The organism is Pseudoruegeria sp. SHC-113 (assembly GCF_025376885.1).
GTDB lineage: Bacteria > Pseudomonadota > Alphaproteobacteria > Rhodobacterales > Rhodobacteraceae > Pseudoruegeria.
This window is the reverse complement of sequence record NZ_JAHUBR010000005.1, coordinates 1-57083: the sequence shown is the minus strand read 5'-3', so window position 1 is coordinate 57083 and position 57083 is coordinate 1. Positions and strand designations below refer to the sequence as shown.

General features: G+C 64.4%; 51 protein-coding genes. 38 read left to right on the top strand and 13 right to left on the bottom strand.

Translation table 11 applies throughout. The features are described from left to right. Positions 1–115 precede the first annotated feature (115 nt). The 13 genes from KVX96_RS18685 (at position 116) to KVX96_RS18625 (ending at position 11814) form a co-directional block, all read left to right on the top strand. Positions 116–1345 carry a GAF domain-containing sensor histidine kinase gene (locus tag KVX96_RS18685; RefSeq protein ID WP_261196353.1) on the top strand — a complete coding sequence of 410 codons (1230 nt, stop codon included), beginning with the start codon at positions 116–118 and terminating at the stop codon, positions 1343–1345. Between the two features lie 29 nt (positions 1346–1374). Then, the gene (locus KVX96_RS18680; RefSeq protein WP_261196352.1) at positions 1375–2106 is read left to right on the top strand and encodes a response regulator transcription factor; all 732 of its coding nucleotides are present in this window, start codon (positions 1375–1377) and stop codon (positions 2104–2106) included. Between the two features lie 164 nt (positions 2107–2270). Further along, positions 2271–2480 (top strand): tautomerase family protein, encoded by a 210-nt coding sequence (locus KVX96_RS18675; protein ID WP_261196351.1) that lies wholly within the window; start codon positions 2271–2273, stop codon positions 2478–2480. Beyond that, on the top strand, positions 2477–3367 hold the full coding sequence (locus KVX96_RS18670; protein ID WP_261196350.1) for an SMP-30/gluconolactonase/LRE family protein: 891 nt from the start codon (positions 2477–2479) through the stop codon (positions 3365–3367). Before KVX96_RS18675 ends, KVX96_RS18670 begins: the two co-directional genes overlap by 4 nt. Positions 3368–3538: 171 nt before the next feature. Further along, positions 3539–3994, top strand: a complete 456-nt coding sequence (locus KVX96_RS18665; protein ID WP_261196349.1) for an OsmC family protein — start codon at positions 3539–3541, stop codon at positions 3992–3994. 233 nt (positions 3995–4227) lie between these two features. Then, positions 4228–5244, top strand: a complete 1017-nt coding sequence (dctP, locus tag KVX96_RS18660; RefSeq protein ID WP_261196348.1) for a TRAP transporter substrate-binding protein DctP — start codon at positions 4228–4230, stop codon at positions 5242–5244. A gap of 202 nt (positions 5245–5446) precedes the next feature. Further along, positions 5447–5983: a TRAP transporter small permease gene (locus tag KVX96_RS18655; protein WP_261196347.1), complete on the top strand. Its 537-nt coding sequence runs from the start codon at positions 5447–5449 to the stop codon at positions 5981–5983. Continuing rightward, positions 5983–7284 carry a TRAP transporter large permease gene (locus KVX96_RS18650; protein WP_261196346.1) on the top strand — a complete coding sequence of 434 codons (1302 nt, stop codon included), beginning with the start codon at positions 5983–5985 and terminating at the stop codon, positions 7282–7284. The genes KVX96_RS18655 and KVX96_RS18650 overlap by 1 nt, the downstream gene beginning before the upstream one ends. Positions 7285–7473: 189 nt before the next feature. Next, entirely contained in the window at positions 7474–8151 is a 678-nt protein-coding gene (locus KVX96_RS18645; protein WP_261196345.1) for a DUF2796 domain-containing protein, read from the top strand. A gap of 22 nt (positions 8152–8173) precedes the next feature. Further along, positions 8174–8872 carry an ABC transporter ATP-binding protein gene (locus KVX96_RS18640; RefSeq protein WP_261196344.1) on the top strand — a complete coding sequence of 233 codons (699 nt, stop codon included), beginning with the start codon at positions 8174–8176 and terminating at the stop codon, positions 8870–8872. Continuing rightward, positions 8872–10119 carry an ABC transporter permease gene (locus KVX96_RS18635; protein WP_261196469.1) on the top strand — a complete coding sequence of 416 codons (1248 nt, stop codon included), beginning with the start codon at positions 8872–8874 and terminating at the stop codon, positions 10117–10119. The genes KVX96_RS18640 and KVX96_RS18635 overlap by 1 nt, the downstream gene beginning before the upstream one ends. A 26-nt stretch (positions 10120–10145) precedes the next feature. After that, complete coding sequence (locus tag KVX96_RS18630) at positions 10146–10661, top strand: DUF3299 domain-containing protein (RefSeq protein ID WP_261196343.1); 516 nt, start codon at positions 10146–10148, stop codon at positions 10659–10661. A gap of 124 nt (positions 10662–10785) precedes the next feature. Continuing rightward, on the top strand, positions 10786–11814 hold the full coding sequence (locus tag KVX96_RS18625; RefSeq protein ID WP_261196342.1) for a hypothetical protein: 1029 nt from the start codon (positions 10786–10788) through the stop codon (positions 11812–11814). Between the two features lie 7 nt (positions 11815–11821). Here KVX96_RS18625 and KVX96_RS18620 read toward each other — a convergent pair whose 3' ends face one another. The 4 genes from KVX96_RS18620 to KVX96_RS18605 all read right to left on the bottom strand — a co-directional run bounded on the left by KVX96_RS18620 (position 11822) and on the right by KVX96_RS18605 (position 16121). Further along, positions 11822–12919, bottom strand: coding sequence for an ABC transporter ATP-binding protein (locus KVX96_RS18620; protein ID WP_261196341.1), 1098 nt, complete (start codon positions 12917–12919; stop codon positions 11822–11824). Between the two features lie 15 nt (positions 12920–12934). Continuing rightward, positions 12935–13837: a carbohydrate ABC transporter permease gene (locus KVX96_RS18615; protein ID WP_261196340.1), complete on the bottom strand. Its 903-nt coding sequence runs from the start codon at positions 13835–13837 to the stop codon at positions 12935–12937. Continuing rightward, the gene (locus KVX96_RS18610) at positions 13830–14744 is read right to left on the bottom strand and encodes a carbohydrate ABC transporter permease (protein WP_261196339.1); all 915 of its coding nucleotides are present in this window, start codon (positions 14742–14744) and stop codon (positions 13830–13832) included. Before KVX96_RS18610 ends, KVX96_RS18615 begins: the two co-directional genes overlap by 8 nt. 99 nt (positions 14745–14843) lie before the next feature. After that, a complete protein-coding gene (locus KVX96_RS18605) occupies positions 14844–16121 on the bottom strand; it encodes an ABC transporter substrate-binding protein (protein ID WP_261196337.1) in 1278 nt (425 codons plus the stop codon). 406 nt (positions 16122–16527) lie between these two features. On the opposite strand from KVX96_RS18605, the gene KVX96_RS18600 reads away from it, so the two are divergent. The 3 genes from KVX96_RS18600 (at position 16528) to KVX96_RS18590 (ending at position 21803) form a co-directional block, all read left to right on the top strand. Continuing rightward, positions 16528–17283 carry a FadR/GntR family transcriptional regulator gene (locus KVX96_RS18600; RefSeq protein ID WP_261196335.1) on the top strand — a complete coding sequence of 252 codons (756 nt, stop codon included), beginning with the start codon at positions 16528–16530 and terminating at the stop codon, positions 17281–17283. Between the two features lie 94 nt (positions 17284–17377). Next, positions 17378–18625 (top strand): efflux RND transporter periplasmic adaptor subunit, encoded by a 1248-nt coding sequence (locus KVX96_RS18595; RefSeq protein WP_261196334.1) that lies wholly within the window; start codon positions 17378–17380, stop codon positions 18623–18625. Between the two features lie 4 nt (positions 18626–18629). Continuing rightward, positions 18630–21803: an efflux RND transporter permease subunit gene (locus KVX96_RS18590; protein WP_261196332.1), complete on the top strand. Its 3174-nt coding sequence runs from the start codon at positions 18630–18632 to the stop codon at positions 21801–21803. A 295-nt stretch (positions 21804–22098) separates the two neighbouring features. On the opposite strand, the gene KVX96_RS18585 is transcribed toward KVX96_RS18590, so the two are convergent. The 3 genes from KVX96_RS18585 to KVX96_RS18575 are packed head-to-tail and all read right to left on the bottom strand — an operon-like array spanning position 22099 to position 24489. Then, positions 22099–23262 (bottom strand): beta family protein, encoded by a 1164-nt coding sequence (locus KVX96_RS18585; RefSeq protein ID WP_261196331.1) that lies wholly within the window; start codon positions 23260–23262, stop codon positions 22099–22101. Next, a complete protein-coding gene (locus tag KVX96_RS18580) occupies positions 23259–23837 on the bottom strand; it encodes an ImmA/IrrE family metallo-endopeptidase (protein ID WP_261196330.1) in 579 nt (192 codons plus the stop codon). Before KVX96_RS18580 ends, KVX96_RS18585 begins: the two co-directional genes overlap by 4 nt. After that, positions 23812–24489, bottom strand: a complete 678-nt coding sequence (locus KVX96_RS18575) for a hypothetical protein (protein WP_261196329.1) — start codon at positions 24487–24489, stop codon at positions 23812–23814. Before KVX96_RS18575 ends, KVX96_RS18580 begins: the two co-directional genes overlap by 26 nt. 388 nt (positions 24490–24877) lie before the next feature. On the opposite strand from KVX96_RS18575, the gene hmgA reads away from it, so the two are divergent. From hmgA to KVX96_RS18540, 7 genes are read left to right on the top strand one after another with little or no spacing between them, the layout of a single operon-like run. Continuing rightward, positions 24878–26164 (top strand): homogentisate 1,2-dioxygenase, encoded by a 1287-nt coding sequence (gene hmgA / locus KVX96_RS18570; RefSeq protein WP_261196468.1) that lies wholly within the window; start codon positions 24878–24880, stop codon positions 26162–26164. Continuing rightward, complete coding sequence (locus KVX96_RS18565; protein WP_261196328.1) at positions 26161–26520, top strand: DUF1428 domain-containing protein; 360 nt, start codon at positions 26161–26163, stop codon at positions 26518–26520. The genes hmgA and KVX96_RS18565 overlap by 4 nt, the downstream gene beginning before the upstream one ends. Further along, on the top strand, positions 26517–27158 hold the full coding sequence (gene maiA / locus KVX96_RS18560) for a maleylacetoacetate isomerase (RefSeq protein WP_261196327.1): 642 nt from the start codon (positions 26517–26519) through the stop codon (positions 27156–27158). Before KVX96_RS18565 ends, maiA begins: the two co-directional genes overlap by 4 nt. After that, positions 27155–28423 carry a fumarylacetoacetase gene (gene fahA, locus KVX96_RS18555; protein WP_261196326.1) on the top strand — a complete coding sequence of 423 codons (1269 nt, stop codon included), beginning with the start codon at positions 27155–27157 and terminating at the stop codon, positions 28421–28423. Before maiA ends, fahA begins: the two co-directional genes overlap by 4 nt. Positions 28424–28435: 12 nt before the next feature. Further along, entirely contained in the window at positions 28436–29386 is a 951-nt protein-coding gene (locus KVX96_RS18550; protein WP_261196325.1) for an MBL fold metallo-hydrolase, read from the top strand. Further along, positions 29386–31077 (top strand): FAD-dependent oxidoreductase, encoded by a 1692-nt coding sequence (locus tag KVX96_RS18545; RefSeq protein WP_261196465.1) that lies wholly within the window; start codon positions 29386–29388, stop codon positions 31075–31077. The genes KVX96_RS18550 and KVX96_RS18545 overlap by 1 nt, the downstream gene beginning before the upstream one ends. Further along, the gene (locus tag KVX96_RS18540) at positions 31025–31219 is read left to right on the top strand and encodes a DUF2783 domain-containing protein (protein WP_261196324.1); all 195 of its coding nucleotides are present in this window, start codon (positions 31025–31027) and stop codon (positions 31217–31219) included. Before KVX96_RS18545 ends, KVX96_RS18540 begins: the two co-directional genes overlap by 53 nt. 114 nt (positions 31220–31333) lie before the next feature. On the opposite strand, the gene KVX96_RS18535 is transcribed toward KVX96_RS18540, so the two are convergent. From KVX96_RS18535 to KVX96_RS18520, 4 genes are all read right to left on the bottom strand, one after another. Then, a complete protein-coding gene (locus KVX96_RS18535; protein ID WP_261196323.1) occupies positions 31334–32959 on the bottom strand; it encodes a sulfatase-like hydrolase/transferase in 1626 nt (541 codons plus the stop codon). 85 nt (positions 32960–33044) lie between these two features. Further along, complete coding sequence (locus tag KVX96_RS18530; RefSeq protein WP_261196322.1) at positions 33045–34103, bottom strand: hypothetical protein; 1059 nt, start codon at positions 34101–34103, stop codon at positions 33045–33047. A gap of 180 nt (positions 34104–34283) precedes the next feature. Next, positions 34284–34574, bottom strand: coding sequence for a lipoprotein (locus tag KVX96_RS18525; RefSeq protein WP_261196321.1), 291 nt, complete (start codon positions 34572–34574; stop codon positions 34284–34286). 69 nt (positions 34575–34643) lie between these two features. Next, positions 34644–35456 (bottom strand): CPBP family intramembrane glutamic endopeptidase, encoded by an 813-nt coding sequence (locus KVX96_RS18520; protein ID WP_261196320.1) that lies wholly within the window; start codon positions 35454–35456, stop codon positions 34644–34646. Positions 35457–35833: 377 nt separating this feature from the next. Between KVX96_RS18520 and dctP (KVX96_RS18515) the strand changes: the two genes are divergently transcribed. The 10 genes from dctP (KVX96_RS18515) (at position 35834) to KVX96_RS18470 (ending at position 46986) form a co-directional block, all read left to right on the top strand. Continuing rightward, the gene (dctP, locus tag KVX96_RS18515) at positions 35834–36832 is read left to right on the top strand and encodes a TRAP transporter substrate-binding protein DctP (protein ID WP_261196319.1); all 999 of its coding nucleotides are present in this window, start codon (positions 35834–35836) and stop codon (positions 36830–36832) included. Positions 36833–36922: 90 nt separating this feature from the next. Continuing rightward, complete coding sequence (locus KVX96_RS18510; RefSeq protein WP_261196318.1) at positions 36923–37477, top strand: TRAP transporter small permease; 555 nt, start codon at positions 36923–36925, stop codon at positions 37475–37477. Next, a complete protein-coding gene (locus KVX96_RS18505; protein ID WP_261196317.1) occupies positions 37474–38763 on the top strand; it encodes a TRAP transporter large permease in 1290 nt (429 codons plus the stop codon). The genes KVX96_RS18510 and KVX96_RS18505 overlap by 4 nt, the downstream gene beginning before the upstream one ends. 284 nt (positions 38764–39047) lie before the next feature. Continuing rightward, positions 39048–40007, top strand: coding sequence for a dihydrodipicolinate synthase family protein (locus tag KVX96_RS18500; protein WP_261196316.1), 960 nt, complete (start codon positions 39048–39050; stop codon positions 40005–40007). Next, on the top strand, positions 39998–40939 hold the full coding sequence (locus KVX96_RS18495; protein WP_261196315.1) for a proline racemase family protein: 942 nt from the start codon (positions 39998–40000) through the stop codon (positions 40937–40939). The genes KVX96_RS18500 and KVX96_RS18495 overlap by 10 nt, the downstream gene beginning before the upstream one ends. Before the next feature lies 1 nt (position 40940). Beyond that, positions 40941–42179: an NAD(P)/FAD-dependent oxidoreductase gene (locus tag KVX96_RS18490; protein ID WP_261196314.1), complete on the top strand. Its 1239-nt coding sequence runs from the start codon at positions 40941–40943 to the stop codon at positions 42177–42179. 13 nt (positions 42180–42192) lie between these two features. Continuing rightward, on the top strand, positions 42193–43218 hold the full coding sequence (locus KVX96_RS18485; RefSeq protein WP_261196312.1) for a trans-3-hydroxy-L-proline dehydratase: 1026 nt from the start codon (positions 42193–42195) through the stop codon (positions 43216–43218). 255 nt (positions 43219–43473) lie between these two features. After that, positions 43474–44418, top strand: a complete 945-nt coding sequence (locus KVX96_RS18480) for a cyclase family protein (protein ID WP_261196311.1) — start codon at positions 43474–43476, stop codon at positions 44416–44418. A gap of 264 nt (positions 44419–44682) precedes the next feature. After that, on the top strand, positions 44683–45360 hold the full coding sequence (locus KVX96_RS18475) for a GntR family transcriptional regulator (protein WP_261196310.1): 678 nt from the start codon (positions 44683–44685) through the stop codon (positions 45358–45360). 105 nt (positions 45361–45465) lie between these two features. Further along, complete coding sequence (locus tag KVX96_RS18470; RefSeq protein WP_261196309.1) at positions 45466–46986, top strand: aldehyde dehydrogenase (NADP(+)); 1521 nt, start codon at positions 45466–45468, stop codon at positions 46984–46986. A 229-nt stretch (positions 46987–47215) separates the two neighbouring features. Here KVX96_RS18470 and metH read toward each other — a convergent pair whose 3' ends face one another. Together metH and KVX96_RS18460 are read right to left on the bottom strand one after the other, a co-directional pair. Beyond that, positions 47216–49945: a methionine synthase gene (gene metH / locus KVX96_RS18465; protein WP_261196308.1), complete on the bottom strand. Its 2730-nt coding sequence runs from the start codon at positions 49943–49945 to the stop codon at positions 47216–47218. Next, positions 49945–50997 (bottom strand): homocysteine S-methyltransferase family protein, encoded by a 1053-nt coding sequence (locus KVX96_RS18460; RefSeq protein ID WP_261196307.1) that lies wholly within the window; start codon positions 50995–50997, stop codon positions 49945–49947. The genes metH and KVX96_RS18460 overlap by 1 nt, the downstream gene beginning before the upstream one ends. 241 nt (positions 50998–51238) lie before the next feature. On the opposite strand from KVX96_RS18460, the gene KVX96_RS18455 reads away from it, so the two are divergent. The 5 genes from KVX96_RS18455 to KVX96_RS18435 form a co-directional block, all read left to right on the top strand. Then, entirely contained in the window at positions 51239–52810 is a 1572-nt protein-coding gene (locus KVX96_RS18455; RefSeq protein WP_261196306.1) for an acyl CoA:acetate/3-ketoacid CoA transferase, read from the top strand. Continuing rightward, complete coding sequence (locus KVX96_RS18450) at positions 52807–53574, top strand: enoyl-CoA hydratase/isomerase family protein (RefSeq protein ID WP_261196305.1); 768 nt, start codon at positions 52807–52809, stop codon at positions 53572–53574. The genes KVX96_RS18455 and KVX96_RS18450 overlap by 4 nt, the downstream gene beginning before the upstream one ends. Positions 53575–53577: 3 nt before the next feature. Next, complete coding sequence (locus KVX96_RS18445) at positions 53578–55104, top strand: aldehyde dehydrogenase family protein (protein ID WP_261196303.1); 1527 nt, start codon at positions 53578–53580, stop codon at positions 55102–55104. A 38-nt stretch (positions 55105–55142) separates the two neighbouring features. After that, complete coding sequence (locus KVX96_RS18440) at positions 55143–56399, top strand: ABC transporter substrate-binding protein (protein ID WP_261196300.1); 1257 nt, start codon at positions 55143–55145, stop codon at positions 56397–56399. 90 nt (positions 56400–56489) lie between these two features. Beyond that, on the top strand, positions 56490–57083 hold a 594-nt coding region (locus KVX96_RS18435), incomplete at its 3' end, for a carbohydrate ABC transporter permease (RefSeq protein WP_261196299.1).

Below are 57083 nucleotides of genomic sequence, written 5' to 3'. Positions count from 1 at the left end.
GTGCTGACCTGCACCGGATGGCCCCGGGGCGGCGGCGCGGGATGTAGAGGTTAATGTGACGCAGAAAACAGGATATGCTCCGCTCAGGACACCGGGTGAGGGGTTTTCTGCATCTATGCCAAACGCTGAAGAGGCTCTGGAGTGCTACCTGTCGATCGCGCAGGCCATTGCTGGCAAAACGGACTACGAACTGGTGCTGGAAGTCTTTGCCAGCCGCCTGCGGGCGCTGATCGCCCATGACCATCTGGACATCGTGCTGCTGCATCCCTCGGGCACGCAGATCTGCTACGAGGCGCGGATGCATACCTCGTGGAGCCACACGCAGAACCCCGCCAAACCAACCGCCGAAAGCCCAATCCGCGACGTGCTGCTGGGCCACACGCCCTACATCCTGACGGGTGACGCCTGGACAGATGACCGGCTGCATTTCGAAGGCTCTGACAGCAAGCCGCTGTTTGACGCCAATCTACACAGCCGCATCGTCGTGCCCCTGCGTGTGCAGGGCGCGCTGATCGGATCGCTTGCGATTTCCAGCCATCGGATCGATTTCTATAACGCGGAACTGGTGGGGCTCGCGCAAGGCGCGGCAGATCTGGTGGCGGCCTATCTGTTCGCGCTGGAACGCGGCAAGGAGGCCAAGGAGGCCGCGATGGCGGAGCTTGAGGCCAATGGGCGGGAGGCGGCCCTGCGGCTGGGCGCGTTGCGACTGACCGAGGGCATGGAGCGCGAACGGCAACGCCTTGGCATGGATCTGCACGATCAAACGCTGGCCGATCTGGCCCGGATCCGGCGAAGGCTGTCGCGCATCGACGGCGGCTCGGCGGCGGCCCAGAAGGAGATAGACCTTCTGCAGGAAGAACTGGATCACTGCCTCGACGAGGTGCGTGGGATCGTCGAGAACATGAAGCCGGGCGTGTTGCAGATGTTTGGCTTCGCGGAGGCAGTCGAGGCGCATCTGCTGCGCTGTCAGAAGCACATGCGCCGCAGCATCGAAATGACGGTGCAGGACGCATCCGACGGCCAGATGGATGTGCTGCAGGATACGGTGCGCACGGCGATGTATCGCATCGTGCAGGAAGCGGTGAACAACGCGCTGAAACACGCCGATTGCGATTGCATCGATGTGCTGATTGCCCAGCATGGCGACAGGATGGTGGTGCAGATCGATGACAGCGGCACCGGGATCGCGGAAGCCGATCTTCTGTCCAATCGCGGCATCAGCAATATCAAGACGCGGGCCGATCTGATATCGGCGACCGTGCGCTTTGAGCGGCTGCCCGCACCGAAGGGCACGCGTGTAGAAATCAGCGTTCCGATGTCGGCGGGCGACGGGCTGCCGGTGTGATTCTGAAGGCTGAAACGGAAAGGCCAGGGATGCGTCTGTTGATTGCAGAGGACGACAAGCTGCACCGCGACTTCCTTGAGAAGGTCGCGCGCAACACGCTTGCGGAGCTGGAGGCGCTGACATTGGCGGAGGATGGCGAGAAGGCGATCGCCGCCTTTGACGCCGGCGCTTATGATTCCGTGGTGCTGGATCTGCAGATGCCGCGCGCCACCGGTGTTGAGGTGGCCAAGACGATCTGGGCCAAGAAGCCCGATACCAAGATCCTCTTCTGGTCGAACTACACCGAGGAGGCCTATATCCGGGGCATCACCAAGATCGTGCCCAGTGCGGCTGTCTATGGCTACGTGCTGAAATCCGCCCCGGCAGAACAGCTGAAGCTGGCGCTGCAGGGGGTGTTCATCGCCGAGCAATGCGTGATCGACCGCGAGGTCCGCGTGGTGCAGCAGCGCGCGGGCGACAGGCTTCAGGGCCTGAGCGAGCTTGAATATGAAGCTCTGGTGGATCTCTGCCTTGGCCTGACGGACAAGGCGATGGCGGCGCGGCGCAATGTGTCCTTACGGGGCGCGCAGAGCCGCTTGCAGCACCTCTACCAGAAGCTGGGGCTGGACAAGGGCGATATCCCCTCTGGCGAGTGGGGGCCGACCTATAATTCCCGCACGCGGGCGATCTCGCTTGCCTTTGCGCGGGGGATCCTGAACGCCGATGCCCTGCGCAAGGAAGAGGAAAACCTGCGCGTCTGGATCGGCCGCCATCAGGGCTGAAAGCCCGCCCGAGCGCCTTTTGCGGGTTCCCGCAGATCCGCCGTGCGTCTCCGCGAAATTCCTGCGCGACTCGCCGCAGACCACCCCCCTCCCGAGGCTTAGACACAGGGCAAGGCGGCCACCCATCCGGGGCCGCGCAGCTTTGAGGCCAAGGGAGGGCGCCGATGCCATTCGTCAATATCCGCATCGTGAAACAAGTGATCGAACATGACCCGGAGGGCATCAAGGACAAGGTGCAGAGCGCGGTGACCGACTCCATCGCCGAGGCGGCGGGCATTCCGAAGGAGAACGTCTGGGTCACCTTTGAGGAGGTCGAAGACACCGATTGGTTCGCGGGCGGCGCGCGCGTGAAGGAACTGAGGGCCGGGGCATGAGCATCGAGATCCGCAAGGCGGGGATGCACGAGATCGTCGACGCCGATGCGGCGCTGGAGATCGTGGCCGGGGGCTTCCTGTTCACCGAAGGCCCGATCTGGCACCCGGTCGCGCAGCATCTCACCTTCTCCGACATTCCCGGCAACGCGCTCTACCGCCTTGGTGCGGACGGCAAGGTCACGCCCTTCCGCAAGCCCAGCCACATGGGCAACGGCAACACCTATGACGCCAAGGGGCGGATGCTGACCTGTCAGCACGCCACAAGCTCGGTCACACGGACGGAAGCGGATGGCAGCCTCACCACGCTGGCCACCCATTACGACGGCAAGGAGCTGAACAGCCCCAACGATATTGTCGTGCGCCGGGACGGGCTGATCTATTTCACCGATCCGACCTACGGGCGGATGGAGTATTTCGGTGTCGAGCGGCCGCTGCAGATGGGGGCGCAGGGGGTTTACTGCGTGACGCCCGATGGCAAGGCGATCACTCGGCTGGCCGATGATTTCGCGCAGCCCAATGGGCTGTGCTTCTCGCTGGATCACAAGCAGCTTTACGTGAACGACACCGAGCGCAAGCACATCCGCCGCTTCGACATTGCCGAGGACGGCACGGCGACGGGCGGGGATGTCTGGGTCGAGGTGACGGAGGGCGACGGCGAGGGCCACCCGGATGGCATGAAGATCGACAGCAAGGGCAATGTCTATTGCACCGGGCCGGGCGGGGTTCATGTGATCACGCCGCAAGGCGAGACGCTGGGCGTGATCCGCATGGCCGAGTTTACCGCGAATTTCGCTTGGGGGGGCGCGGATCTGACGGATCTCTACTTCACCTCCTCCACCGCGCTGTACCGCATCAAGGTCAAGACACCGGGCTTGCCGCTGTTCTGAGCGCGCAAGGGGTTTGGGCGGCCAGCCGCCCGGCCTTTCGGCAACGGGTTTCGTGGCGTGCAGCCTCCCGCTTGTGCAACCCGACCCCCGTTGCCGGAACGGCCGATCCCCTGCCGCAGGGCAGCCCGGCCAGAGGACAGGCCAAACAACGGGCCAGATAAGGAGACATTCATGGCGCATGTGATGCCAGACCTGTTCAAGATCGACGTGAAAGGCCACGCGATCACCCATGCCCGCACCGAGATGGTCGCGCGCGGCAAGGTGGTGACGACAGACGAGCCGCCGGAGCGCGGGGGCACCAACCTCTTCGCGACCCCGCTGGAGACGATGCTTTCGTCCTTCCTTGGCTGCACAAATGTGATCGCCAACTACGTGGCGGGGCTTCTGAAGATCAAGCTGCGCGGCATGGAGTTTGAGATCTGCGGCCATTTCGATACGCGGGGGGTGTTTGGCAAGGCCGAGATCGGCACGCCCTTCCCGGTGATCGAATTGCGCGTGGTTCTGGACACCGACGCCAGCGATGCCGAAATTGCCGAGCTGCAGCGGATCACCGGGGAAAAATGCCCTGTTTCCGTGCTGTTGCGCCGCGCCGGATGCGAGATCCGCGAAAGCTGGGTGCGCAAGTGAGCGCACGTGTCTCACGGCTTGCGGATGTGCCCCGCGGAGGCTGCGGGCTTCCGCAATTTCCGGGCGTGATCCCCCGTATCCGGCCAGAGGCACTGCCTGCAGATTAGGCACCAGAAAGATCAAGCCCACAGGCCTTCCGCACGAAAGGAGCGTGCCGGTTGCCCCAAGGGCCCCCTTTCCAAACGACGAAAGATCGTCACCCATACGAAACGACCCCAGGGAGGAGACCTGACATGAAACTGATTAAGACACTCTGCGCCGGCGCATTGGCGGCAGCCGCATCGCTGGCCGCGCCGACGCTGTCGGTGGCCGAGGAAATCAACCTCAAGTACCACGCCTTCGCCGGCGTCGGCCCCTCGAACCTTGCCACGCGCTGGTTCATGGACGAGGTGGAGAAACGCACCGAGGGCAAGGTGGAATTCACCCGGATCTTCGGCGGCCCACTGGGCAAGCTGTCGGGCCAGCCGGAAAACATCAAGGTCGGCGCCTTTGACATGGGCGAGTTCTCCCCGGTGTACAATCCGGGCCTGTTCCCGCTGGCGAACGTGACCTCGCTGCCCTTCATGACGGACAACCCGATGGCCCACGCGCAGGCGGGCCACGAGCTGTTCAAGACGCCGACGGTGGAAGCTGAATTCACCGCGATGAACCAGAAATACCTGTTTCCGGGCCAGTGGGGCTCGATCCAGCTGCTGTCCCATGACCCGATCCGCACGATCGAGGATCTAAAGGCCGCTAAGGTGCGCGCCCATGGCGGCGCGGCGGAGATCCTGAAAGAGCTGGGCATCACCGTCTACGGGATCCCGTGGGGCGAGCTGCCTGCCGCCGCAGAGCGCAAGGTCGTGACGGCCGCCATCATCGGCGCACCGGCGGATGCCTATGCCTTCGGCTTCGGCGAGATCTTCAGCTACTGGGACAACGTGGACTGGTTCTACTTCCCGATGCCCGTCTCCATCAACCTTGACACCTGGAACGCGCTTCCGGCGGATGTGCAGGCGATCATGGAGCAGGTCGGCAACGAGACCGTCGAGAAAGCCCGCACCCTTCTGGAGGCCGAAGAGGTTGAGGCGCGCGCAGCCCTGATGGAGCAGACCGAGATCGTCAACCTGGAGCCCGCCGAACAGGCCAAGATGGACGCCGTGCGCGATGCCGCCTGGCAGCACTGGGCGGAGGCCCGCGAGGCCGAGGGCCTGCCCGGCCAGGCCGTGCTGGATGACTTCCGCGCGATCCTGAGCAAGCACGGCGGCTGACCCCGCGCGCCGCAAAGCTGAGTGCTTTCGTCAGACCACCATCTGCGCCGCCCGCCATAGCCCAAAAGGGGCGCGGGCGGCGCAACTCCACCATCACATCACAAGAAACACCAAGGAAATCGGCAAGGCTCAAGCCATTCGGCACCGGCCGCGAAATGCGGTATGGGATCGGAGGTGCGGGGCTTTGAGAGGGGATGCGTCGATGGCAACGTTTGCAAGCAATGCCTTAATTCTGCAGAGAAAGCTGGAAGAAATCGCCTGCTATGTCTCGGCCATGGCCGTGGCGACGATGATGTCGATCACCGTGCTCGAAGTGTTCGCAAGGGCGCTTTTCCGGATCAGCGTGCCGGGCTCCTATGAATATGTGAGCCTGATGTTCGTCTACCTGATCTACCTCGGGCTTGGCTTCTCCCAGCGCCGCGACGCTCATATCACCGTGGGCATCCTGTATGACCACATGCCCCGCCGCGCCAAGAAGATCGTCGAGGGGCTGTATCTGCTCATCGCCTGCCTGTTCTTTGGGGCCCTCACCTGGACGAGCGGCGTATCGGCCTTCAGCGCCTATGTGATGGGCGACACCGTTCTGGGCATCATCGAGGTCAAGACATGGTGGGCGCGCGCCGGGATCCCCGTCGGGCTGGCGCTGTTCTCCACCCGCTTCCTCATCCAGCTGATCGACCTGATCAAGAACGACGTGCTGCTCGAAGAGGCCGCCGCCGCCGAAGAAGAGACAAACTGATGATCGAGACCTTCCAAATTCCGCTCGTACTGGGGACGGTGGCCCTCTTGATGGTCATGCGCGTGCCGGTGGGCATCTCTCTGCTTCTTTCCGGCGCGATGGGCTTTGCCTTCATCCGCGGCACGACGATCACGCTCGACACCATAGGTGGGCGGCTGTTTGACATCGGATCGGGCTACGCCCTAAGCGCCGTGCCGCTGTTCCTGCTCATGGGCCATGTGGCCGCCAAGGCCGGGATCACGCAGGACATCTACCGCGCCGCCCGCGCCTGGCTCGGGCATATGAAGGGCAGCGTTGTGTTCGCAACCACCGTCGCCGCTGTCGCCTTCGCCGCCTGCTCGGGCTCGACCACATCTTCCACGGCCGTCTTTGGCCGGGTTGCGATCCCCGAAATGCTGAGCCTGAAGGTCAACCGCAAGCTGGCCGCCGGCTGCGTGGCCACCGTGGGCACGCTGGCGGGGATGATCCCGCCCAGCATCAACCTGATCGTCTACGGGATCATCGCGCGGGAATCGATTCCGAAGCTGCTGATCGCGGGCATCATTCCGGGCCTGCTTACCGCCGTCGCCTATCTGGTCATGATCTACATCCGCGTCAGCCGGAACCCGGAGCTGGCCCCCGCGCTCCCCAAAGCCTCCATCGAGGAGCGGATGCACTCGCTCAAGGGCGTCTGGAGCTTTCTGGCCCTCGGCGGCATCGTGATCGGCGGGATCTACGCCGGGATCATCACGCCGACGGAAGCCGGGGCCATCGGGGCCGTGGGCGCTTTCCTGATCGCGCTGCTGCGGGGGCGGCTGTCCTTCGGGGTGCTGCGGGAGGTGTTTCTGGACACCGCGCAGACGACCTCGGTAATCTTCATCATCCTCGTTGGCGCGCTGATCTTCTCGTCCTATCTGGCGGTCAGCGGGGCCTCTGGCGCGGTGTCGCAGTTCATCCTATCGCTTGATATGCCGATGATGGGGATCGTCTGCATCTACGTGCTGCTGCTCTTGGTGCTGGGCTGCATGGTGGATCCGGTGTCCGTCATGTTCCTGACGGTGCCGATCTTCGTGCCGCCGCTGGTGGCGCTGGGGGCGCATCCGATCTGGCTGGCGATCGTGATCGTCAAGACGCTGGAGATCGGCCTGATCACGCCGCCGGTTGGCCTGAACGCCTTCGTGCTGAAAGGCGTGGTGCCGTCCTTCTCCCTGCGGGAGATCTTCGGCGGGATCTGGTGGTTCCTGCAGGTGGAGGTGATCACCCTGATCCTGATCATCCTGATCCCGGCCATCGCCACCTTCCTGCCCGAACTGGCCTTTTGAGAAAACGGGCGCGGTGGCCTGGCCCCCGCGCCCGAACCGGCCCGCGCCCTGGCGCAGCACCATAACCCGCCCGCCCGGCGGGTTTTCGCGTTTGGGGCGGGTAGCCTAGTGTTCGGTGCTTGTGATGTGTTATGGAATAACATAACAAAATGGGGAAAATTCTTTAAGTATTCCAACCGGAGTTTCCCCATGCCCCGCTCTCTGCCCCGCAAAGCCTCCCTTCTGTGTTCCACTCTTCTTGTCGCCGGCCTGCCCGCCGCCGCGCTCGCCTCGGGCGAGGAAACCCGCGAGATGGGGGCGCATGAGCATGGCCATGGCGCGCTGAACATCGCGATCGAGGGCAACACTCTGGCCATCGAGCTGGAGGTGCCGGGTTTTGACATCGTGGGCTTCGAGCATGCGCCGGAGTCCGACGCCGACAAAGCCGCCGTTGAGGAAGCACTCGCGAAGCTTTCCGAGCCGCTGAGCCTGTTCGTGCTGCCCGAGGCCGCCGGGTGCCAGGTGAGCGAAATGCTGGTGGAGCTGCACGGCGAAGAGCTCCACGAAGATCATGAGGAAGAGCATGATCATGACGAGAAGCATGAAGAGCATGCGGAAGGCCATGACCACGACGACGAAAAGCACGAAGAGCACGCCGAAGGCCATGACCACGACGAGCATGAGGAACATGCCGAGGGCGAGAGCCACTCCGAGTTCCATGCTGCCTTCCTGATGACCTGCGAGGATGCGTCCAAACTGACGCAGGTCGAATTGGCCTATTTCAATGCCTTCCCGAATGCGGAAGAATTGGAGGTGCAACTTGTCACGGACGCCGGGGCCCGCAGTGTGGAGGCCAGCGGCGACGCTGCCGTGATCGATCTGAACTGATACGGGACATCTGACGCCAGCCATGACAGACGCCATCGACATCCGTGACATGGCGTTCTCATGGCGCGGGCGCACGCACTTCAGCCTCGCCGTGCCGGAGCTGACCGTCGCGGCGGGGGAGAAGCTTTTCCTGCTGGGCGAAAGCGGCTCGGGCAAATCCACGCTGCTGAGCCTGATCTGCGGCATCGCCACGCCGCAAACCGGCCGCGTGGCGGTGCAGGGCACCGATCTGGCCAGCTTACGCGCCTCCGCGCGGGATCGCTTCAGGGCCGAGCATATCGGCGTGATCTTCCAGATGTTCAACCTGCTGCCCTATGCCTCGCCGCTGGACAACATCCTGCTGCCGCTCGCTTTCGCGCCGGGCCGCCGCGCCCGCGTGGCCGATCCTCGCGCTGAAGCGCTGCGGCTGACGAGGGCTTTGGGGTTAGACGCCGATCTCGTGGCAGAGGCGCGCACCACAGAGCTGAGCATCGGCCAGCAGCAGCGCGTGGCCGCCGCCCGCGCGCTGATCGGCGCGCCGGAGCTGATTGTGGCCGATGAGCCAACCTCGGCGCTGGATGCGGGCACGCAGGAGGCCTTCCTTGCGCTCCTGATGGCGCAGGCCGAGGCCGCCGGGGCAACGCTCGTGATGGTGAGCCACGACGCCCGGCTCGCACCAAGGTTTGACCGCAGCCTCGATCTGGCCGACATCGCGCAGGTGCGCCGGGGGGCCGTGGCATGATCCTTCTGCGCCTCGCGGCGAAATCTCTGGCCAGCCGTGCCCTCACCGTGAGCCTCACCGTGCTGGCCATCGCGCTTTCGGTGGCGCTGTTTTTGGGCGTGGAGAAGGTGCGCACGGGGGCCAAGGCGAGTTTTGCCGATACGATCTCGGGCACCGATCTGATCGTCGGCGCGCGCTCGGGCGGGGTGCAGCTATTGCTCTATTCCGTGTTCCGCGTCGGCAATGCGACGAACAACGTGACGTGGGAAAGCTTTGAAGACATCGCCGCCCGGCCCGAGGTGGATTGGGCGGTGCCGATGTCGCTTGGGGACAGCCACGCGGGCTTTCGCGTGCTGGGCACCACGGGAGAATTTTTCGAGCGCTACAAGTTTCGCGGCGGGCGCGATGTGAAATTTGCCAGCGGTGCGCCCTTTGACGATCTCTTCGATGCGGTGGTGGGGGCCGATGTCGCGGCCCAGCTGGGCTACGATCTGGATCAGGAGATCGTCGTGGCCCATGGCATCGCCTCCTTCACCGAACATGACGATAAACCCTTCCGCGTGTCGGGCATCCTTGAGAAAACCGGCACACCGGTGGACCGCACGGTGTTCGTGAGCCTTGAGGCCATCGAGGCGATCCACGTGGATTGGAGCGGCGGCGGGCGGTCGCAAAACCCGGTGAGCGCGGATGAGGTCCGGCAGATGGATCTGGCCCCGCAGGCGATCACGGCGGCGCTGATCGGGGTGAACTCGCGGCTGCAGATCTTCGCCTTGCAGCGCTGGGTCAATGAATACCGAGAGGAACCGCTGCTCGCGATCCTGCCCGGCGTGGCGTTGAGCGAGCTGTGGAGCCTGATCGGCGTGGCGGAGAACGCGCTGGTGGCGGTCTCTGTCATGGTGATCATCACGGCGCTTCTGGGCATGGTGGCGATGATCTTCTCGGGCCTGAACGAACGTCGCCGCGAAATGGCGCTCTTGCGCGCCATCGGCGCGCGGCCCGGCACGATCATGGGTCTGCTGACGTTGGAAGCCGCGCTGATGAGCCTTTTGGCCGTGCTGATCGGCACCGGGCTTCTGTACACGGGATTGTTTGTTGCGCGCTCCTACGTGGATGCGGCATTTGGCCTGTATCTGGAAATCACCTGGCCCACCGCGCGGGAATATGCCGTGCTGGGGCTGATCGTACTGGCGGGCACGCTCGTGAGCCTGTTGCCTGCCCTGCGCGCCTATTTCCTGTCGCTTTCGGACGGGATGCAGGTGCGCTCATGATATTGAGCCATTGAAGGGAGCCGCCTTTGCCCACACGCCGCCATCTCCTTACCACGCTCGCCGCCGCCGGGCTCGCCCCCGCGCTGCCCGCGCAGGCCTTCTGGAAGGATGTGACGGAGCTTGACTGGGCCGACCTGATCCCGACGGGCAGCGACGTCACGCTGCTGGAAGAGATCCGCGAGCTGGGCGTGGTGCAGCATGGCGAATTGTCCACCGGCTTCGAGCAGGTCGCGGCCTCCGGCGTGACGGAGGCCTACAACGGGCAGGAGGTGCGCCTGCCGGGCTTCGTGGTGCCGCTGGAATTCAGTGCAACGGGGGTGACGCAATTCATCCTCGCGCCTTTCGTTGGGGCCTGCATCCATGTGCCGCCCCCGCCCGCGAACCAGCTTGTGCTGGTGCACAGCGCGAAGCCTTACGAGATGTCGGATCTGTTTGACCCCGTCGAGGTGACGGGGCTGTTCAACACGGCCGTCACGAGCACCGAATTGGCCGAAGTGGGCTACACCATCGAAGCCAGCAAGATCCGCCGCTACAAAGCGTAGAGCAGGGGCCGGGCTGGCCTGCATCAACGTAGTCTTTACCCCAAAGTGCCAGAACACCCATGCTAGCAATGCCGGGTGGGCGTGGGTTGCCGCGCCCGTGTTGGTTTCGGAAGGGAGTTTGTTGATGAATGGATCAAAACGCGCCGCCGCCGTTGTGGCGCTGATGGTTGCCGGGGCGGCGCATGCCGAGGGCACGCCCGTCACGCTTGAGAATTTCACCATCGCGGAAACGGATCGCTACATGGCGGAGCATTCCGCCGAGCACGCCATCAACACCATCCGCCATTCACGGGAGCCGTCCGGGCCCGAGAACCAATTCGTGATCACGGAGAACAAGGATGTGCTCTACAGCCACGCTGTGGTGGACACGATGGGCGGCGCGACGATCAGCAACCCGGCGTGGGATTACCTCTCGATGATCCAGATCATCGATGAGGCCCACTACACGCTGCACGTGCTCTACGCAGGCGAAAGCGTGACGCTGACGCCTGAGGATCTGACGACCGGGCGCTACGTTTTCCTCAACATGCGCACGGGCCTGCGCTCCACCGATGAGGCTGGCCTAGCCGCCGCCTATGCGCATCAGGATGGTTTCGGGATCGAGGCGGCCTCGGCGGAACCTTACCCGCCAAAAGGCTTTGACACCAAAAGCCTAGATGAGGTGCGCGCCGCGTTGGTGGCGCGGGCGGGTGAGGCCGACAAGCCGGAGCTGTTTTTCGGGCGGCCCGAGGATGTGGACCCGGAGATGTTCCTGATCGCCACCGCCAAGGGCTGGGGCGGGCTGCCCTACAAGGATGCCGTCTATATCTCGACGATCGTGCCCGAAGGCGCTTCGGCGGAAGGGGCCTGTTCGGAAATGACCCTGCCGCGCCCGCCGCTGAAATATGACGAGGGGGCGTTCTTCTCCGTCACCACCTACAGCGCGGAAAGCTGGATCGTGGAGGAGAATTTCGCGCTCAATGACCGCGCGGCCACCGCCAATGACGATGGTTCCATCACCTTCCGCTACAATTGCCCCGGCCAGCCCAACAGCATGGATGTGCAGCCGGGCTGGACGCAGGTGATCCGCCTCTACCAGCCTGAAAGCGCCGAGGCAATTTCGGGCTATGTGGAGAAGATCAACGCCGAAGTGAAGATCCTGCCCGCGGGCTGAGGCGGCTTTATTCCAACCGCAGCTCGGTTTTCGGATCGAACAGGCAGATCTTGCTCATGTTCAGGGCCAGCTCGATGGGCTGGCCTTCGTCCGGCGCGTCGTCGGGCTCCACGCTCGCCACCACGGGCTGTCCGTTGAGGCTGGCCATCAGGATGGTTTCCGAGCCCGTCGGCTCCACCATATCCACCAGCACGGTGACGCGGGCCGTGGCGTCGCCGCGGTGGGCGTGGACCGGGTTGAAATGTTCCGGCCGCGCGCCGAGGATCACCTGCTGCCCCTCCGTGAGGCTGGCGAATTTGCCGTCGGGCAGGGGCAGGGGGCTTTTCACACCGGCCAAGCGCAGGGCGGGGGTGCCGCCCGCGAGCGTGACGGTGGCTTCAAGGAAATTCATCGTCGGCGAGCCCATGAAGCCCGCCACGAACATGTTGCGCGGGCGCTCGTAGATTTCCTTAGGCGTGTCGTATTGCTGCAGCACGCCTTTGAACATCACCGCGATGCGGCTGGCGAGCGTCATGGCCTCCACCTGATCGTGGGTGACGTAGACGGTCGTCTTGCCGACGCGCTGGTGCAGCTTCTTGATTTCCGAACGCATCTCGATGCGCAGTTTGGCATCAAGGTTGGAGAGCGGCTCGTCGAACAGGAACAGCTTGGGATCGCGCACCAGCGCGCGGCCCATGGCCACCCGCTGCCGCTGCCCGCCCGAAAGCTGGCTCGGCTTGCGATCCAGCAGCGGGCCGATCTGCAGAAGCTCCGCCACGCGTTGCACGGTTTCCTTCTGCTCGGCCTTGGGCACGTTGCGGCACTCCATGCCGAAGGTCATGTTCTCGCGCACCGTCATAGTGGGGTAGAGCGCGTAGGACTGGAAGACCATGGCGATGTCGCGGTCCTTGGGCGCATCATCGTTCACGGTGCGCCCCTCGATGGCGACCTGCCCGCTGGTGACGCTTTCCAGCCCCGCGATGATGTTCAGCAGTGTGGACTTGCCGCAGCCCGAGGGGCCCACGAGCGCGATGAACTCGCCGCTTTCGGCTTCAAGGTTGATGTCGGTCAGAACCTCGACGGACCCGTAGCTCTTGCGGAGATCCTTGATGGTGAGTGAGGACATGATCAGCGGTTCCTGTTATTTGACAGCGCCCTGCGTGAGGCCACGCACGAAGTACTTGCCTCCCACGACGTAGATGATGAGCGGCGGGATGGCGGCCATGATCACGGCGGCGGCCTCCACGTTGTAGTGGCGCTCGCCGGTGCCGCTGCCGGAGAAGGCGACGATGGCGGAGGTGATCGGCTGGTTGCCGCCGGAGGTGAACACGGTGCCGAAGAGGAACTCGTTCCAGATGCCGGTGAACTGCCAGATCACGGTGACGATGACGATGGGCGGCGAGAGCGGCAGGATGATCCGGCGGAAGATGCGCCAGAAGCCCGCGCCGTCGATGCGCGCCGCCTTGATCAGATCGTCCGGTATCGAGACGAAGTAGTTGCGGCAGAACAGCGTGGTGAAGGAGATCCCTTGCACCGTGTGCACCAGAACGAGCCCGGCGATGGTGTTGGAGAGCCCCAGCTTGCCCAGCATCCAGGCCCAGGGCAGCAGCGTCATCTGCTGCGGCATGAAGACCCCCAGCGTGATCAGCCCGAAGACCCAGCCGTCATAGCGGAAGCGCCATTTCGACAGGATATAGCCGTTGAGCAGGCCGAACATCGTGGAAAGCACGGTGGCCGGGATCGTCATCAGGAGCGAGTTCTTGTAGAAGCGCGAAACGCCCTCGCAGGTGCCGCCGATGCAGAAGCTGCCCCAGGCCTCGGCCCAGTATTTCAGCGAAGCGGTTTCTGCCTCGGGCAGGGCGATGAAGCCGGTGCGCACGATGTCGTCCAGCGGGCGTAGCGTGTTCAGAAGGATGATCAGCAGCGGCGCGATGTAGATCAGCGCAAAGAGGCCAAGCGCGCCGTAGACGATGGATTTCGCGGTGATCTGGCGGCCGCGGCTGCCGGTGGACAGCGGGTCGAATTGCTGATGGGTCTCAGCCATGGCGGGCGCCCTCCTTGCGTTTCTGCACCGCCATCCACAGCGCGTAGGGGATCAGCACGGCGGCCAGCGCCACGAGGATCATCACGGCTGCCGCCGCCCCTTGCGCGATCTGGCCGCGCTGGAACATGAGGTCATAGACAACGATCGCGGGCACGGTGGTGGCCACGCCGGGGCCACCTTGGGTGAGCGCCACGACGAGGTCATAGGTCTTGATGGCGAATTGCAGTAGCACCACGGTGACGGCGATGAAGATCGGCCAGATCGTGGGCAGCACCACCTTGCGGTAGATGCGCGGCATGGAGGCGCCGTCGATCTGCGCGGCCTTCACCAGATCGCCATCAACCGAGCGCAGGCCGGCGAGGATCAGCGCCATGGCAAAGCCCGAGGCGTGCCAGATGCCGGTGATCACCACCACGTAAAGCGCCAGATCGCGATCGGTGATCCAGTCGAACTTGGCCGCCGCCCAGCCCATGTCGTGCAGGGCCAGTTCCACGCCGGTGTTGGGGTGGAAGATCCAGCGCCAGACGGTGCCGGTCACGATGAAGGAGATTGCCAGCGGATAGAGGTAGATCGTGCGCCAGATGGATTCGAACTTCACCCGCTGGTCGATCAGCACGGCCAGAAGCGTGCCCACCAGAAGCGTGCCCAGCACGTAGAGCGTGCCGAAGATGAAGAGGTTCTGATAGGCCACCGTCCAGCGTTTGCTGCCCCAGAGCTTGGCGTATTCGCCAAAGCCCGCGTAGGTCGGATCGGGCAGCAGGGTGGAGGTGGAGAGCGAGATCCAGAAGGTCCAGATCGTGAAGCCGATCACGTAGATCGCGGCGACGATGACACTGGGCACCAGTACCATCTGCGGCGTGATCTCGCCCCAGCGGTGCGCGGATCGGGTTTTGGGTTCGGGGGGCACGGCGGGCTCCTTCTGCCAGTCTGCCGACGGGGAGACGAAGGGTCGAAAAAAACCGCCCCGGCCCAAAGACGTGGACGCGGCCGGGGCGGCAGGGAGAGCTTACATCTGCAGTTCGACCGCATCCGCCAGCTGGTTGGCGGCCTCTTCGGCAGAGATGCTGTCGTCGGCGACAAACTCGGTGATGACTTCCATCATCGCGCCGCGGAACTTCTGCAGAACCGTCATGTTGTGGGCCATGGAGCGCACCAGCGTGCCCTCAGAAACGGAGGCTTTCAGATCCTCAAGCCCCTGCTGCTGGCATTTGGTGAAACCGCCCACGGAAAGATCCACATCAGTGCGCGCCGGGATCGAGCCCTTGGCCACGTTGAAGGTGGATTGGAACTCCGGCGACATGATGATCTCGGCCAGCAGCTTCTGGCCTTCGATGTAGTCGTCGTCCTTCTGCTTGAAGAAAACGACGGAGTCGGAGTTCAGGATGAAGCCGTTGCCGCCCCAGTCCACCGGCGTCTGGGTGCAGTAGTAATCGGTGTCCTCGGAGAAGCCGGCGAGGTTGGCGGAGGCCACCGTCCAGTCGCCCATCAGGAAGAAGGCGGCTTCGCCGGTCATCGTCATCGTCATCGACTGCTCCCAGGAGCGGCCGTTGATGCCGTCATCCATGTAGCCGACCATCTTGCGCAGCTGCTCAAAGGCCTTGACCATGCCATCGCTGCGCAGCGCGTCCAGATCGGCTTCCTGGAAGGCCTTGCGATAGAGCTCGGCGTCCATGCCGTAAACGACGCTGTCAAAGGTCGTGGTGTCGGACCAATCCGCCGCGCCATGGGCGATGCAGATCTTCCCGGCGGCCTGGATCTTGTCGCAGGCGTCGTTGAACTCGGCCCAGGTGGTGGGCACGGCGATGCCAAGCTCATCGAGGATGGCGCGCGAGGAGTAGAGCCAGTTCACGCGGTGGATGTTCATCGGCGCGGCGACCCAGTTGCCGGTCGGCTTCATCACCGTCAGCAGCTCGGGCGCGACCACGGCGTCCCAGCCCTGCTCGGCGGCGGTGGCGTCGAGGTTCGCGGTGGCCCCGGCGGCGTTCCACTCGGCGATTTCCGGCCCCTTGAGCTGCACGGCGGCGGGCGCGTTGCCGGCCACCACGTCAGAGCGCAGCTTGGCGAGCGTGTTGGAGGTGTGGCCGGAGATGGCCGTCTGCTCCCAGACGCCGCCGGCGGCTTCGAACATCTCACCCAGCTTGGCGATGGCGGCGGCTTCAGAACCCTGCGCCCATTGGTGCATCATGTTGGTTTTGGGTTGGGCCTGCGCGGCAGATGCGCAGAGGCCGAGGGCCACGAGGCTGGCGCAGCCTGCGCGCAGCGCGGTTTTCTTCGTCGCTTTCATTTGGGTCTCCTCCCCCATGGTTCAGTCCTTTGCGGCCTGTCGCGGCGGGTCTCCTCCCTGCGGCGGCGGCCAGTGAACATCTGCGGCGAGCGGCGCGGCAGGGCTGCGCGAATCTCACCGTGCAGAAATTGTTAAGTGGGACATGACATCATTTCAAGTAGTATTTAATATTTGACAAGTGGGACTTGAGGATGGGATGTTTCCGCGAAACTGATGCGCCCTTTGCCGGAAGGGCCGGGCGTTCAGGCTGAGGAGGAGAGCCGACGTGCTGCCGCAAAAACGAAGGTCCAAAGGGAGCCAATCCCGTGCCAGATGCGCGGCGCGCAAGGTTGACGCGCAGTCAGAGGCCGGGCTTTATCAGGCAACCGCAGCGCCTGCGGGCCGCCCCACAGGGACACATGTGTAGATGACCGATCCGGCCAAGCCCGCACAGCGGCCCAATATCACCCAGCACATCATCGACGTGCTGGGCCGCCGCATCGTCTCGGGCGAGATGGGCCGCGAGGAACATGTGCTGTTCGAGCAAGAACTGATCGAGGAATTCGGCGCCAGCCGCAACGCGGTGCGCGAGGCGGTGAAAACGCTGGCGGGCAAGAACCTCGTGGTGTCGGCGCGCAAGAAGGGCACCACGGTGCGCCCGCCGGAGGAGTGGAACCTGCTCGATCCGCAGGTGATCGACTGGCTCATTCAGGACACCGCCACCAATGAGGCGCTGATCCAGTCGCTGTCCGAACTGCGCCGGATCATCGAGCCCGAGGCCGCCGCGCTCGCCGCCACGCGCGCCAGCGCCACACAGATCCTGCGGCTGTTTGAATGCTGCGAGAAGATGGGCGCGAAGGGCGGCACGGCGGCGCAGGCCGTGCATTGGGACACCGAGTATCACAAGGTGCTGCTGGCGGCCTCGGGCAACCCGTTGCTGCGCTCGCTCGCCACCGCCATCGAGCGGCTGTTGCTGAGCAATTTCAGCCTCTTCACCCACGCCAACGAAGGCTTCATCCGCAACATCCCCGATCACGTCTGGATTGCCGAGGCGATCCGCGATCGCAACCCGGATCTGGCGCGCCAGCGCGTCTGTACGTTGCTGGACAAGAACGCCAGCGACATCGACGAGCTGAAACAGACGATGCCCGCCGTGGATCTGCCCTCGCTGCGGGCGGAGTGATCCGCGCCCGCGGGGCGCTTTTTGCAAGCTGCGATTGATCCGAACGGCGGGCCGCTCCGTATACGTTGGTATAGCCGCCTTCGTGAGAGCCCCGATGACATTTCAGCGCCCCCCCTTGCCCGCCTTGGCGGCCTTCGCCGTCATAGTCCTGACCGCCGTTTCCGCCGCTGCCCAAGGCAGGCCCGCCGGGGTGGAAACAGCGCCTGTCACGCTGGTGGAGATGAGCGACACCACGCGCGTGTTCGGGCAAGTGGTGGCGGAGCGCGAAAGCGCGGTGGCGGCGCGGGTGCCGGGCGTGGCGGTGGAGGTGCCGGTGCGTGTGGGCAGCCGGGTGGAGAAGGGCGACATCCTTGCCCAGCTTGATATGGAACTGCTGCAGATCGAGGCGCGGCGGGCCGAAAGCCAGTTGGCCATCGCCGAAGCCGGGGTGCAGGTGGCCGAAGCGCGGCTGGACCGCGCCCGCAAGGCCTTCGAGCGCGCCCAGACCTTGCGCGCAAGCGCCAATATCTCCGATGCATCGCTGGAAGAGCGCCAAAGCGCGCTGGCCGAGGCCACAGGGCTGATGCAGGAGGCCATGGCGCGCATCGCGGCGGCGCGCAACACGATGGACGAGGCCAGCTACACCCTGCGCAACGCCACCATCCGCGCGCCTTTCGATGGCGTGGTGCTCACGCTGTCCACGCAGGTCGGGCAATATGTGAACGCGGGCAGCGAGGTCGTCTCGCTGCTGGATCTGGATCAGATCGAAGTGCGCGCCAATGTGCCGAGCCAGCTGGTGGACGTGCTGGAAACGGGCCGCGACGTTGCCGCCCAGACGGCCACGGGTGCGCGGCTGAACCTGTCGTTGCGGGCCATCCTGCCCACCGAATATGCCAACACCCAGACGCGCCCGGTGCTGTTTGCGATCACGCAGGCGGCGGGGCCGAAGGCGGTGGGGCAGTCGATCTCACTCGATCTGCCCACCAGCGCCCCGCGCGAGGTGCTCGTGGTGCCCAAGGATGCGCTGGTGCAGGCGCGCGGCGGCTGGAGCGTCTTCGTGAACGACGGCGGCACGGCAGCCCCGCGCCCGGTGGAAATCGGCGCGGCGGTGGGCGGTGCTTTTGAGGTGCTTTCGGGCCTGCAACTGGGCGATGAGGTCGTGGTGCGCGGCAACGAACGCCTGCGCCCCGGCCAGCCCATCGCCCCGGCCGGGGCAGGGGCCCCCGGTGGACGCCCCGGCGCGGGCGAAGGCGGTGGCCCGCCGGGCCGCCCCGCCGAAGGCCCGCCGCAAGCGCAGGGCGGGCCAGCGGCGGAAGACACCGCACCGCGCGTCGTGGCCGACAACGCCAGCGAACAGGGCTAGGCCGATGGACCCGATCCGCTACGCAATCGAGCGCCCCGTCGCCGTCATCGCCATCGTCTTTATGGCGGTGATGTTCGGCATCCTCGCCCTCACCCGCATCCCCGTCCAGCTTGCGCCCGATGTGCGCAAACCCATCGTCGTGGTGGAAACCGCTTGGCCCGGCGCGGCGCCTGCCGAGGTGGAACGCGAGATCGTGAACCCGCAGGAAGACGCGTTTCGCGGCCTTGAGGGGCTCGACCGGATGACAAGCCGCGCCCGCACCGGACAGGCCGAGGTGACGTTGGAATTCGCCGTCGGCACCAATGTGAGCGACGTGCTCCTGCTGGTTTCCAACCGGTTGGACCGCGTCGGCGGCTATCCCGACGAGGCCAGCGAGCCGACGCTCAACACCTCCGGCGCGGACGACAGCCCGATTGCCTGGGTCATGGTGAAGGCGGGCGAGGGCGTGAGCCAGCCTCTGCCGAACTATGGCGATTTCGTTGAAGATGAGATCAAGGAGCGGCTGGAGCGGATCGATGGCGTCTCCACCGTGAACGTCTTTGGCGGCGTGTCGCGGGAGCTGCAGATCGTTGTGCACCCGGATGATCTGGCCCGCTACGGGCTGACGATCCCGCAGGTCGTCCAACGGCTGCGCGCCGAGAACGTGAGCCTCTCCGCCGGGGACGTGGACGAGGGAAAGCGCCGCTACGTGGTGCGCGCGGAAGGCAAGCTCGACACCATCGACGCGGTGGAAAACGTGGTGCTGCGCAGCGAAACGCTGGGCACCGAGAATACGCTGGGCCGGGTGCTGGTGAAAGACGTGGCCGATGTGGGCTTTGCCTACAAGGTCTCCAACGCGCAGTTGCGTTTCCGGGGCGAACAGGCGCTCGCCTTCAACATCGTGCGCGAGCAAGGCGCAAATGTGATTTCCACCATGGATGAGGTCCAGCGCGTGCTGGCCGAACTGCAGGACGGCCCAGTGGCCCGCGAAGGTCTGGTGCTGGAGCAGGTCTATGACGAGACGATCTATATCGAGAGCGCGATCGATCTGGTGGTGCAGAACATCTGGATCGGCGGGCTCCTGGCGGCCGGTGTGCTGCTGCTCTTCCTGCGCAGCCCCCGCGCCACGCTGGTGGTGAGCCTCGCGATTCCCGTCTCCATTGTGGCAACCTTCGTGGCCATGGCGGCTACGGGCCGGACGCTGAACGTTATCTCGCTGGCCGGCATCGCCTTTGCCGTGGGGATGATCGTGGATGCCGCCATCGTGGTGCTGGAAAACATCTACCGCCTGCAGGAAAAAGGCATGCGCCGCCGCGAGGCCGCCTATCACGGGGCCAAGCAGGTCTGGGGGGCGGTGCTTGTTTCGGCGCTGACGACGGTGATGGTCTTCATCCCGATCCTGATCATGGAGCTTGAGGCCGGGCAGCTGTTCCGCGACATCGCGGTGGCGATCTCGGTGTCTGTGCTGCTCTCGCTCGTGGTCGCCGTGACCGTGGTGCCCGCACTGGCAAGCCGGATCCTGTCGCCCAAAGGGGCGTCCACGGTACGCCTGCCGGGGATCGACCATTTCGCCGCCGGCTTCAGCTGGCTGATCATGGCCTACGTGCGGATGACGGTGCGCTTCCGCGCGCTGGGGCTGCTGTTTGTCTCGGCCATCGGCACAGGCGCGGCGCTGGCGGCCATCGCCTTCCTGCCCAAGCTCGAATACCTGCCCGAGGGCAACCGCAACCTCGTGTTCGGCCTGCTGATCCCGCCGCCGGGCTACAACCTCGCCACCACTGAAACCATCGCTGAGCGCATCGAGGCCGTGGCGCAGCCCATGTGGGAAGCCGCGCCAGAGGCTGAAACCGCCGACGGTACGCCGGCGCTCTCAAGCTTCTTCTTCGTGGCCACGCCCGGCAACAGCTTCGTGGGCGCGGCGACGGTGGACGAGAGCCGCGTGGCCGAGGTGATCCCGATCCTCTCGCGCCCGATCTTTGCCGAACCGGGCACCTTCGGCTTCATGACCCAGCCCTCGCTCTTTGGCCGGGGCGTGGGCGGCGGGCGCACGATCGAGGTGAACATCTCCGGCAACGAGCTGGAGGAGATCCTCGGCGTCGCCGGGCAGGCGGCGGGCATCATCGCCGGGCTCCTGCCGCGCTCCGAGGGCCACCAGTTCCGCCCGATCCCCGGCCTTGAGCTGGGCGCGCCCGAAGTGCGGCTGATCCCGGACCGCATCCGCCTTGCCGACGCCGGCCTCACCACGCAGGATCTGGCCGCCACGGTGGACGCCTATAACGACGGCATCCGCATTGCAGAGATCAACGTGGGCAACCGCCGGATCGACCTGACCCTGAAAGGCGATGCCACCCTGCAGGACGCCCTGCGCACGCAGGACATCGCCACGCTTCCCGTCGTCACGCCGGGCGGGCAGATCGTCTCCGCGAGCGGGCTCGCGGATGTGCGCGTCACGGCCGGCCCCACCGAGATCCGCCACCTCGAACGCCTGCGCACGGTGACGCTGGAAGTCCGCCCCTCGGACGCGCTGCCGCTGGAAGCCGCCGTGGAGTTGATCGAGAGCGAGGTCATCGCGCCGCTGCAACAGCGCGGCCTGCCACCGGGCGTGCGGGTGGAAGTCTCCGGCACGGCGGACCAGCTTTCGCAAACATGGAACGCGATCCAGATCAACCTCGTCGTGGCGCTGATCATCGTCTTCCTCGTGATGGCGATCCTGTTTGAAAGCTTCGTGCTGCCGCTGGTGGTGCTGGTGTCGGTGCCCGTGGCGGCGGCCGGGGGCGTGGGCGGGCTCGCCGTGCTGAACCGGATCGGCACCCAACCCCTGGACATGCTCACGCTCTTGGGCTTCGTGATCCTGATCGGGATCGTGGTGAACAACGCCATCCTGATCGTGCACCAGACGCTGCACCACATGCGGCAGGACGGGATGGACGCCGTGGCCGCCATCGAGGAGGCCACGCGCAACCGGATCCGGCCGATCTTCATGTCCACGCTGACGTCGGTCTGCGGGATGCTGCCGCTGGTGCTCTTCCCCGGCGCGGGCTCGGAGCTGTACCGGGGCCTCGGGGCCGTGGTGGTGGGCGGCCTGTCAATGTCGGCCTTCCTGACCCTGCTCACCGTCCCTCCCCTCCTGCGCCTCGCGCTCACGGGGCGGGACAGAGTGTCGCCGGACCCGGCTGCGGTTGCGGCTCCGGCGGAGTAGGGGGGCCTTTGGCAGTCCTTGGACTTCCAGAAGTCACGCTGGATTAGTAGCAAACGGCCCAGTCCGCCCCTTCGGGGTGGCCGTCAATGCCGCACCGCAGCATCACCGGATCGGCCATTCATCCTGGCCGCAGCATTTTAACCAATCCGAGGTTTGCATCGCGGACATTCCTGTCGTTCGCCGCACATGCCACCAATACCCCGCCGTTCTTCTGGTATATTCAATTTTCGATGCGTGGTTCCCGGTCACGCCGGAACGCCAAGCTATAAAATAACCGTCGACGCGGGTTCATAAACTAGGTGTCCCCAAGTCCACTGGAGGTCGCCTGTTGAGCCATTGCATCAAGGCGTCTACATATATGCATTTCCATCCTTACAGAGATCCAGAAGTTTGGAGAGCTCCCCTCCGGTGCCTTGGTCGCGGCTTCGACAATCTTATCATATCCCCAAGAGCCGCGGAGCGGACTATGGCTTGCATCCGCCATGACGCGTTTTGCTGCAGCCTTGTACATCGAGCTCCTGGGCGAGATTAGTTTCTTCGTATTGGGGTCTACGTTGGGCGCAACGCGATGGTAGTAGATCGACTTCTTATCGGTTGGAAAGTCGATCCTTGCTCGTAGGTATTGCCCAACTGGGATAAATGCGTCGTTCCGTATGGGGTTAATCGAGCCATAGTCGCCATATTCGATCGGCTGGTTCTGCGCCCGGTTTATCGCTTCATACAGCGCAAGTTCTTCGAGACGAAATTCGTCTCGTTCTTCGTCTCCAACGTCTGTTACACTTTTTGGGAAGGACGTACCAAGGCTTACGATGCTTGCGTGAGGAATGATTGTGCGAATCTGGCTAATGAGCGGAGCTACATAAGCTGCATGGAGTGGTGCCGTTGATGCTTGAACGAATTCGAAATCGAGAAGTATCTCAAATCGTTTTCCCTGCTCAACAAAGGCATTCGCCCTATCGGCCAGCATAGTCAAGTCATCGATAAAGCCTTCGTCGTGAAGTACCGACGCTCGATATGATATTAAGTCATATCGCTCCGCAAATGCGTCGAACTGAGTTAGAATAGCGGTCTCGTACTGATTGTAGTCGTCGTCCTCACTCGGATTGACGATAAGTGTCGGTCGAACCTTGGCATTCTCCGCATGAAGTTCATTCACCTTCGCGACCCATAAGGCGTAGCCGTTGGCGCTATTACCTAGCGACTGCGTTTCGCTTGATCGCAGCGACGGCTCTCTTGTGATGTCCACCACGCAGACCTGACACTCGGTGAAATCTTCGGCGATTGCCGAGTAAATCTTCGCGATGTTGTACTCTATTGGTGCCGATTTGTCTTTATTCGGACGTTTCCTTCCTCTGGTGATCTCGCAGTGAACCGACAGCGCAGCTTTCCGTTGCGGGCTCAAGTGCTTCCACGCGCGTATCTCTGAGTCGCCCATTTTGAGGAGCAGATGATATGTCATGCTACACGATAGCCCAGATTACTGAGGCGATATTTCAGAGACTCTTTTGAAACTCCTAGCTCCAACGCCATCTTCGTCAGATTGCCATGTGACACGCGGAAAGCTCGGCGCACCAAAACTTCTGGCATGAGCAACTCGGCGGCAAAAGTGTTAGCTTGATACTCGATCGAGTTCTTGTCGCCGTTTCTATGCAGAATTCGCTCGCCTTCGGGCATCGAGTCGATTTTCCCTCGGTGCAGCAAGTAGTGAGCGTACTCATGCGCCATAGAAAACCGCTGGCGGTTGGGATGATGTTTGGAGTTCACCGCGATTTCGAACCTGTCGTCAGCTAAACGCTTTATGTAAGCGTCATTGATCCCGAGATCCTTGAAGCTTAGGTCAAGCTCGTTGTTTGACTTAATAATCGTCTCGATTGGGATGGATGAGTCTAACGGAAGCCCCATTCGTTCGTAGTATTTCAAGACCTGTTCTGGCGTGTCCAGAAGCCCCGGCGGAGGCAAATCTCTTTGGCTAGCTACTGTTCCAGGGCGTTGCGGCCTACGAGGCGATTTAGACACCATGTTCGTCAGCTCCAAGCTGAGTGTTTTCTTCATCCGGTTCGGTTACAGTTTCACCTGTATCCATTTCTTCTACTTGATATTCGAGGCGCTCAAGGCGGTCTGAAAACCCAGCAATAAACTCACCGTGATCTCGTGACTTCTCCTGAAGTCCGTCAACGGTATCTTTCATTTCCCTGCTTCCCTCTGCAATCTGTTCGATGAGCAGAGCTCTACCTGAATTGTTGGTGAAGAAGTTCTTGGTGAGTGTCGGCAATTCAGCTTCGACATGCTGCTTGGCTGAGTAGCGAAGGCTCAAGGCGGCGATGATTCCAATGAGGGTTAGGATGCCGATCAAAATGACGATCAGGTTCGTGTAAAAGCTCGACAGCACGGCGATCATGCCATCGGAAGTCATCGTATTGTCGAAGAAGCAAATGCTTTTGTCGCCGTAGGTCCAACAGTCGCTTTCAGGGAACGTCGAGAAAATGACTCGAAAGCGAGTCCAGCCGTACGCCGCAGCAAGGGTTGCCATAGAAGACAGAACAGATGTAGCTATCACGATCCCAATTGTCAGCCTGCTGGGTGACGCTGTGGCATTTGGTCGTTCTTGGTTCATTAAATTTCTTGCTGGAAATTTCTTGCTGGATATTGCGCCAGCAATCCTTGCATGCGGCGCAATCACTTGCAACTCTCAACCGCTGCGCGCTTTTAGGAAAGCGTAGCCCCGCAGAAGGGCACTACCAAGCGGACAGGGATACTACTTCAGGCGACCAGCCGCGGTTCGCTGCACGCGGCGTTGCAGTAAAATCAATGATCTGACCGTCCAATGAACGTCGGCTTCCCCAGTGATAGTTTGCAGGGCTCGCTCTTGCAGAGAAAGTCCGCTTTACGCCCCCCTCCTCCATTGTTAGTTACAAAAGCAACTGTTACCTCCGAGTCTCCATGCAGCGCAGGAGGCTTTGATGAACGACCAATCCGCACCCTCGGCCCGGACTCAGTTGGCCCAGACACAGTCGGCCCAGACCCTGTCTGGCCTCACGCAGGCGCCCTCGCTGCCCGGGGCGCATGAGGGCTATATGCCCGGCTTCGGCAATGATTTCGAAACCGAGGCCCTGCCCGGCGCGCTGCCGCAGGGGATGAACTCGCCGCAGAAGTGCGCCTACGGGCTCTACGGCGAGCAGCTTTCCGGCACCGCCTTCACCGATGTGCGCCCGGAGCGCACGTGGTGTTACCGTATCCGGCCGTCCGTGAAGCACTCCCACCGCTACGAGAAGATCGATCTGCCCTACTGGAAATCCGCCCCCCATGTGGTGGAGGACGTGATCAGCCTTGGCCAGTACCGCTGGGACCCTGTCCCCCACACCGGCGAGGGGCTGGACTGGATGAGCGGCATGCGCACCATGACGACGGCGGGTGATGTGCACACGCAGGTGGGCATGGCGAGCCATGTCTACCTCGTGACCGAGAGCATGGTGGACAGCTATTTCTTCTCTGCCGACAGCGAGATGCTGGTGGTGCCGCAGGAGGGGCGTCTGCGCTTCTGCACGGAGCTGGGGATCCTCGATCTGGAGCCCAAGGAGATCGCCATCCTGCCGCGCGGGCTGCTGTACCGGGTGGAGGTTCTGGAGGGGCCGTGCCGGGGGTTTGTCTGCGAGAACTACGGCCAGAAGTTCGAACTGCCCGGGCGCGGGCCGATTGGCGCGAACTGCATGGCCAACCCGCGCGATTTCAAGGCCCCCGTGGCGGCGTTCGAGGATCGCGAGGTGCCTTCCACCGTCACCGTCAAATGGTGCGGCCAGTTCCACCGGACGCAAATCGGCCAGAGCCCGCTGGACGTGGTGGCCTGGCACGGCAACTACGCGCCCTACAAATACGATCTGCGCACCTATTGCCCGGTGGGGGCGGTGCTGTTTGATCACCCCGACCCGTCGATCTTCACCGTGCTCACCGCGCCTTCGGGGCAGCCCGGCACGGCGAACATCGATTTCGTGCTGTTCCGCGAGCGCTGGATGGTGGCGGAGGATACCTTCCGCCCGCCGTGGTATCACAAGAACATCATGAGCGAGCTGATGGGCAACATCTACGGCCAGTATGACGCCAAGCCGCAGGGCTTCGTGCCGGGCGGGATCAGCCTGCACAACATGATGCTGCCCCATGGCCCCGACCGGGAAGCGTTCGAGAAGGCCTCCAACGCCAACCTCGGCCCCGACAAGCTGGACCACACCATGTCCTTCATGTTCGAGACGCGCTTTCCGCAGCAGCTGACGGCTTTCGCCGGGCAGGAGGCCCCGCTGCAGGATGATTACATCGACTGCTGGGCCACGCTTGAGAAGAAGTTCGACGGCACACCGGGGAAGAAATGATGGCTTACGTGGAAGGTTTCGTGGTGCCTGTCAAAACCGCGCGCAAGGCCGATTACATCGCGATGTCGCGCGCGGCGGCGGCGCTCTATCTGGAAAATGGCGCGACGCGCTGCGTGGAAACTTGGGCCGATGATGTGCCCTATGGGGAGCGGACATCCTTCCCGCGTGCGGTGGAACTCGCCGAGGATGAGACGGCCGCCTTTTCGTGGATGGAGTTTTCGGACAGGGCCACGCGCGATGCCGCGCATAAGGCTGTCTTTGAGGATCCGCGCATGGCGGCGCTGATGGATCTGGATCTCGTCGCGGGCCCGCGCATGATCTTCGGCGGCTTCGACGTGATCATGGATGAGGCATGAGGCTCTACGGCTACTGGCGCTCCACCACCAGCTTCCGGGTGCGGGCGGCCCTGAACCTGAAGGGCTGTGCTTTTGAAGAGGTTCCGGTAGATCTGTTGGCCGGGGCGCAGCATGCGCCGGGCTACGTGGCGCTGAACCCGGCCCATGGCGTGCCTGCGCTGGCGCTTGCCGATGGCACGGTGCTCACCCAATCGCTGGCGATCATCGCTTATCTGGACGCCATCCACCCCGCGCCACGCCTGCTGCCGGAAGATCCCCTTGCGAAGGCGCGGGTTGAGGCGCTTTCCCATGTGGTGGCGATGGATATTCACCCGGTCAACAACCTGCGCGTGGTGGATCACCTGCACAATGTGTTCGGCGCAAGTCAGGCGCAGGCGAAGGACTGGATGGTCCATTGGATGACGCGCGGCTTCGAGGCCGCCGAGGCGATGGCCTCGCCCGATACGGAATTTGCGCTCGGCGATGGCCCCAGCATGGCCGATCTTTGCCTCGTGGCGCAGCTTTACAACGCGCGGCGGTGGGAGGTGGATCTTGCCCCCTACCCAAGGTTGCGCCGGGTTGAGGCGGCCTGCCTCGCCCTGCCGGAAATCGCCGCCGCCCACCCAGACACTCTCAAACCCACAGAGGCCCCCGCATGACGCTGCTGAAAAGCTGGCTCGAGAGCGCCAACTCCGCTGAAACGCACTTCCCCCTCAACAACCTGCCCTATGGGGTCTTTTCGGTGGAGGACGGCGATCTGCGCTGCGGCGTGGCCATTGGCGACCGCATTCTGGATGCCACCGGGCTAGAGGTCGTCGGGATCCTGCGCGCCGATCCCGAGGCCGACGTTCTCGATGCGCCGTATTGGAACGATTTCATGGAACTCGGGCCAAAGGCCTGGGTCGCCTATCGCGCGCAGCTGCAGGCGCTGCTGGCGGAAGGGGCGGAGGAGGCCACGCAGGAGGCGCTCATCGCCTATACCGTGCCAATGGCGCAGGCGGCGCTGCATTTGCCCTTCCGGGTGAGCGAATACACCGATTTCTACGCCGGGCGGCACCATGCCACCAACGTGGGCACCATGTTTCGCGGGGCGGAGAACGCGCTGCCGCCGAACTGGCTGCATATTCCCATCGGTTACAATGGGCGGGCCTCGTCCGTGGTCGTATCCGGCACCGACGTGCGCCGCCCGTGGGGGCAGGTGAAAGCACCCGACGCGGCCGCGCCACGCTTCGCGCCTTCCGCGCGATTTGACATCGAGCTGGAGCTTGGGGCCATCGTCGGCGTCGCGAGCGAGGGGCCGATTTCGGTGGCAGAGGCCGATGCCAATATCTTCGGCTACGTGCTGCTCAACGACTGGTCCGCCCGCGACATTCAGGCCTGGGAGTACCAGCCGCTGGGGCCGTTTCAGGCCAAGGCCACGGCCACCACGATCAGCCCGTGGATCGTCACGGCAGCGGCGCTCGCCCCGTTCCGATGCGATACGCCGAAGCGGGAGGTGGAATTGCTGGACCATCTGAAGGACTGCGGCCCCATGCTCTATGACATCGACCTTGCCGTCACCCTTGCGCCGGATGGCAAACCCGCAACCACCATCGCGCGCACGAACTACAACGAGATGTATTACTCCGCCGCGCAGCAGCTGGCGCATCACACCACCTCGGGCTGCCCGATGCGGGTGGGCGATCTCTTGGGCTCCGGCACAATCTCCGGCCCTGCACGCGAAAACCGGGGCTCGCTTCTGGAGCTGAGCTGGGGCGGCAAGGAGCCCATTGCGCTGGACACGGGCGGCAGCCGCAGCTTCATTGAGGACGGAGACACGCTCACGCTGCAGGGGGCGGCGCGGGGCGAGGGTTATCAGGTGGGCTTTGGCGAGTGCAGCGGCAGGCTGCTGCCCGCCCTGAAAGAGCCCTTCGCGCGAGGGTAGGAGGAGGAGAACATGGCCAAGGCATTCGCATCGCAGGGCGACACGGCCCAAAAGGCGATCAGTTTCGATGAGATCGGCGAGGGGCTGTGGGCCTTTACCGCGGAGGGCGATCCGAACTCCGGCGTGATCATCGGCGATGACTCGGTGATGATCGTGGAGGCGCAGGCCACCCCGCGCCTTGCGGCGAAGGTGATCGAGAAGGTCCGCGAGGTCACCGACAAGCCGATCAGCCATGTGGTGCTGACCCATTACCACGCGGTGCGCGTGTTGGGGGCCTCGGCCTTTGGCGGGGCGCAGGTGATCATGTCGGATGCGGCGCGGGCGATGGTGGTGGAGCGCGGGCAGGAGGATTGGGACAGCGAGTTCCAGCGCTTCCCGCGCCTGTTCGAAGGCCATGAAAGCATCCCCGGCCTCACGTGGCCCACGGCAACGTTTTCAGACCGGATGACGGTTTACCTCGGCAAGCGGCGGGTGGATCTGCGCCACATTGGCCGCGCGCATACGGCAGGCGATGCGGTGGTGCATGTGCCCGATGCGAACGTGATGTTCACCGGCGACATCGTGGAGGATCATTCGGCCTGCTACTGCGGCGATGGCTACTTCGGCGATTGGGGTGCCACGCTGGACCGGATCAAGGCCTATGACTTGGACGCCATCGCGCCGGGGCGCGGCGGTGCGCTGGTGGGCAGGGCGGCCGTGGCGCGCGCCATCGAAAGCACCCGCGATTTCGTCGCCTCCACCTATGCGCCTGCCCATCGGGTGGCGATGCAGGGCGGCACGCTCAAAGAGGCATGGGAGGCCGTGCGGGAGGTCTGCGATCCGAAATTCTCCGGCTACGCCATCTACGAGCACTGCCTGCCCTTCAACGTGAGCCGCGCCTATGACGAAGCGCGCGGCATCGCGCATCCGCGCATCTGGACCGCGGCGCGCGATCTGGAGATGTGGGAGGCCCTGCAGGGCTGATGGGCGCGGGCGGCACCAGCGTTGGGGCCAGTTATCCGCTGGCCTTCAGGCTCTACCCCTACCGCAAGGTGGCAGCGCAGGAGCAGCCGCCTCAGCGCCATCCGGTGGTAATCGTCGGGGCCGGGCCGGTGGGGCTGGCCTTGGCGCTGGATCTGGGGCTCAAAGGCACGCCCGTGCTGCTGCTGGACGATCACGAAGGCGTCGGGCAGGGCAGCCGCGCGATCTGTTTCGCCAAGCGCACGCTGGAGATCGCCGACCGCCTTGGGGCGGGCCGCGCGATGCTGGAGAAGGGCGTTGTCTGGAGCGTGGGCAAGGTGTTTCACGCTGAAGACAAGGTGTTTGAATTCAATCTGTTGCCAGAGGGCGGCCACCGCTTCCCGGCCTTCATCAACCTGCAGCAGCCCCATTTCGAGCGCTTCCTCGTGGAGGCGCTTCGCCGCGCGCAGGCGGAGGGTGCGCCGATCGAGATCCGGGGGCGCAACGTGGTGGCCGGGCTTGAGGTGCGGGGCGATCACGTGGCTCTGCAGATCGACACGCCGGATGGGCCCTACGCCGTGGAAGCCGACTACCTCGTGGCCTGCGATGGCGTGCGTTCGCCGGTGCGGGGGATGATGGGGCTCGGTTTTGAGGGCCGGGTGTTCGAGGACAATTTCCTCATCGCCGATGTGAAGATGACAGCGGATTTTCCCACCGAACGCTGGTTCTGGTTCGCGCCGCCCTTCAAGGGGGCCGGGGCCTCGGCGCTGCTGCACAAGCAGCCTGACGACATCTGGCGCATCGATTTCCAGCTTGGCTGGGACATCGACCGCGCGCACGAGCTGCGGGAAGAGAACATCCGCGCCCGGGTGGATGCGATGCTGGGTGAGGGGGTGGACTATGAGCTGGAGTGGACCTCCATCTACACCTTCCAATGCCGTCGTATGGCGCGGTTTCGCCATGGGCGCGTGCTGTTCGCCGGGGATGCGGCGCATCAGGTTTCGCCTTTTGGGGCGCGGGGGGCGAACTCAGGCCTTCAGGATGCCGACAATCTGGGCTGGAAGCTCGATCTGGTGGTAAGGGGGCTTGAGCCGGAGCGCCTGCTGGACAGCTACGATGAGGAGCGCGTGGTGGCGGCGGATGAAAACATCCTGAATTCCACCCGCGCCACGGATTTCCTGACGCCGAAAAGCGAGATCAGCCAGATCTTCCGCGATGCCGTTCTGCAGTTGGCCCGCCGCCACGCTTTCGCGCGGCCGATGGTGAATTCGGGGCGGCTTTCGGTGCCTTGCGTTTATGACGGGCTGTCGCTGAACGGGCCGGATCAGCTTGGCGGCCCGGCGCGCACGCGGGTGGGTGCTCCGGCGGTGGATGCGCCCTTGGCGGAGGGCTTCTTGCTGGAGCGGCTGACGGGCGGGTTTACCCTGCTTGCGCTAAACACGGAGGCGCCCCAGCTACAGGGGGTGCTTCCCGTGCGGGTGCTGCGCCTGTTCACACCGGCGGATGATCCCACGGGGGCCTTGCGGGAGCGGTACCTGGGTGAAGCGGAAAGCGCGCTTTACCTGCTGCGCCCGGATCAGCACATCGCGGCGCGCTGGCCAGAGGCCACGGCGGCGCAGGTGGACGCGGCGATTGCCATTGCCATCGGAAAGGGAGGCGCGGATGCCGGTGAACCTTCAGCCAAACATCCCGGATGCGGATGGGTTTTACGATGAACTGCTCGCCGCGCATGCGGGCCTGAGCAAAGCCGAAAGCGATGCGCTGAACGCGCGGCTGATCCTTGTGCTGGCCAATCACATTGGTGATCGGGCGGTGCTGCGGGAGGCGCTGGCGGCAGCGAAATTAGAGCAGGCATAAGCAACTATGGTTCGCCCGGCGGCACGCCCGGCAGCGCCCGCACCGCCCCATGGGCGGGCGCTTCGCTTCCGCCCCGGTGCGGGCGCTGCCCTTGGTTTAGTGCTCAGCCCTTGTTTACTCCGGTGCCTTGCCGCGATAGGCCGCGCTCTCTTCCAATGGCACATCCGCCTCGTCAAACACTCCCAGCAACACACCGCTGCTGCCCCCTGACCGGCGCGCCATGATCTGGGCGTCGGAGACGGTGAGCCGCTGGCTCATCCGCCGAGCCCAGTGGTGCAGATGGCCATACATCTCGGCCCGCACCCCGGCGTGATCGGCGCTGCGGCCCAGATCGCGCAGCTCGTCGGGATCGTTTTTCAGGTCAAACAGCATCGGTGGCAGCCCGCCCTCGCAATGGACGAGTTTCCAATCCCGCGTCGCCACCATCACCATGCGCGCGTCGCGTGGGGGCACATCAAGCGCGGTGCCGACCGGGTGACAGGCATAATCATACTCGCTGATCGCATAGTCGCGCGGGTTCGGATGCGCGCGCCCCTCAACATAGGGCATCAGCGAGCGCCCTTCGACGATGTGATCAGGCACTTCGCCGCCCGCCGCCTCGATGAGCGTGGCAGTGACGTCGATCAGCTCCACCAGCGCATCGCAGGTGCTGCCGCGCGTGGCATCGGCGCTTGCGCGCGGATCATAGACGATCAGCGGCACTTTCACGGAAGGCGCATGGAACAGGTCCTTCTCTCCCATCCAGTGATCGCCGAGGTAATCGCCGTGGTCCGAGGTGAGCACGATCATCGTGTCCTGATCGCGCCCGCTGTCCTTCAGGTAGCGCAGCAAACGCCCGATCTGATCGTCGCACTGCTTTATCAGCCCCATATAGGCCGGGATCACCGCCTCGCGCACCTCGTCGCGGGAGAAGTTGCGTCCCACGAGCCCCTCGGTGAACGCCCTGTAGACGGGGTGGGCGTCCTGCAACTCGGACTCTGAGCGGACCGGCGGAAGGATGTCGGCCACGCTGTACATATCGTTGTAGGGAGCAGGCGCGATATAGGGCCAATGGGGCTTGATGTAGCTCACATGGGCGCACCATGGCCCCTCGGTGGCCTCCATGAAGCGGATGGCCTCACCCGTGAGCCAAGGCGTTTCGCTGTCTTGCTCTGCCACGGCGGCGGGTTTGCCGGCGTTGCGCATGAACCAGCCGCTGGCGATGTCATCGCCCTCGCGGCCCGCGTTGGCGAAATCGGCCCAGGGGTTTGCACCCGCGTAGCCCTTGGAGGCGAGGTGGTCGTTATAAGGGCTGGGCTTGCTGTCATACGGGCCATCGGGGCCGACGGCCCAGAGCCCGTCATCGCGGCACCAGACGTCAAAACCACATTCCGCCTGCCGTTTGCCGACTACGCTGTCGGGCGCAATCCCGAGCCGCGCCATGCCCTGAACGTCGGCCTTCATGTGGGTCTTGCCCACCAGCCAGCAGCCCATGCCGGCTTCCCGCAGGTGATCGCCCAGCGTCGCCTCGCCCACGCGCAGGGGGTAGCCGTTCCACTGCGCACCGTGTGAGCTCGGGTAGCGCCCGGTATAGGCGCTCATCCGTGAGGGGCCGCAGATCGGCGACTGGGTGTAGGCATTGGTGAAACGCACCCCCTTGGCGGCGATGCTGTCGATATGGGGGGTGTGCAGCGTCGGGTGCCCGGCGCAGCTGAGGTAGTCGAACCGCAGCTGGTCAAACATAAGGTAAAGGATGTTCATCGTGGCCCGCGCCCCTTGGTCTGCCCGTTGCTTGCAGTCTTGCAGGAGGCTGCAAGCCATTCAACAGCGATTGGGCGGGCCGGGCTTAGGGTGCCTTCAGGGCCGCCCGCAGCCGTTCGGTCGCCGCGACGAGATCCGTTTCGAAACCCGGCACGAAGTGCTCTGCCACGGCCGCGTTCAGAGCCTCATCGGCATCGGCGGTGGCCCGGTTGGCCTCGCCTGCAAGCCGCTCGAACTCCTCGAAGGCTTCCAGAATGAGCACCGGTTCGCGCAGGATGCCCTGCACCACCATGCTGATCGACATGTGCTCGATCTGGTTCGTGTTGTTTTCGGGATCGCCGATGAAGCGATCCTCAAAGCCCGACAGCCCCCAAATCGCGGAATTGTTCTGCCCGGTGCCGGTGTCGTATTGCCAGATCGTTCCGAGGTGGAACCGGCGCGTGAACCCGTGGTTGAAGATCTGCACGCGCGTCAGCGGGTTTGTCCGGGTGGACCCCACCAGCACCTGTTGCCAGAGGTAGAGCGCGGCTTGGGCGTCGTTGGTGATATAGGGCGAGGTTTCCAGCCGGTGATCAGCCGGAATCTTGGGGACGAAAGCGTATATCGGCGCCACAAGGTCGAGCGCGGTATCCACGGCGGTATCCTCCGATCCCGCTTCGCGCATTTTGAACGCATGAAATCTTGCGTAGGCTGCGCTGAGGGCATCAAGGTAAGGCTGGCCGCTTTCGGACGCCAGCGCGCTGACAACGCGGTAGCTTGTCCAACCGTCCGCCACCATGGCTGCGTTGTCGACGTCCCAGAAGGTTGCCGGAATTTGGCGCCCGCTCTCGGCGCTGCGCCGGGACAGAAAGCGCAGGTTGTTCGCGTAGTCGAGGAGCTGTTCGGCTGTAACCTCGCCGGCCTCCAGGCGGGTAAGATGGCCCGCGACGCTGATGTCTCCGAGTGTGGGTGTGCTGCCCAAACCGGCATCGCGCAGGGCCTGTTCGACATCGGCGACTGAGGCTTCTGCCTCGCCTTCGCCACCGGTTTCGACAGGCTGCCCGGCGAGCCTGTCTTCGGGCAGACCGAAGAAGAGAAAGCGCACTTGCGGGATGGCAAAGGCTGCCCCGATGCAAAGCACGACACCCAGAAGGACAAACCACATTCGAGAGGATCCTTTGCGCATGTTGCTGCCTTTCGAGTGATCGTTGCTATACCCGGTTCGCGCGGCGCAGTCCCCGCTGCACCCATTGCGACAAGAGCCTTCAGAGCAATCGTGACGACATCCTGATTGACACGCAGGCGTTGCCGAACGCTTCGTTCATTCGGATCAGAGGTTCAGATCCTATTCGGTGAAGTCTTCGTACCCTTCGATTTCACCTCGGATCACAGTGCAATTTCCGGCGGCGCGGACAGTTGGCTCATCCCAGCGCACATTCCAGTTGATGATGATCGTATCGCCGTCCATCTCATCCGGGAAAACCGAGATAGCGGCATTGGGAAGGTCTTTGAACTTGGGCACCTCCCAGAGGTAATCATGGCAGGCCTTGGCAGCGTTCACCACAGAGCGTTCTAATGCGTGGGAGGCAGTGGCCGACAGTGTGAAAACGGCAAGTATCGACAGAATTTTTTTCATCTTCGCGCGTCCTAAAATTACAATGGTTACAAGGCGCAGTGGACCACAGGCTCCGAGTGTTTTCAACTTTTACGCTATTTCTCGGGCCGCGCGGCGGTGGCGCAGCCACATCACAGTTACGAAAGCGCCGAAAAGGAGCTCAAAATTCTGGATCACGAAGAGCAGAATGCCATGCCCTGTTCCGGAATCAGGAGCGTCGGCCCCCATGCCTGCCAGTGCAACGGTTGCATCCCATAGGGCGTGCAGCAGAACACCGGGCCAGATGGAACCGATCCGCAAGGCCAGTGCGCCATAGAGGAGGCCGACACCAGCCGCATGGAGCACTTGCTTGTTCGTGGCGCCGAGGCTCTGGCCGTCGATGAAATTGACGTAGTGCATCGCGCCGAAAATGACGGAAGAGGCGATCAAGGCGACAAGGCCCCCGAAGCGCTGCTCCAGCCCGTGCATCACGATCCCGCGAAACATGACCTCTTCGAACACCCCTACAAGAAGTGAAAGCAGCAGGAGGGATTGAATCAGCCCAGACTGCCATACCAGTGCAAGGCCGTTCTCTGTCTGAAGGCCGGGAAGAATGAAGCCAACAGTCAGGATGAGGAAGGTGAAGGCCAGCGGTGGCAGGACGTACCAAAGCCCTGTCCAGTCCGGGCGAGAGGTGATGCGTGCGCTGCGGCCCCAGCCGAGAAACCAGACAATCGCAAGCGCCGAAGCAGCGAGCAGAAGCTCTACCGGCACCTGATCGAGAGGCATTTGTTGGGGTGTCATCTCCGGATCATTGCCAAAGCCACGGTCCGCCCAGAAGCCCGGCGCAGCGAGAACCAGAAAGTAGAAAGCCGTAAGCCCTAGCGCCGTTGTGGCCGGGTGGGTTCTGAAAAAGTTCCGCATGCAAGGCTCCGTCATCAGTTTCCCGGGGCCAGCGCAGCCCGCACGTAATGTTCCTACAAGGCACTGTTGCAGGTGACCGTCTTCGGTTCAACCGCCGCCTCTTGACGCCACCCCACCGCTCGCCGTCGGGCCCAGACTCACCTTTGCGCAATCCGCATCCGCTCACTTGATCCAAAGGGTTTTCACCGGAGCCTCATGGAAATCCCTATCCTTTTCAGGGCTTTACAGGAAAGAAGTGCACCAAATAACAAAATATTGGATTTTGGATATTTTATCTTTATAACCTCCGCTCAGGCACCCCGAGGGAGGGGGTGCACGCGGGCGGCCGGCGGACAGGCCGTGGCATCCGTGCCGTCACACAAAGGGAGATCTCACCGATGAAACCGATCTGGAAAGCCGTGGCCACCACGGCGCTTGCGCTGGCTCTTGGCGCGCCCGCCATGGCCGAAGACATCAAGCTGCGCTTTGCCGGGGTCTTCCCGGTGGATCATCAGGGCACGAAGATGATGGAGCAGGTGGCCGCCGAGGTGAACGCCGCCGGTGTGGGCCTTGAGATGACTGTCTTCCCGGCCAGCCAGCTTGGCTCGGGCGAGGCGCTGTTTGAGGACGTGGCGCGCGGCAACATCGATTTCGCCTCCGCCTTTATCTATTCCGACACCGATCCGCGGCTGGAGTTCCTCAACATGCCCTTCCTCGTCAGCAGCTATGACGACATGGAGCGCGTGATGCTGGACATGGGCTCGGACTACAACCAGATCCTGCAGGGCATCACGGCGGAATACGGCGTGCGTGTGCTGGCGGCCAACCCGGAAGGCTTCGTGGGGATCGTCGCCACCAAGGCGCCGGAGAACTGGAACACCTTTGACGACAAGGGCATGAACATCCGCGTCTGGTCCTCCAACGCGGTGAAGGCCACGGTGGAATCGCTGGGCTACCGCGCCACGACGATGGCCTGGGGCGACATTTTCCCGGCCCTGCAATCGGGCATCGTGGATGGCGCGATCTGCTGCACCAAGACGGCCACCTATTCGATCTTCGCGCAATCCGACGTGGGCAGCCATTTCGTCGAATACAACTCCCTGCTGGAGCAGACCTTCTACTACGGCTCCGAGCGCACGCTCGCGAAGCTCAACGACGAGCAGCGCGCCGTGATCGAGGCCGCCATGGCCCGCGCTTCGGCCGATTTCTTTGCCTACAACCGCGAGAACGATGCGGCTTACGGCCAGAAGCTGATCGACTCCGGCTACACCATCCTGTCGCTGAACGAGGCCGAACAGAAGGCCATGGCCGAGCATGTGCGCGCCACGATCTGGCCGACGATGGAAGGCGCGGTGGGCGCAGATGTGATCGCCCGCGTGCTGGCGGCGGTTCAGTAAAGAGCCACGGGCCGGGGCGGCCTTCGCGCTGCCCCGGCTCATTTGCCCGCGCCAAAGCGCCGGGCTTTGGGCATGCCGGGGGAGGGTGCTGTGCGCATTACGGATGAGTTGCCGCCTGTCATCGGGGTGCCGATGGCCTGGGCGATGGTGGGGATGAAGGCGATAACCGTGCTTTCGGGCGCGTTGATGGCGGTGACCTTCGGCCTTGTGGTGATTGTCCGCTACGGGCTGGGGGGCGATCTTTTCGCTTACGAGGAATGGCTGCTGGCCGTGAGCCTTGTCGGGTTCTTCGCCGGAGCGGTTCTGGCCTCGGAGCGCAAGCTGCACATCAACGCTGATCTGCTGGACATCACGCTCAAGAACCCGCGCGTGATCTGGTGGCGGGGCTTCATCGTGCTGCTGATCGAACTGGGGGTGACGCTCTTCATCGTCTACGCCTGCTGGGCCTCGCTGCTGGACGATTTCTCTTTCCCGCGCCTGCGCGCCACACCGGCGCTGCGCATTCCCTTCGTCTCGTGGCGGATCGCGATCACCATTGCCTTCGGCTTCATGGCGCTCTTCTCGGCGGCCTATCTTTATGTCCACATCCGCAAAGGGCTGGGCCTGCCGCTGCGCTCGGAGCGGGCCGGGGAGGCACAGGCATGATCATCGCTGGAAGCCTTTTCATTGTCTGCGCCATGCTGCTTCTGGGGGTGAGCGTTTTCGTTGCCTTCGGGGCGGTGCTGATCTTCATCGCGCTGGTGGGGGATCAGTCGATCACCGGCTATCTGCCGACGGGCTCCACCGGGCTGCGCTCGCTGGTGCTGCTCGCCATCCCGCTCTTCATGATCGCGGGCGGGGTAATGGAGAAGGGCCGCATCGCTGCGCCGCTGGTGGCGCTCGCCGAGATGTTCATCGGCCATTTGAAGGGCGGGCTGAGCGCGGCGGCGGTGCTGGCCTGCGGGGTTTTCGGCTCCATCGCGGGCAGTGCGAATTCGACGCTCACCTGCATCGGCAGCATCATGACGCCGCATCTGAAGAAGGCCCGCTATCCGCAGGGCCAATCGGCGGCGCTGCTGGTGTGCGCGAGCCCGCTCGGGCTTCTGATCCCGCCGAGTGCGTCGCACATCCTTTATGGCTGGGTGGCGCAGCAGCATGTGCTGAAATGCTTTCTCTCCACCGTCATCCCGGCCTTCATCCTGATCACGCTGCTGATCCTCACCAATCAGGTGATGCTGCGCAAACACACAGGCATCGCACTGACCGAACGCCCAAGCCCCTTCCTGCCCGCGCTCAAGCGGCAGGGGCGGCTGGCGGGGCCGGCGCTGATGATGCCGATCATCATTCTGGGCGGGATCTACGGCGGGGTGATGACGCCCACGGAAGCCGCCGGGATCGCCGTTGTCTACGCGGTGCCAATTGCCATCTATTTCTACAAAGGCCTCACATGGCGCGGGCTGGCCGAGACGCTGCTCAGTTCGGGCATCACCATTGGCGTTGTCATGGTGATGATCTTCATGGTGCTCATCGTCTCGGACGCGCTGATTGCCCAGGGCGCGCCACAGATGGCGCAGCGGATGGTTTATGCGGTGTCGGACAACCCGGTGGTGATCCTGCTGATGATCAACGTGGTGATGATCCTGATCGGGATGCTGATGGACGACATCTCGGGCCTGCTGCTCTCCACCCCGATCCTGCTGCCGATTGCCCAGAGCGTGGGGATGGATCCGATCCATTTCGCCGCTGTGATCGGGGTGAACCTCGGCATGGCCAACATCACGCCCCCCACCGCGCCGCTTCTGTATCTGGGCGCGCAGGTGACGGACACGCCGGTGGCGCGGATGCTCTGGCCGACGCTGATGTTCATTCTCTTCGCCTGGCTGCCGACGCTTCTGCTCACGACATTCGTTCCTGCTTTGGCGCTGTGGCTGCCAGAACTGCTGCTGGGCTGAACCCCAGTCTTCCCCCGGTCCTCCCCGGTGCGCAGGCCATGTTTGTGCGCCGCCTCCAAAGCCGATGCCCTGTGCACCGGCTTTTTTGTGCTTTGCGTCGGGTGGAGGGGCAAAAAACGGGCTGAGAGAAAAATCATTATTGGATTTTGGATCCAATTTTAGTACAACCCTCTTGCCGAGTCGTGATTTCCGGGGTTGCCTTGAGAAATGGCGGCGGCCGGGCCCCGAGCGGCCCGCATCACACCGGGCCGCGTGGGCGGCGGAACAGATAAACAGGAGCACCCATGCCTCAGAACGTCTTTACGGGCACCATGCCCGCCCTCATGACCCCGTGCCGGCCCGACCGCACCCCCGATTTCGACGCGCTGGTGCGCAAGGGGCAGGAGATGATCGCGGCGGGGATGTCGGCGGTGGTCTACTGCGGTTCGATGGGCGATTGGCCTCTGCTCACAGATCAGCAGCGCATGACGGGCGTGGAGCGGCTTGTGGCCGCCGGGGTGCCGACGGTTGTGGGCACAGGCGCGATCAGACCAGCCTCCGCCGTGGCCCATGCCGCCCATGCCCAGAAGGTGGGCGCGGCGGGGCTCATGGTGATCCCGCGCGTGCTCTCGCGCGGGGCCTCGGTGGCGGCGCAGGAGAACCACTTCAAGGCGATCCTCACGGCTGCGCCCGATATTCCGGCGATCATCTACAACAGCCCTGTCTACGGCTTCGCCACCCGCGCCGATCTCTTCTTCGCCCTTCGCGCGGCGCACCCCAATCTCGTCGGCTTCAAGGAGTTCGGCGGCAAGGACGATCTGCGCTACGCCGCCGAGCATATCACCAGCCGCGACAGCGAGGTGACGCTGATGGTCGGCGTAGACACCGAGGTCTACCACGGTTTCGTCAACTGCGGGGCAACCGGTTCCATCACCGGGATCGGCACGGCCCTGCCCAAGGAGGCGCTTCTGCTGGCCGCGCTGGCGCAGAAGGCGGCAGAAGGCCATGCCGAGGCGCGGGTCCGCGCGCGCGAGCTGGAGGAAGCCTTCGGTGTGCTCGCGAGTTTCGACGAGGGCACGGATCTGGTGCTCTATTACAAATACCTGCTCGTCCTGAACGGCGAGGAGGAATACCGCCTGCATTTCGTGGAAACCGACGAGCTGAGCGACGCGCAGCGCAATTACTGCACGCTGCAGTACACCCAGTTCCGCAACTGGTTTGCCGACTGGAGCAAACAGGGCGGGGTTATCGCTGAATGCATGTGATCGACAGCCACACCGGTGGCATGCCCACGCGGCTGATCCTTGAGGGCGCGCCCGAACTGGGCGCGGGCTCTCTGAAGGAACGCGCCGGGGTGCTGGCGCGGGATCATTGGGGCTTCTGTGAGGCCGTCCTGCGCGAGCCGCGCGGCCAGCCGGGGATGGTGGCGGCGCTGTTGCTGCCACCGGACGATCCGCAGAGCGCCGCCGGTGTGATCTACTTCGATCGCGAGGCCGTGCTGGGCATGTGCGGCCATGGCACCATCGGGCTGGCGGTTTCGCTCGCCGATCTGGGCCGCATCGCCCCCGGCCTGCACCGGATCGACACGCCGGCGGGCACCGTGGCGGTGGAGCTTCAGGATGCGAACACGGTCTCTGTCACAAACATCGAAAGCCGCCGCATTCGGCGCGCTGTGACGGTCGAGGTGGCGGGCCATGGGCCGCTTACGGGCGATCTGGCCTATGGTGGCAACTGGTTCTTCATCGCGGAGTCGCCGCTCCCCGTGCAGCACGCCAATATTCCGGCGCTCACCGCACTTTCCATTGCAGTGCGCGAGGCCTGCCACAGGGCGGGGCTCAATGGCCCCAAGGGTGAGCCGGTCGATCACGTGATCCTGTCGGGGCAAAGCTCTGATCCGCAGGTCCATCGACGCAACTTTGTGCTCTGCCCAGATGATGAATACGACCGCTCCCCCTGCGGTACCGGAAGCTCTGCCTTCGTGGCCTGCATGGCCGAAGAGGGCACGCTCGCACCGGGGCAGGAGATCATCTTGGAAAGCGCGATCGGCAGCCGCTACCGGATCTCCTACCAATCGGGGCCGGGCGGCGGCGTGATGCCGACGCTCACCGGGCAGGCCCATGTGATGGCCGAAAGCCGGCTTCTGTTTGCGCCGGACGATCCGTTCCGGGGTGGCATTGGCGCGGGGCAGGGGGGCTGACATGACACAAGAGATCATCGTGATCGGCGCGGGCGTTGTGGGCTTGAGCGCGGCGCTGGCCTTGGCGCGCGAGGGCCACAGCGTGACGGTGCTGGACCGCGAAGGCGTGGCCGCCGGGGCCTCGCGCGGGAACGCGGGCGCTTTTGCCTTCACCGACATCATGCCGCTGGCCTCGCCCGGCATCCTGCGCAAGGCGCCGGGCTGGCTGCTCGATCCGCTCGGGCCGCTGGCGATCCCGCCGCGCTACGCGCTGCAGATCACGCCGTGGATGCTGCGCTTCTGGCGCGCAAGCTGGAAGGATCGCCACGACGCCTCCGTCAGCGCGCAGGCCGCGCTGATGGGGCTGGCGCGAGAGGCCACCGAACGCCAGATCGCTGCCACCAAGGGCGAGGCGCTGATCCAGCGTGACGGGCAGTTGCAGCTTTATGAGGGCGAAGCGCAGTACCGCGCGAGCCTGCCCGCCTGGGAGCTGCGCCGCCAGCACGGCATCCGCTACGAGCTGCTCGCCAGCCCCGGCGCGATTGCCGAGATCCAGCCGGGGCTTGATGCGCGCTTCACCCATGCGGGCTTCACGCCGGACTGGATGAACACGCGCGATCCGCTGGCCTGGGTGCAGCATCTGGCGCAAGCCTTCCAGCAGGCGGGCGGGCGCATTGCGCAGGCCAATGTGCAGGCGCTTGAGGCCACGGCGGACGGCGCGACGCTTCGCACCGAGACCGGGCCGATGACGGCGGCGAAGGTGGTTGTGGCCGCCGGGGCGTGGTCCCACCATCTGGCGCGCAGGCTGGGGGATCGCATCCCGCTGGAAACCGAACGCGGCTACAACACCACGCTGCCCGAAGGGGCCTTTGACCTGCGCACGCATCTCACCTTCAGCGGCCATGGTTTCGTGGTGAGCCGGATCAACGGCGGCGTGCGCGTGGGCGGCGCGGTGGAGCTGGGCGGGCTGCAGCTGCCGCCGAACTACCGCCGGGCCGAGGCGCTCCTGCGCCGCGCCAAGCGCTTCCTGCCGGGGCTGCGCACCACGGGCGGCACGCAGTGGATGGGGTTCCGCCCCTCCACGCCCAACACGCTGCCGGTGATCGGCCGCGCCCCGCGCGCGCCGCAGGTGATCTATGCCTTCGGCCACGGCCATCTGGGGCTCACGCAATCGGCGGGAACGGCGGAGCTGGTGGCCGATCTGGTGGCGGGCCGCCCCAGCGCCATCCCGCTTGCGCCTTACCGGCCAGACCGGTTCTGACACGGAGGGGGCGATGCGCAGCAGCAAGGTGATCCATGTGGTTTCGGCCCATGCCGAAGGCGAAGTGGGCGATGTGATCGTCGGCGGCGTGCTGCCGCCCCCGGGAGAGACGCTCTGGGAACAGCGCAGCTTCATCGCCCGCGATCAGACCTTGCGCAATTTCGTGCTGAACGAGCCGCGCGGCGGGGTTTTTCGCCATGTGAACCTTCTGGTGCCGCCCAAACACCCGGACGCGCAGGCGGCTTGGATCATCATGGAGCCCGAGGACACGCCGCCGATGTCGGGCTCCAACGCGATCTGCGTGGCGACGGTGTTGCTAGATACCGGGCTCGTGCCGATGCAGGAGCCCGTAACCGAGATGCTGCTGGAAGCGCCCGGCGGGCTGGTGAAGATCCGCGCCCAATGCCGCGCGGGCAAGGCAGAGCGCATCTTCGTGCAGAATCTGCCGAGCTTCGCCGACAGGCTCGGCGTGGGGCTCGACGTGGCGGGGTTGGGGCGCATCACCGTGGACATCGCTTATGGCGGCGACAGTTTCGTGATGGTGGACGCAGAGGCGCTGGGGTTCGGGATCAAGGAAAGCGAAGCGTGGGAGATCGCGCAGCTGGGGGTGCGGATCACCGAGGCCGCCAACGCGCAGCTCGGCTTTCGCCACCCGGAAAACGCGGGTTGGGATCACATCTCCTTCTGCGCCTTCTGCGGGCCGCTTCAGGAAACGGAGACAGGCTTTGCCACCTCTTCCGCCGTCGCCATCCGCCCCGGCAAGGTAGACCGCTCCCCCACCGGCACGGCTGTTTCAGCACGCATGGCGGTGCTCGCGGCGCGCGGGCAGATGGCGGTGGGCCAAACCCTGGAGGCCCGATCCATCATCGGTTCGCGCTTCATCGGGCGCATCCTTGGGCAGACGCAAGTGGCCGGCCGGCCCGCCATCCTGCCCGAAATCAGCGGGCGCGGCTGGGTGGCGGGCACGCATCAACACATGCTCGACCCTAGCGACCCCTGGCCCGGCGGCTACCGCCTGTCGGACACTTGGGGCGTGTAGGCTCCGCCTCCCACGAGATGTTTGGACGAAAGGTCGCGGCATCACGGGTTTGCGTAGAATTTGCTCTCCAGACGGCGAGGATCCGCAGGCTTTGTTCACATGGCTTCATCGAGCTCAAGCCGCCAGTATCACGGCTGGAGGTAAGCGATTGAACCGTGAGGGATAAGTGCCCGGACTCCCAAAAATCGCACTCTTAACATAATATGTGCAGTACCGGTCTCGGATTGAGAGGCCGAACATAGGGAGGATACTATAATGTCTTTTCGGAAATTGGCGGGCGTTTTCTTGGCCCTTTGCGCGACTACAAGCGTGACCTTCGCACAGGACTGGACGACGTCAAAGCATGGGCCCGAAGACATGGCCGGTGCCTCGAACCTGATGACCAGTGACAAGGCCTTGGAAGCCGTCGCGCTGATCAAGACGGGAACCGTGCTTTCAATTGGACGTGACTACACGGCAGACATGCCGCTGTTCGGTACACGGGTCTTCGCCGTGCGTGGTACACGGGGGCTGGCCGGTGGGCCATTGGGGTCCAACGAGATCATTTGGATGGACGATTTCATCGCTACAGAAATCGGCCAGGTCGGGACTCAGTTCGACGGTTTGAGCCATATCGGCATCGGTGGTGCTCAGCAGATGTTCTACAATGGAACACCGGCAAGCGAGGTTGTGGGCAGCAATGGCACCCGCAAGTTGGGAATTGAACACGTCAAGCCGTTCTTCACCCGTGGTATCGTTCTGGATTTTGTCGCTCTGCGTGGTGCCCCTCTGGAAGCTGGAGATGAGATCACTGTGGCAGATATGGAAGCTGCACTCGCCGCGCAGGGGCTGGATGAGCCGGGCTCAGGTGATGTGGTACTTCTGCATACGGGTTGGGGGCGTCACTGGATCGAGGACAACGCAACCTTCAATTCTGGCGAGCCAGGCATCGGTCTTGAAGCTGCCGCATGGCTGATCGAGCGGGACATCGCAATTGTAGGCGCCGACACCTGGGCCATTGAGGTTCTCCCAAATCCTGACCCAACTGCGGCTTTCCCGGTTCATATGGAACTGATCCCCAAGAATGGCATTTTCATTCATGAGAACATCGCTACCGAGCGTTTGGTTGAAGCTGGTGTGTCTGAATTTGCCTACATTTACTCGCCCGTGCCGATCGCCGGAGCTACCGGCTCTCCGGGCGCGCCATTGGCAGCGTATTGAAGCAACATCACAGAGGCCGGCTCGTTTTGAGCCCGCGCCTCTGTGTGAGCAGTTCAATCCTCGCTTTGCAGACGGTCGCCAATAAACTGAAAGGCAGGCATAGTTCAGGTTATCGCTGATCCTCGAAGGACCATAAAACCGGCTTTTGGGGCGTGCGCGATTGGCTGGCCTCCTCTTCCCCCCACCTCAGGGCTTCTGCAACGCGCGCGGGTGCGCTATTGCCTGTAGGCAGCGGGTTGAATCCAAAATGCAAAAGGGGGTCAGATGGCGGGCAGACGGGCGGTCAACAAGCAGAGCTTGCCGGAGATGATTGCAGAAGACCTGCGCGGGCGCATCCTGAGCGGCGAGCTGGCCGAGGGCGAGCCGATCCGGCAGGAGCTTCTGGCCGAGGAGTACGAGGTCTCCCGCATGCCGGTGCGCGAGGCGCTCAAGCGGCTCAGCGCCGAGGGGCTTGTCCATTGGGAGAACAACCGCGGCGGCACCGTGGTGAAACATTCCCTGCCAGAGATCGCCGAGATCTTCGATTTGCGTGCCCTGATCGAGGGCGATCTGTTCCGCCGCGCCATCCCCGCCATGAGTGCTGCGGATTTCGAGGCCTGCGCGGAGATCCTGCAGAAGATGGAGGAGTCCTACGCCGCCGATGATGTCGCGGCCTGGGGCAAGCTCAACCAGGACTACCACATGGCGCTCTACAAGGCGGGGGAGCGGCCGATGTCGATGGAGATGCTGGAGCGCATCAGCCTGCATTCGGACCGCTACGTGCGCATCCATCTGAGCGTGATGAAGCAGCGCGAGCAGGCGCGGGCCGAGCACCGCAGGCTGCTGGAGCTGGCCCGCGCGGGCGATGTGGAGGGCGGTGTGGCCTTGCTGGCCCAGCACATCGGGCGCACCAAATCCGAATTGTTGCAGATGATCGAAGCCAAGCGCCGCGCCGCCGACTGAATGCGCGGCGGTTGGGCGGGGCAGGGGTTGCCTACGCTCTCAAATTGGATACAATATCCATAAATGAAGAGACTCACCCACCCCCGCGCGAAAAGGCCCCATCCCATGCCCTTCACACCTAACGGAAACCACCTGATCGCCGGCACTTGGGTGTCGGCCCCCGACCGTTTCACCTCCAGACCCGCACATGGGCCAAGCCATAGCTACTCGGTGGGCCGCGCCGCAGACGTGGCCGCAGCGGCAGAGGCTGCAGAAGCCGCCTTCGCCAGCTACAGCGCGCTTCCGGCTGCGGCGCGCGCCGATTTCCTTGACACCATCGCCGCCGAGATCGAGGCCCGTGCCGCCGAAATCACCGAGATCGGCACGCAGGAAACAGGCCTGCCCGCCGCGCGGCTGGAGGGTGAGCGCGGGCGCACCACCGGCCAGCTGCGCCTCTTCGCCAGCCACATTCGCGCGGGCGCCCATCTGGACGCCCGCCACGATCCCGCGCTGCCCGACCGCGCCCCCCTGCCGCGCCCGGATCTGCGCCTGATGCAGCGCCCGGTGGGGCCGGTGGCGGTGTTTGGCGCGTCAAACTTCCCGCTCGCCTTCTCCGTGGCCGGGGGCGACACCGCCGCCGCGCTCGCCGCTGGCTGTCCGGTGATCGTGAAGGGCCATTCCGCCCATCCCGGCACCGGCGAAATCGTGGCCGAGGCGGTTCTGGCGGCCCTCACCGCCTGCGGCATCGCGCCGGGGGTGTTCAGCCTGATTCAGGGGGGGGATCGCAGCGTGGGCGCGGCGCTGGTGCAGCATCCGCGCATCAAGGCGGTGGGCTTCACAGGCTCGCTCACCGGGGGCCGTGCGCTCTTTGATCTCTGCGCCGCGCGGCCCGAGCCCATCCCCTTCTTCGGCGAGCTGGGCTCGGTGAACCCGATGGTCGTGTTGCCCGGCGCGCTGCATGCGCGCGGGGCGGAGATCGCCACTGGCTGGGCGGCCTCGCTCACTCTGGGCGCGGGGCAGTTCTGCACCAATCCCGGCCTCGCGCTTCTGCCCGCGGGGGCAGGGGCGGAGGCCGAGGCCGAGGCCTTTGCGGCCACCACCCGCACCGCCCTCGCACAGACAGGCGCGCAGGTGATGCTCACTGAAGGCATCGCCGCCGCCTATCGCCACGAACAACAGCATCTTGCCGCCATCGAGGGTGTTGAATGCCTGCTGCAGGCGGAAAACCCGCCCCGTCAGGCACGGCCCGCCCTTTACCGCACCAGCGCGCGGCAATGGTTGGAAAATCCGGCGCTGCAGGAGGAGGTCTTCGGCCCGCTGGGCCTGATCGTCACCTGCGAAGATGCGGCGGAGCGGCTGGCCGTCGCCTGCGCGCTGCAAGGCCAGCTGACCTGCACCCTGCAGATGGAGGAGAGCGATCTGCCCGAGGCACGCGCGCTGATGCCGGTGCTCGAGCGCAAGGCGGGCCGGGTGTTGGCCAACGGCTTTCCCACCGGGGTCGAGGTCTGCGACGCGATGGTGCACGGCGGCCCCTATCCGGCCTCCACGAACTTCGGGGCCACCTCCGTGGGCACGCTCTCCATCCGCCGTTTCCTGCGCCCCGTCTGCTACCAGGACATCCCCGCCGCACTGCTGCCGCAAGCCTGAGGCGGCGGCTGAAGGGTGCGCCGGCAGATCACGCCGCTGGTCGATCCTGCGACGCCCGACCGGTCGACCAAAGCGCTGGCCCCGGTCAGAGGCCAGCTGACAGCCAACTAAGCCCTATAATCATGATTATGTTGTATTACCAATGAGGCGCAGCAGCTGCGGGCAGCGCCTCATCTTCCTTTTTCAGGGCCATTTCCGGCCCGACAGGACCCGTTTTGCCCTGTCGCGCTCAGGCGGCGGCAGTGCGCGGGGCGGCGGTCGGGATGTAGTTCAGAACCGGCGCGAGCCAGCGCTCGGCCTCTTCCACATCCATCCCCTTGCGCGCGGCGTAATCCGCCACTTGATCGCGCTCCACCTTGCCGACGCCGAAATAATAGCTCTCCGGGTGGCCGATATAGAGGCCGGACACCGAAGAGCCGGGCCACATAGCCATGCTTTCGGTGAGCGTCACCCCGGTGGCGGCCTCTGCGTCCAGAAGCTTGAACAGGGTGCGCTTCTCGGTGTGATCGGGCTGGGCCGGATAGCCGGGTGCGGGGCGGATGCCCTTGTAGGGCTCGGCGATCAACTCCTGCGGATCAAAACCCTCGTCGGCGCTGTAGCCCCAATGCTCCAGCCGCACGCGCTCGTGCAGCATCTCGGCCATGGCCTCCGCGATGCGGTCCGCCAGCGCCTTCACAAGGATCGCGCCGTAGTTGTCATTGGCCTTGTCCAGCCGCTCGGCAATCGCGATTTCCTCCGGGCCCGCCGTCACGACGAAACCGCCCACGTGATCGGCGCCCTTGCCGTGCGGCGCCACGAAATCCGACAGAGCCACATTCGGGCGGCCGCCGCGTTTGGACGTCTGCTGCCGCAGCGTGTGCAGCGTGGCCAGCTCCTCAGTACGGCTCTCATCGGTGAACAGCCGGATGTCATCGCCCACGGTGTTGGCCGGCCAGAAGCCGATAACAGCACGGGGGGAGAACCATTTCTCAGCAATGATCTTACCAAGCATCTCTTGCGCATCGTCAAAGAGCGCGCGGGCGGCTTCGCCCTGTTTTTCGTCCTCAAGGATCTTCGGATAGACGCCGCGCAGCTCCCATGTCTGGAAGAAGGGCGTCCAGTCGATGTAGCGGGCGATCTCGGCAAGATCCCAATCTTCGATCACCTTTGTGCCGGTGAAACCCGGGGCATGGGGCGCGAAGCCCTCCCAGTCCAGCGTGAGCGCATTGCCACGGGCGGCGGAAAGCGGCAGGCGGTTCTTGGCCTGCTCGCTGCGCTCGTGCTTCTCGGCCACATCGGCATATTCGGCCTGAATGCCCGCCACGTAATCGAGCTTCTGCTCCGGGCTCAGCAGCGCGCCGACAACGCCCACCGCGCGGCTCGCGTCGGTGACGTACACCGCCTGCCCCTTCACGTAGCGCGGTGCGATCTTCACGGCGGTATGGACCTTGGACGTCGTCGCGCCGCCGATTAGCAGCGGGATGTCGAGCCCCTCGCGTTCCATCTCGGCGGCCAGATGCACCATTTCGTCCAGCGATGGCGTGATCAGGCCGGAGAGCCCGATGATGTCCACCTTCTCTTCGCGGGCCACCTCAAGGATCTTCTGCGGCGGCACCATGACGCCGAGATCCACGATCTCGTAGTTGTTGCAGGCCAGCACGACGCCGACGATGTTCTTGCCGATGTCATGCACATCGCCCTTCACCGTGGCCATCAGCACCTTGCCCGCCGATTGCCGCCCCTCGCCGCCGTTCTGGCGCTTCTCTTCTTCCATGTAGGGCAGCAGCACGGCGACGGCCTGTTTCATCACGCGGGCCGATTTCACCACCTGCGGCAGGAACATCTTGCCCGCGCCGAACAGATCGCCGACCACGTTCATCCCGGCCATCAGCGGGCCTTCGATCACATGCAGCGGGCGCTCGGCCTGCTGCCGGGCGGCTTCGGTGTCAGCCTCGATGAACTCGGTGATGCCGTTCACCAGTGCATGTTCCAGCCGCTTTTCCACCGGCCACTCGCGCCAGGCCAGATCGCGCACCTTCTCCTCGCGCTTGTCGCCCTTGAAGCGTTCGGCCACCTCCAAAAGGTTCTCGGTGGCATTGCCGCCATTGGCCGGCGTGCGGTTCAGCACCACGTCTTCGCAGGCCTCGCGCAGGGCCGGGTCGATCTGGTCATAAACCGCCAATTGGCCGGCGTTGACGATGCCCATATCCATCCCCGCCTTGATCGCGTGATAGAGGAACACCGCATGCATCGCCTCGCGCACGGGCTCGTTGCCGCGGAAGGAGAACGACAGGTTCGACACCCCGCCCGAGACATGGGCATGGGGCAGGTTCTGGCGGATCCAGCGGGTGGCCTCGATGAAATCGACGCCGTAATTGTCGTGCTCCTCGATGCCGGTGGCGACGGCAAAGACGTTGGGGTCAAAGATGATGTCTTCCGGCGGGAAGCCCACCTCTTCCACGAGAATGCGGTAGGCACGGGCGCAGATCTCGGTCTTGCGCGCGAAGGTGTCGGCCTGCCCGGCCTCGTCAAAAGCCATCACAACTACGGCCGCGCCATAGGCAAGGCAGAGCCCGGCGTGGTGGCGGAAGGCGTCCTCGCCTTCTTTCAGGCTGACCGAGTTCACCACCGATTTGCCCTGCACACAGTGCAGGCCGGCCTCGATCACCTCCCACTTGGAGCTGTCGATCATGATCGGCACGCGGGCGATATCGGGCTCGGAGGCCACGAGGTTGAGGAACTCGACCATCGCCTGCCGGCTGTCGATCAGCCCTTCATCCATGTTGACGTCGATGATCTGGGCGCCGTTTTCCACCTGGTCGCGCGCCACATCGAGCGCGGTGGCGTAATCGCGGTTCACGATCAGTTTGCGAAAGCGCGCCGAGCCGGTGACATTGGTGCGCTCGCCGACGTTCACGAAGGGAATGTCGGGCGTCAGGACGAAAGGCTCAAGGCCAGAGAGGCGGAGGTAGCGGGTCATTATACGGTCACCTTGCGGGGGGCGAAGGGGGCAACGGCTTGCGCAATTGCGCGGATGTGGTCGGGCGTGGTTCCGCAACAGCCGCCCACGACGTTGACGATCCCGTCGCGTGCGAAATTCGCCACCTGCGCAGCTGTTTGATCCGGGGTTTCGTCATACTGGCCGAAGGCATTAGGCAGGCCGGCGTTCGGATAGGCGCAGGTGAGCGACGTGGCGACGCTGGCGATCTCGGTGATATGGGGGCGCATGGCCTCGGCGCCGAGCGCGCAGTTCAGCCCCACGGTGAAGGGGCGGGCATGGGCGACGGAGTGCCAGAAGGCGGTGGGCGTCTGGCCCGAAAGCGTGCGGCCGGAGGCATCGGTGATCGTGCCCGAGATCATGATCGGCAGCCGCTTGCCCGCGCGGGAGAAGCTCTCGAAGGCGGCAAAGATCGCCGCCTTGGCGTTGAGCGTGTCGAAGATGGTTTCGATCAGGATCAGATCGGAGCCGCCTGTGATGAGGCCATCAATCTGCTGGCCATAGGCGATGCGCAGATCATCGAAGCTGACGGCGCGATAACCGGGATCGTTCACGTCGGGGCTGATCGAGGCGGTGCGGTTCGTCGGGCCAACGGCCCCGGCCACGAAGCGCGGCTTGCCATCTTCCGCGGCGGCGCGATCGGCGGCGCGGCGGGCCACCTGCGCCCCGGCCACGTTCAGATCAAAAACCGCCGCTTCCAGCCCGTAATCGGCCTGCGCGATGGTGGTGGAGGAAAACGTGTTGGTCTCCAGAATATCGGCCCCCGCCATGGCGAAGGTGAACTGGATGTCCTCCACCGCCTTGGGCTGGGTCAGCACCAGAAGATCGTTGTTGCCTTGCTGCGGATGCTCCGGGTGGTAGTGATGCCGGCAGCCGGGGCCGTGGATATGGCCGCCGCCGGTGAAATCCTCTTCCGTCATGCCGAGCGTCTGGATCATCGTGCCCATCGCGCCATCCAGAACGAGGATTCGTTCGGCGGCAAGCGCACGCAGCTGGGCCAGAGCAGGCGTTTCGGGCAGGGCAAAGTTCAGCATGGGGAATCCATCCAGCACAGGTAAGGGCGCGGAGGGGATAGCACCGCGCTAACATGAAGTGAAATGAATGTTTGGCGGGATTATTATGAGCCCCGCTCATAATCTCGCCCTGCCCGCCCCCAGCAAAGCACGAAAACCCACGCTTCAGGAGAATCCTTCTTGACGCAATTGGAACGTTCCAGTAAACCCACTTTTGGAACGTTCCATAGGCGCTCCGGATCGTGAGCGCAAGGAGGTAGCCATGTCCAAAATCGTCCCCGTTGCAGAGGCCGTGGCGCGCATTGCCGATGGGGCTGTTGTGACGGTCTCCTCCTCCTCTGCCCTTGGCTGCCCGGATGCCGTGCTCGCCGCCATCGGCGCGCGCTTCGCCACTGAGGGCCACCCGCAAGCCATCACCGCGCTGCACCCGATTGCCGCCGGCGATGTCTATGGCGTGAAAGGGATGGACCACATCGCGCAGGACGGCCTGCTCGCCCGCGTGCTGGCGGGCTCCTACCCCTCGGGGCCCTCCAGCGTGGAAATGCCCGCGATCTGGAAGATGATCGTGGAGGATCGCGTCGCCGCCTATAACGTGCCCTCCGGCATCCTCTTTGACATGCACCGCGAGGCCGCCGCGCAGCGCCCCGGCGTGCTGACGGAAGTCGGGCTGGACACCTTCGTGGATCCCGAGCGTCAGGGCTGCGCGATGAACGCGCGCGGAGCGGCGGCCCCTATCGTGCGCCGCGTGGCGTTCGACGGCAAAACCTGGCTGCATTTCCCCAATATCCTGCCGGATGTCGCCATATTGCGCGCCACCACCGCCGATGAGCGCGGCAACCTGACTTATGAACACGAGGGCGCCTACCTCGGCGGGCTGGAGCAGGCCATCGCCGCGCGCAACAACGGCGGGCAGGTGATCGCGCAGGTCAAGCGCATCACGGCCAGCGGTTCGCTGCGCCCCCATGATGTGCGCGTGCCGGGCCATCTGGTGGATTGCGTCGTGGTGGACCCCGACCAGAAGCAGACGACCGAAACCCAATATGATCCCGCCATCTCCGGCGAGATCCTGCGCCCCTGGAGCAGCTTCGCGCTGGCCGAGCACGGGGTCGAGAAGGTCATCGCCCGCCGCGCCGCGCTGGAGCTGAAGCGCGGGATGACGGCCAACCTCGGCTTCGGGATCAGCGCCATGGTGCCGCGTATCCTGTTGGAGGAGGGCCACCCGGAAGCAGTGACATGGGCCATCGAACAGGGCGCGGTGGGGGGCATGCCGCTGACCGGTTTCGCCTTCGGCTGCGCCTCTAACGCCGATGCCTTCATGCCCTCGCCGCAGCAGTTCATCTACTTCCAGGGCGCGGGGTTTGACGTTTCCTTCCTCTCCTTCCTCGAAGTGGATGTAGAGGGCAACGTAAACGTCTCCAAACTGGGCAAGAAGCCCTATCTCACCGCGGGCTGCGGCGGCTTCGTGGACATCACGGCAAAGGCGAAAAACATCGTTTTTTCCGGCTGGTTCGAAGCCGGGGCCAAGGTCGGGTTTACGGAAACCGGGCTCAACATCGAGGCACCGGGCAAGTTCACCAAGATGGTGGAGAAGGTGGAGCATGTCACCTTCTCGGGCAAACGGGCGCGGGAGCAGGGGCAGAACGTGCTCTACATCACCGAGCGCTGCGTGATCCGGCTCACCGAAAGTGGGCTTGTCGCTACCGAGATCATGCCGGGCATCGATCCGCAGGCCCATATCGTGGCCGCGAGCGAGGGCCGCGTGCAGGTGGCCGAGAACGCCCGGCGGATGGCAGCCGATCTGCTGGCGCAGGGGCCAATGGGGCTGAGCCTATGAGTTGCGTCACCCTTACCCACACCGGCCCCGTGGCCGTGCTGACGCTGGAGAACGCGCCCAAGCTGAACGCGCTGACAACGGGTATGCTGCAGGAGCTTTCCGCCCATCTGGACGCGCTGGACCGCGCCCCCGATGTGCGCGCCGTGATCCTCACTGGGGCGGGCCCCAAGGCTTTCTGTTGCGGCGCGGATATTTCGGAATGGGGCCAGCTGAGCCCGGCGGAGTTCGCCCGCAGCTGGGTGCGCGACGGCCACCGGATCTTTGACCGGCTGGCGCGGCTCTCCAAACCCACCATCGGCGCTTTGAACGGCCATGCTTTCGGTGGCGGGCTGGAACTGGCCGCCTGCTGCGACATCCGCGTGATCACCCCCCGCGCCACGCTGGCGCTGCCCGAAGGCAAGGTCGGCATCGTGCCGGGCTGGTCCGGCAGCCAGCGGCTGCTGCGCTTGCTGCCCGAGTCGGTGGTGAAGGACATTGCCCTCTTTGGCCGCCGCATCCCGGCGGAGCGCGCGCTTCGCTTCGGCTTCGTGGCCGAGATCGCGGAGGACAGTCTCGCAGCTGCGCAGGCCATCGCGGCGGAGCTTGCCGCCGTTTCGCCCCGCGCCAACGAGATCACCAAGGCGATGATCCACGCCGCCGTCGGCGAGGACCGCGCCGCCGCCATCGAAGCGCTCGGCGGGGCCGCCGCCGGGGCCAGCGCTGATCGCGACGAAGGCGTCGCGGCCTTCCTCTCCAAACGATCACCAGATTTTAGCGGGCAGTAAACGATGAAAGATCTCACCATCAACCGGGCCACGGCCTCCGAATTGCCCCCCGTCTTTGCCGCGCGGCACCTGATCGACGGCGCATGGATCGACGGCGGCGAAAGCTTCGAGCGTGTCTCGCCCTCCCACGATGTGGTCGTCAGCCGCGCGCCCCTCGGCAGTGCAGCAGAAGTTGACGCTGCCGTCTCCGCCGCCCGCCGCTCCTTTGACGCGGGGATCTGGAGTCGTATCTCCGCGAAGGATCGGGCCGCCGTACTGCTGAAGGTCGCCGATCTGATCGAGGCCAATGTCGAGCGCATCGCGGTTCAGGAGACGCTGGAAAGCGGCAAGCCGATCACGCAGGCGCGCGGCGAAGTGGGCGGCGCAGCCGATCTTTGGCGCTACGCCGCCGCGCTGGCGCGCACGGCCCATGGCGACAGCCACAACAGCCTGGGCGAGGATATGCTGGGCGTCGTGGTGAAGGAGCCGATCGGGGTGGTCTCGGTCATCACGCCGTGGAATTTTCCCTTCTGGATCCTGAGCCAGAAACTGCCCTTCGCGCTGGCCGCAGGCTGCACCGTAGTGGTGAAACCTTCGGAAATGACGCCCTCCTCCACCGTGATGCTGGGCGAGCTGCTCATCGAGGCCGGCTTGCCCGCCGGCGTGTGCAACATTGTGCTGGGCTACGGCGATCCCGTGGGCAGCCGGATGACGACCCATGACGCGGTGGACATGGTGACCTTCACCGGCTCCACCGCCGTCGGCAAGCGGATCACGCAGGCCGCTTCCGGCACGCTCAAGAAGGTGGCGCTGGAACTGGGCGGCAAGAACCCGCAGGTGATCCTGCCCGACGCCGATCTGCAAAACGCCGCCGACGCGGTGACCTTCGGTATCTATTTCAACGTCGGCCAGTGCTGCAATTCCTCCAGCCGGATCATAGTGCATGAGGACATTGCGGAAGATTTCGTGGCCCGCGTCGTGGCGCTCTCGCGCAAGGTGCGCTTCGGCGACCCGCTGGACGCAAGCACGCAGGTCGGGGCCATCGTGACGGCGGAGCACGCCTCCAAGATCGACGGCTATGTGCAGGCCGCCTTGGCCGAGGGCGCGCGGCTGGAGCTGGGCGGTGCACCGCTGCGGGTGGAGGGGCTGGGGCCGCAGTTCTACCAGCCCACCGTGATCAGCGGCGTGACGCCCGATATGGCCATCGCGCGCGAGGAGGTCTTCGGCCCGGTGCTCACCGTGCTGACGTTCCGCACGCTGGAGGAGGCCATCGCGCTGACGAATGACTCCGATTACGGCCTCTCGGCCGGGATCTGGAGCAATGACATCCACAGCTGCCTCACCTTCGCGCGCCGCGCGCAGGCGGGCACCGTCTGGACGAACACCTGGATGGACGGCTTCCCTGAACTGGCCTTTGGCGGGGTGAAGCAATCCGGGCAGGGCCGCGAGATCGGCCGCTACGGCTACGAGGAATTCCTGGAGGTGAAATCGGTGGTGATGCGCATCGGGCGCGACAGCCGGGCACCTTGGGTTGCGCAGGGCGAGGCTTGATCGCGCTGCATCGTGAAACGCAGTTAGGGAGGTTAACAATGCGTTCATATCTGAAGACGAAAACGGCCATCGCGGTGGCCCTGTCTGTCACCGCCGGGGCCGCACAGGCCGATGGCCACGGGGTGGAGGTGCTGCACTGGTGGACATCCGGCGGCGAGGCCGCGGCGCTCAACGTGCTGAAAGGGGATCTGGAAGGGCAGGGCATCGGCTGGACGGACATGCCCGTGGCCGGTGGCGGCGGCGAGCAGGCGATGACGGTGCTGCGCGCCCGTGTCACCGCCGGCAATGCCCCCACCGCCGTGCAGGGCCTTGGCTTTGACATTCTCGACTGGGCCAACCAAGGCGCGCTCGCCAACCTCAATGATGTGGCCGCCGCCGAGGGCTGGGATGCCGTCGTGCCCGAGGCGCTGCAGGCCTTTGCCAAGGTCGATGGCGCTTGGGTTTCCGCGCCCGTGAACGTGCATTCCACCAACTGGGTCTGGGCCAACAAGGCGGTGCTGGATGCCAATGGCATCGCCGTGCCTGAAACATGGGAGGAATTCGCCGCCGCGCTTGAGACGCTCAAAGCCGCCGGAGTCACCCCGATCGCCCATGGCGGGCAGGCCTGGCAGGACGCCACGGTGTTTGACGCCGTCGCAATGTCCACCCTCGGGCCGGACGGCTACAAGGCCGCCTTCATCGATCTGGACGCCGAGGTGCTCGGCTCGGACGCGATGAAGGAAGCCTTCGACCGCATGGCCGTGATCCGCGCCAATGTGGATGAGAACTTCTCGGGCCGCGACTGGAACCTCGCCACCGCGATGGTGATCAATGGCGAGGCCGGGTTCCAGATGATGGGCGATTGGGCCAAGGGCGAGTTTTTGAACGCCGGCAAGGCACCAGGCGCGGATTTCCTCTGCTTCCGCTTCCCCGGCACGCAGGATCAGGTCACCTTCAACGCCGATCAGTTCATGATGTTCGATCAGGGCGGCGCGGTGTCCAAGGAACAGGCCGCGCTGGCCTCCGCGATCCTGTCGCCCTCGTTCCAATCCGCCTTCAACGTGGTGAAGGGCTCTGTCCCGGCGCGCACGGATGTATCGGACGAAGCCTTCGACGATTGCGGCAAGAAAGGCATGGCCGATCTCGCTGCGGCGGCTTCCAGCGGCAACCTGTTTGGCTCCATGGCCCACGGCCACGCCAACCCGGCCGCGGTGAAAAATGCCATGTATGACGTGATCACCGCCCACTTCAACGGTGAGTTCGACAGCGCTGAAGCGGTGCTGGAGCTCGTCGATGCCGTGGAAATCGCCCAGTAAGCACTGAGCGATCCTCCCGTGGCGGAGCGGGGTCCTGAGCCGCTCCGCCACACCCTGAACACATCCAAATTGCCTGAAGGGGGGCGCGTGATGGCACAGATGGCCAACGCGGATTTCAAGACGCGGCTGCAGACATGGCTGCCGAAACTGGTGCTCTCGCCGTCGCTGGCCATGGTTCTGGTCTTTGTCTACGGCTTCATCATTTTCTCGGTCTACCTGTCCTTTACCGACAGCCGCCTTCTGCCCTCGTTCGGCTTGGTGGGGTGGGAAAACTACTCCAAGCTCTGGCGACTCAGCCATTGGGAAATCTCGCTCAAGAACATGGGCGTGTTTGCCGCGCTCTACATCTCGATCTGCACGGTGCTGGGCCTTGGGCTGGCGATCTTCCTCGATCAGAAGATCCGCGCCGAAGGGGTGATCCGCACCGTCTACCTCTACCCGATGGCGCTTTCGTTCATCGTCACGGGCACCGCGTGGAAATGGTTCCTCGATCCCGGCATCGGGCTTGAGAACGTGCTGCAGACATGGGGCTGGGAGAGCTTCCAGTTCGACTGGATCAAGAACCGCGATTACGCGATCTACACGGTGGTGCTGGCCGCTGTCTGGCAGACCTCGGGCTTCGTGATGGCGATGTTCCTTGCAGGACTGCGCGGGATCGACAACGAGATCCTGAAGGCCGCGCAG

Coding starts and splice junctions, on each gene's coding strand:
- maiA (WP_261196327.1), top strand. CDS start 26,517: ATGAGGCTCTACGGCTACTGGCGCTCCACCACCAGCTTCCGGGTGCGG.
- KVX96_RS18595 (WP_261196334.1), top strand. CDS start 17,378: ATGACATTTCAGCGCCCCCCCTTGCCCGCCTTGGCGGCCTTCGCCGTC.
- KVX96_RS18545 (WP_261196465.1), top strand. CDS start 29,386: ATGGGCGCGGGCGGCACCAGCGTTGGGGCCAGTTATCCGCTGGCCTTC.
- KVX96_RS18455 (WP_261196306.1), top strand. CDS start 51,239: ATGTCCAAAATCGTCCCCGTTGCAGAGGCCGTGGCGCGCATTGCCGAT.
- KVX96_RS18525 (WP_261196321.1), bottom strand. CDS start 34,574: ATGAAAAAAATTCTGTCGATACTTGCCGTTTTCACACTGTCGGCCACT.
- KVX96_RS18640 (WP_261196344.1), top strand. CDS start 8,174: ATGACAGACGCCATCGACATCCGTGACATGGCGTTCTCATGGCGCGGG.
- KVX96_RS18585 (WP_261196331.1), bottom strand. CDS start 23,262: ATGACATATCATCTGCTCCTCAAAATGGGCGACTCAGAGATACGCGCG.
- KVX96_RS18475 (WP_261196310.1), top strand. CDS start 44,683: ATGGCGGGCAGACGGGCGGTCAACAAGCAGAGCTTGCCGGAGATGATT.
- KVX96_RS18670 (WP_261196350.1), top strand. CDS start 2,477: ATGAGCATCGAGATCCGCAAGGCGGGGATGCACGAGATCGTCGACGCC.
- KVX96_RS18620 (WP_261196341.1), bottom strand. CDS start 12,919: ATGTCCTCACTCACCATCAAGGATCTCCGCAAGAGCTACGGGTCCGTC.
- KVX96_RS18685 (WP_261196353.1), top strand. CDS start 116: ATGCCAAACGCTGAAGAGGCTCTGGAGTGCTACCTGTCGATCGCGCAG.
- KVX96_RS18490 (WP_261196314.1), top strand. CDS start 40,941: ATGACACAAGAGATCATCGTGATCGGCGCGGGCGTTGTGGGCTTGAGC.
- KVX96_RS18495 (WP_261196315.1), top strand. CDS start 39,998: ATGCATGTGATCGACAGCCACACCGGTGGCATGCCCACGCGGCTGATC.
- KVX96_RS18600 (WP_261196335.1), top strand. CDS start 16,528: ATGACCGATCCGGCCAAGCCCGCACAGCGGCCCAATATCACCCAGCAC.
- KVX96_RS18655 (WP_261196347.1), top strand. CDS start 5,447: ATGGCAACGTTTGCAAGCAATGCCTTAATTCTGCAGAGAAAGCTGGAA.
- KVX96_RS18535 (WP_261196323.1), bottom strand. CDS start 32,959: ATGAACATCCTTTACCTTATGTTTGACCAGCTGCGGTTCGACTACCTC.
- dctP (WP_261196319.1), top strand. CDS start 35,834: ATGAAACCGATCTGGAAAGCCGTGGCCACCACGGCGCTTGCGCTGGCT.
- KVX96_RS18550 (WP_261196325.1), top strand. CDS start 28,436: ATGGCCAAGGCATTCGCATCGCAGGGCGACACGGCCCAAAAGGCGATC.
- KVX96_RS18520 (WP_261196320.1), bottom strand. CDS start 35,456: ATGCGGAACTTTTTCAGAACCCACCCGGCCACAACGGCGCTAGGGCTT.
- KVX96_RS18625 (WP_261196342.1), top strand. CDS start 10,786: ATGAATGGATCAAAACGCGCCGCCGCCGTTGTGGCGCTGATGGTTGCC.
- metH (WP_261196308.1), bottom strand. CDS start 49,945: ATGACCCGCTACCTCCGCCTCTCTGGCCTTGAGCCTTTCGTCCTGACG.
- KVX96_RS18605 (WP_261196337.1), bottom strand. CDS start 16,121: ATGAAAGCGACGAAGAAAACCGCGCTGCGCGCAGGCTGCGCCAGCCTC.
- KVX96_RS18590 (WP_261196332.1), top strand. CDS start 18,630: ATGGACCCGATCCGCTACGCAATCGAGCGCCCCGTCGCCGTCATCGCC.
- KVX96_RS18460 (WP_261196307.1), bottom strand. CDS start 50,997: ATGCTGAACTTTGCCCTGCCCGAAACGCCTGCTCTGGCCCAGCTGCGT.
- dctP (WP_261196348.1), top strand. CDS start 4,228: ATGAAACTGATTAAGACACTCTGCGCCGGCGCATTGGCGGCAGCCGCA.
- KVX96_RS18440 (WP_261196300.1), top strand. CDS start 55,143: ATGCGTTCATATCTGAAGACGAAAACGGCCATCGCGGTGGCCCTGTCT.
- KVX96_RS18445 (WP_261196303.1), top strand. CDS start 53,578: ATGAAAGATCTCACCATCAACCGGGCCACGGCCTCCGAATTGCCCCCC.
- KVX96_RS18680 (WP_261196352.1), top strand. CDS start 1,375: ATGCGTCTGTTGATTGCAGAGGACGACAAGCTGCACCGCGACTTCCTT.
- KVX96_RS18480 (WP_261196311.1), top strand. CDS start 43,474: ATGTCTTTTCGGAAATTGGCGGGCGTTTTCTTGGCCCTTTGCGCGACT.
- KVX96_RS18450 (WP_261196305.1), top strand. CDS start 52,807: ATGAGTTGCGTCACCCTTACCCACACCGGCCCCGTGGCCGTGCTGACG.
- KVX96_RS18645 (WP_261196345.1), top strand. CDS start 7,474: ATGCCCCGCTCTCTGCCCCGCAAAGCCTCCCTTCTGTGTTCCACTCTT.
- KVX96_RS18470 (WP_261196309.1), top strand. CDS start 45,466: ATGCCCTTCACACCTAACGGAAACCACCTGATCGCCGGCACTTGGGTG.
- KVX96_RS18485 (WP_261196312.1), top strand. CDS start 42,193: ATGCGCAGCAGCAAGGTGATCCATGTGGTTTCGGCCCATGCCGAAGGC.
- KVX96_RS18675 (WP_261196351.1), top strand. CDS start 2,271: ATGCCATTCGTCAATATCCGCATCGTGAAACAAGTGATCGAACATGAC.
- KVX96_RS18665 (WP_261196349.1), top strand. CDS start 3,539: ATGGCGCATGTGATGCCAGACCTGTTCAAGATCGACGTGAAAGGCCAC.
- KVX96_RS18540 (WP_261196324.1), top strand. CDS start 31,025: ATGCCGGTGAACCTTCAGCCAAACATCCCGGATGCGGATGGGTTTTAC.
- KVX96_RS18530 (WP_261196322.1), bottom strand. CDS start 34,103: ATGTGGTTTGTCCTTCTGGGTGTCGTGCTTTGCATCGGGGCAGCCTTT.
- KVX96_RS18505 (WP_261196317.1), top strand. CDS start 37,474: ATGATCATCGCTGGAAGCCTTTTCATTGTCTGCGCCATGCTGCTTCTG.
- KVX96_RS18565 (WP_261196328.1), top strand. CDS start 26,161: ATGATGGCTTACGTGGAAGGTTTCGTGGTGCCTGTCAAAACCGCGCGC.
- KVX96_RS18650 (WP_261196346.1), top strand. CDS start 5,983: ATGATCGAGACCTTCCAAATTCCGCTCGTACTGGGGACGGTGGCCCTC.
- fahA (WP_261196326.1), top strand. CDS start 27,155: ATGACGCTGCTGAAAAGCTGGCTCGAGAGCGCCAACTCCGCTGAAACG.
- hmgA (WP_261196468.1), top strand. CDS start 24,878: ATGCCCGGCTTCGGCAATGATTTCGAAACCGAGGCCCTGCCCGGCGCG.
- KVX96_RS18500 (WP_261196316.1), top strand. CDS start 39,048: ATGCCTCAGAACGTCTTTACGGGCACCATGCCCGCCCTCATGACCCCG.
- KVX96_RS18615 (WP_261196340.1), bottom strand. CDS start 13,837: ATGGCTGAGACCCATCAGCAATTCGACCCGCTGTCCACCGGCAGCCGC.